This is a genomic window from Rhizobium sp. Rhizsp82 (genome assembly GCF_047325115.1).
Lineage (GTDB): Bacteria > Pseudomonadota > Alphaproteobacteria > Rhizobiales > Rhizobiaceae > Rhizobium.
In genome coordinates, this window is record NZ_CP168570.1 from 900,001 (window position 1) to 954,895 (window position 54,895).

General features: G+C 60.1%; 52 protein-coding genes, 2 tRNA genes, 2 rRNA genes and 1 pseudogene (2 of these 57 running past the window's edge). 31 read left to right on the forward strand and 26 right to left on the reverse strand.

What is annotated here, in order from left to right:
• From ACEN84_RS09010 to ACEN84_RS09020, 3 genes are all read left to right on the forward strand, one after another.
• Positions 1-1,607 (forward strand): 23S ribosomal RNA (locus tag ACEN84_RS09010) (it extends 1,193 nt beyond the left edge of the window).
• Between the two features lie 182 nt (positions 1,608-1,789).
• Positions 1,790-1,904, forward strand: a 5S ribosomal RNA gene (rrf, locus tag ACEN84_RS09015).
• Positions 1,905-2,146: 242 nt separating this feature from the next.
• Positions 2,147-2,223, forward strand: a tRNA-Met gene (locus ACEN84_RS09020).
• Positions 2,224-2,295: 72 nt separating this feature from the next.
• Here ACEN84_RS09020 and ACEN84_RS09025 read toward each other — a convergent pair.
• From ACEN84_RS09025 to ACEN84_RS09035, 3 genes are all read right to left on the reverse strand, one after another.
• Positions 2,296-2,451 (reverse strand): hypothetical protein, encoded by a 156-nt coding sequence (locus ACEN84_RS09025; protein WP_413711354.1) that lies wholly within the window; start codon positions 2,449-2,451, stop codon positions 2,296-2,298.
• Between the two features lie 97 nt (positions 2,452-2,548).
• Entirely contained in the window at positions 2,549-4,360 is a 1,812-nt protein-coding gene (locus tag ACEN84_RS09030; protein ID WP_413710617.1) for a class I SAM-dependent methyltransferase, read from the reverse strand.
• Between the two features lie 168 nt (positions 4,361-4,528).
• Positions 4,529-5,815, reverse strand: a complete 1,287-nt coding sequence (locus ACEN84_RS09035) for an ABC transporter substrate-binding protein (RefSeq protein WP_413710618.1) — start codon at positions 5,813-5,815, stop codon at positions 4,529-4,531.
• A gap of 137 nt (positions 5,816-5,952) precedes the next feature.
• Between ACEN84_RS09035 and ACEN84_RS09040 the strand changes: the two genes are divergently transcribed.
• From ACEN84_RS09040 to ACEN84_RS09050, 3 genes are read left to right on the forward strand one after another with little or no spacing between them, the layout of a single operon-like run.
• Complete coding sequence (locus ACEN84_RS09040) at positions 5,953-6,978, forward strand: LacI family DNA-binding transcriptional regulator (RefSeq protein ID WP_413710619.1); 1,026 nt, start codon at positions 5,953-5,955, stop codon at positions 6,976-6,978.
• Between the two features lie 9 nt (positions 6,979-6,987).
• Positions 6,988-8,841, forward strand: a complete 1,854-nt coding sequence (locus tag ACEN84_RS09045) for a DUF2264 domain-containing protein (RefSeq protein ID WP_413710620.1) — start codon at positions 6,988-6,990, stop codon at positions 8,839-8,841.
• Positions 8,838-9,851, forward strand: coding sequence for a hydroxyacid dehydrogenase (locus ACEN84_RS09050; RefSeq protein WP_413710621.1), 1,014 nt, complete (start codon positions 8,838-8,840; stop codon positions 9,849-9,851). Before ACEN84_RS09045 ends, ACEN84_RS09050 begins: the two co-directional genes overlap by 4 nt.
• A gap of 32 nt (positions 9,852-9,883) precedes the next feature.
• Here ACEN84_RS09050 and ACEN84_RS09055 read toward each other — a convergent pair whose 3' ends face one another.
• The 5 genes from ACEN84_RS09055 to ACEN84_RS09075 form a co-directional block, all read right to left on the reverse strand.
• Positions 9,884-11,158, reverse strand: coding sequence for a Gfo/Idh/MocA family protein (locus tag ACEN84_RS09055; protein ID WP_413710622.1), 1,275 nt, complete (start codon positions 11,156-11,158; stop codon positions 9,884-9,886).
• 42 nt (positions 11,159-11,200) lie between these two features.
• A complete protein-coding gene (locus tag ACEN84_RS09060) occupies positions 11,201-12,031 on the reverse strand; it encodes a sugar phosphate isomerase/epimerase family protein (protein ID WP_413710623.1) in 831 nt (276 codons plus the stop codon).
• 24 nt (positions 12,032-12,055) lie between these two features.
• Positions 12,056-13,222 carry a dihydrodipicolinate synthase family protein gene (locus ACEN84_RS09065; RefSeq protein WP_413710624.1) on the reverse strand — a complete coding sequence of 389 codons (1,167 nt, stop codon included), beginning with the start codon at positions 13,220-13,222 and terminating at the stop codon, positions 12,056-12,058.
• A 2-nt stretch (positions 13,223-13,224) separates the two neighbouring features.
• Complete coding sequence (locus ACEN84_RS09070; RefSeq protein WP_199629895.1) at positions 13,225-14,373, reverse strand: Gfo/Idh/MocA family protein; 1,149 nt, start codon at positions 14,371-14,373, stop codon at positions 13,225-13,227.
• 131 nt (positions 14,374-14,504) lie between these two features.
• Positions 14,505-15,182, reverse strand: coding sequence for a TetR family transcriptional regulator (locus tag ACEN84_RS09075; protein ID WP_130279421.1), 678 nt, complete (start codon positions 15,180-15,182; stop codon positions 14,505-14,507).
• A gap of 207 nt (positions 15,183-15,389) precedes the next feature.
• On the opposite strand from ACEN84_RS09075, the gene ACEN84_RS09080 reads away from it, so the two are divergent.
• The 7 genes from ACEN84_RS09080 to ACEN84_RS09110 all read left to right on the forward strand — a co-directional run bounded on the left by ACEN84_RS09080 (position 15,390) and on the right by ACEN84_RS09110 (position 24,118).
• Positions 15,390-16,676 (forward strand): ABC transporter substrate-binding protein, encoded by a 1,287-nt coding sequence (locus ACEN84_RS09080; protein ID WP_413710625.1) that lies wholly within the window; start codon positions 15,390-15,392, stop codon positions 16,674-16,676.
• A 5-nt stretch (positions 16,677-16,681) separates the two neighbouring features.
• Positions 16,682-17,644, forward strand: a complete 963-nt coding sequence (locus ACEN84_RS09085) for a carbohydrate ABC transporter permease (protein WP_413710626.1) — start codon at positions 16,682-16,684, stop codon at positions 17,642-17,644.
• On the forward strand, positions 17,637-18,524 hold the full coding sequence (locus ACEN84_RS09090) for a carbohydrate ABC transporter permease (RefSeq protein ID WP_112714290.1): 888 nt from the start codon (positions 17,637-17,639) through the stop codon (positions 18,522-18,524). Before ACEN84_RS09085 ends, ACEN84_RS09090 begins: the two co-directional genes overlap by 8 nt.
• Positions 18,525-18,544: 20 nt before the next feature.
• Positions 18,545-19,618 carry a Gfo/Idh/MocA family protein gene (locus ACEN84_RS09095; RefSeq protein ID WP_413710627.1) on the forward strand — a complete coding sequence of 358 codons (1,074 nt, stop codon included), beginning with the start codon at positions 18,545-18,547 and terminating at the stop codon, positions 19,616-19,618.
• Positions 19,619-19,641: 23 nt separating this feature from the next.
• On the forward strand, positions 19,642-20,718 hold the full coding sequence (locus tag ACEN84_RS09100) for an ABC transporter ATP-binding protein (RefSeq protein WP_413710628.1): 1,077 nt from the start codon (positions 19,642-19,644) through the stop codon (positions 20,716-20,718).
• A gap of 72 nt (positions 20,719-20,790) precedes the next feature.
• Positions 20,791-21,666, forward strand: coding sequence for a phosphotransferase (locus ACEN84_RS09105; RefSeq protein ID WP_413710629.1), 876 nt, complete (start codon positions 20,791-20,793; stop codon positions 21,664-21,666).
• A gap of 1 nt (position 21,667) precedes the next feature.
• Positions 21,668-24,118, forward strand: coding sequence for a GcvT family protein (locus tag ACEN84_RS09110; protein ID WP_413710630.1), 2,451 nt, complete (start codon positions 21,668-21,670; stop codon positions 24,116-24,118).
• 201 nt (positions 24,119-24,319) lie between these two features.
• Here ACEN84_RS09110 and ACEN84_RS09115 read toward each other — a convergent pair whose 3' ends face one another.
• Together ACEN84_RS09115 and uxaC are read right to left on the reverse strand one after the other, a co-directional pair.
• Positions 24,320-25,774, reverse strand: a complete 1,455-nt coding sequence (locus ACEN84_RS09115) for a mannitol dehydrogenase family protein (RefSeq protein ID WP_413710631.1) — start codon at positions 25,772-25,774, stop codon at positions 24,320-24,322.
• On the reverse strand, positions 25,771-27,186 hold the full coding sequence (gene uxaC / locus ACEN84_RS09120) for a glucuronate isomerase (protein ID WP_413710632.1): 1,416 nt from the start codon (positions 27,184-27,186) through the stop codon (positions 25,771-25,773). The genes ACEN84_RS09115 and uxaC overlap by 4 nt, the downstream gene beginning before the upstream one ends.
• Before the next feature lie 159 nt (positions 27,187-27,345).
• Here uxaC and ACEN84_RS09125 point away from each other — a divergent pair, with 159 nt between their 5' ends.
• Entirely contained in the window at positions 27,346-27,555 is a 210-nt protein-coding gene (locus tag ACEN84_RS09125) for a SlyX family protein (protein ID WP_112714278.1), read from the forward strand.
• A 38-nt stretch (positions 27,556-27,593) separates the two neighbouring features.
• Here the strand turns inward: ACEN84_RS09125 and ACEN84_RS09130 are convergent, their stop codons facing one another.
• Together ACEN84_RS09130 and ACEN84_RS09135 are read right to left on the reverse strand one after the other, a co-directional pair.
• Positions 27,594-29,075, reverse strand: coding sequence for an NAD-dependent succinate-semialdehyde dehydrogenase (locus ACEN84_RS09130; protein ID WP_413710633.1), 1,482 nt, complete (start codon positions 29,073-29,075; stop codon positions 27,594-27,596).
• A gap of 22 nt (positions 29,076-29,097) precedes the next feature.
• Positions 29,098-30,378 carry a 4-aminobutyrate--2-oxoglutarate transaminase gene (locus tag ACEN84_RS09135; RefSeq protein ID WP_413710634.1) on the reverse strand — a complete coding sequence of 427 codons (1,281 nt, stop codon included), beginning with the start codon at positions 30,376-30,378 and terminating at the stop codon, positions 29,098-29,100.
• A gap of 204 nt (positions 30,379-30,582) precedes the next feature.
• Between ACEN84_RS09135 and ACEN84_RS09140 the strand changes: the two genes are divergently transcribed.
• The 3 genes from ACEN84_RS09140 to ACEN84_RS09150 all read left to right on the forward strand — a co-directional run bounded on the left by ACEN84_RS09140 (position 30,583) and on the right by ACEN84_RS09150 (position 33,830).
• Positions 30,583-31,392 (forward strand): MerR family transcriptional regulator, encoded by an 810-nt coding sequence (locus ACEN84_RS09140; protein ID WP_413710635.1) that lies wholly within the window; start codon positions 30,583-30,585, stop codon positions 31,390-31,392.
• Positions 31,393-31,473: 81 nt separating this feature from the next.
• Positions 31,474-32,100, forward strand: a complete 627-nt coding sequence (locus ACEN84_RS09145) for a ribonuclease D (protein WP_112714270.1) — start codon at positions 31,474-31,476, stop codon at positions 32,098-32,100.
• 230 nt (positions 32,101-32,330) lie between these two features.
• Positions 32,331-33,830, forward strand: a complete 1,500-nt coding sequence (locus ACEN84_RS09150) for a hypothetical protein (RefSeq protein WP_413710636.1) — start codon at positions 32,331-32,333, stop codon at positions 33,828-33,830.
• Positions 33,831-33,908: 78 nt separating this feature from the next.
• On the opposite strand, the gene rpsA is transcribed toward ACEN84_RS09150, so the two are convergent.
• The 3 genes from rpsA to ACEN84_RS09165 all read right to left on the reverse strand — a co-directional run bounded on the left by rpsA (position 33,909) and on the right by ACEN84_RS09165 (position 37,071).
• On the reverse strand, positions 33,909-35,609 hold the full coding sequence (gene rpsA / locus ACEN84_RS09155; RefSeq protein ID WP_112714266.1) for a 30S ribosomal protein S1: 1,701 nt from the start codon (positions 35,607-35,609) through the stop codon (positions 33,909-33,911).
• Positions 35,610-35,785: 176 nt separating this feature from the next.
• On the reverse strand, positions 35,786-36,430 hold the full coding sequence (gene cmk / locus ACEN84_RS09160) for a (d)CMP kinase (RefSeq protein WP_413710637.1): 645 nt from the start codon (positions 36,428-36,430) through the stop codon (positions 35,786-35,788).
• Positions 36,427-37,071: an FMN-binding negative transcriptional regulator gene (locus ACEN84_RS09165; RefSeq protein ID WP_413710638.1), complete on the reverse strand. Its 645-nt coding sequence runs from the start codon at positions 37,069-37,071 to the stop codon at positions 36,427-36,429. The genes cmk and ACEN84_RS09165 overlap by 4 nt, the downstream gene beginning before the upstream one ends.
• 219 nt (positions 37,072-37,290) lie before the next feature.
• Between ACEN84_RS09165 and ACEN84_RS09170 the strand changes: the two genes are divergently transcribed.
• From ACEN84_RS09170 to ACEN84_RS09195, 6 genes are all read left to right on the forward strand, one after another.
• A complete protein-coding gene (locus ACEN84_RS09170; protein WP_112714260.1) occupies positions 37,291-37,680 on the forward strand; it encodes a TIGR02300 family protein in 390 nt (129 codons plus the stop codon).
• Between the two features lie 151 nt (positions 37,681-37,831).
• Positions 37,832-37,907: transfer RNA gene (locus tag ACEN84_RS09175), tRNA-Ala, on the forward strand.
• 237 nt (positions 37,908-38,144) lie between these two features.
• Positions 38,145-38,801: a type II toxin-antitoxin system antitoxin SocA domain-containing protein gene (locus ACEN84_RS09180; RefSeq protein WP_413710639.1), complete on the forward strand. Its 657-nt coding sequence runs from the start codon at positions 38,145-38,147 to the stop codon at positions 38,799-38,801.
• Between the two features lie 419 nt (positions 38,802-39,220).
• On the forward strand, positions 39,221-40,450 hold the full coding sequence (locus ACEN84_RS09185) for a hypothetical protein (RefSeq protein ID WP_413710640.1): 1,230 nt from the start codon (positions 39,221-39,223) through the stop codon (positions 40,448-40,450).
• 102 nt (positions 40,451-40,552) lie between these two features.
• Positions 40,553-40,981 carry a hypothetical protein gene (locus tag ACEN84_RS09190; protein WP_413710641.1) on the forward strand — a complete coding sequence of 143 codons (429 nt, stop codon included), beginning with the start codon at positions 40,553-40,555 and terminating at the stop codon, positions 40,979-40,981.
• Positions 40,982-40,992: 11 nt separating this feature from the next.
• A complete protein-coding gene (locus ACEN84_RS09195) occupies positions 40,993-41,253 on the forward strand; it encodes a hypothetical protein (RefSeq protein ID WP_413710642.1) in 261 nt (86 codons plus the stop codon).
• A 334-nt stretch (positions 41,254-41,587) separates the two neighbouring features.
• Here the strand turns inward: ACEN84_RS09195 and ACEN84_RS09200 are convergent, their stop codons facing one another.
• Positions 41,588-42,040: an Rrf2 family transcriptional regulator gene (locus ACEN84_RS09200; RefSeq protein WP_413710643.1), complete on the reverse strand. Its 453-nt coding sequence runs from the start codon at positions 42,038-42,040 to the stop codon at positions 41,588-41,590.
• Between the two features lie 156 nt (positions 42,041-42,196).
• Between ACEN84_RS09200 and ACEN84_RS09205 the strand changes: the two genes are divergently transcribed.
• Together ACEN84_RS09205 and ACEN84_RS09210 are read left to right on the forward strand one after the other, a co-directional pair.
• On the forward strand, positions 42,197-43,864 hold the full coding sequence (locus ACEN84_RS09205; RefSeq protein ID WP_413710644.1) for a hypothetical protein: 1,668 nt from the start codon (positions 42,197-42,199) through the stop codon (positions 43,862-43,864).
• Positions 43,865-44,178: 314 nt separating this feature from the next.
• Complete coding sequence (locus tag ACEN84_RS09210; protein WP_413709158.1) at positions 44,179-45,066, forward strand: alpha/beta fold hydrolase; 888 nt, start codon at positions 44,179-44,181, stop codon at positions 45,064-45,066.
• 104 nt (positions 45,067-45,170) lie between these two features.
• On the opposite strand, the gene ACEN84_RS09215 is transcribed toward ACEN84_RS09210, so the two are convergent.
• The 3 genes from ACEN84_RS09215 to ACEN84_RS09225 form a co-directional block, all read right to left on the reverse strand.
• Complete coding sequence (locus ACEN84_RS09215; protein WP_413709157.1) at positions 45,171-46,277, reverse strand: porin; 1,107 nt, start codon at positions 46,275-46,277, stop codon at positions 45,171-45,173.
• Positions 46,278-46,433: 156 nt separating this feature from the next.
• Positions 46,434-46,754 carry a hypothetical protein gene (locus ACEN84_RS09220; protein ID WP_413710645.1) on the reverse strand — a complete coding sequence of 107 codons (321 nt, stop codon included), beginning with the start codon at positions 46,752-46,754 and terminating at the stop codon, positions 46,434-46,436.
• A 476-nt stretch (positions 46,755-47,230) separates the two neighbouring features.
• Entirely contained in the window at positions 47,231-47,653 is a 423-nt protein-coding gene (locus ACEN84_RS09225) for a hypothetical protein (protein WP_413710646.1), read from the reverse strand.
• A gap of 73 nt (positions 47,654-47,726) precedes the next feature.
• Here ACEN84_RS09225 and ACEN84_RS09230 point away from each other — a divergent pair, with 73 nt between their 5' ends.
• From ACEN84_RS09230 to ACEN84_RS09245, 4 genes and pseudogenes are all read left to right on the forward strand, one after another.
• Positions 47,727-48,149, forward strand: coding sequence for a hypothetical protein (locus tag ACEN84_RS09230; RefSeq protein ID WP_413710647.1), 423 nt, complete (start codon positions 47,727-47,729; stop codon positions 48,147-48,149).
• Between the two features lie 133 nt (positions 48,150-48,282).
• Positions 48,283-48,867, forward strand: a complete 585-nt coding sequence (locus ACEN84_RS09235) for a hypothetical protein (protein WP_413710648.1) — start codon at positions 48,283-48,285, stop codon at positions 48,865-48,867.
• A gap of 38 nt (positions 48,868-48,905) precedes the next feature.
• Positions 48,906-49,544: a hypothetical protein gene (locus tag ACEN84_RS09240; RefSeq protein WP_413710649.1), complete on the forward strand. Its 639-nt coding sequence runs from the start codon at positions 48,906-48,908 to the stop codon at positions 49,542-49,544.
• Between the two features lie 587 nt (positions 49,545-50,131).
• Positions 50,132-50,248: pseudogene (locus ACEN84_RS09245) on the forward strand (dienelactone hydrolase); the annotation flags it as partial.
• 370 nt (positions 50,249-50,618) lie between these two features.
• On the opposite strand, the gene ACEN84_RS09250 reads toward ACEN84_RS09245, so the two are convergent.
• Positions 50,619-51,644, reverse strand: coding sequence for an IS110 family transposase (locus ACEN84_RS09250; protein WP_413710650.1), 1,026 nt, complete (start codon positions 51,642-51,644; stop codon positions 50,619-50,621).
• A gap of 220 nt (positions 51,645-51,864) precedes the next feature.
• Here ACEN84_RS09250 and ACEN84_RS09255 point away from each other — a divergent pair, with 220 nt between their 5' ends.
• Together ACEN84_RS09255 and ACEN84_RS09260 are read left to right on the forward strand one after the other, a co-directional pair.
• Positions 51,865-52,608, forward strand: coding sequence for a hypothetical protein (locus tag ACEN84_RS09255; protein ID WP_413710651.1), 744 nt, complete (start codon positions 51,865-51,867; stop codon positions 52,606-52,608).
• An 86-nt stretch (positions 52,609-52,694) separates the two neighbouring features.
• Entirely contained in the window at positions 52,695-53,375 is a 681-nt protein-coding gene (locus ACEN84_RS09260) for a hypothetical protein (protein WP_413710652.1), read from the forward strand.
• Here ACEN84_RS09260 and ACEN84_RS09265 read toward each other — a convergent pair.
• The 6 genes in view from ACEN84_RS09265 to ACEN84_RS09290 are tightly spaced (at most 25 nt apart) and all read right to left on the reverse strand, a layout consistent with a single transcriptional unit that may run on beyond the window.
• Positions 53,344-53,484, reverse strand: coding sequence for a hypothetical protein (locus ACEN84_RS09265; RefSeq protein ID WP_413710653.1), 141 nt, complete (start codon positions 53,482-53,484; stop codon positions 53,344-53,346). The two genes, ACEN84_RS09260 and ACEN84_RS09265, sit on opposite strands and share 32 nt — an antisense overlap.
• Positions 53,481-53,657 (reverse strand): hypothetical protein, encoded by a 177-nt coding sequence (locus ACEN84_RS09270; RefSeq protein WP_413710654.1) that lies wholly within the window; start codon positions 53,655-53,657, stop codon positions 53,481-53,483. Before ACEN84_RS09270 ends, ACEN84_RS09265 begins: the two co-directional genes overlap by 4 nt.
• Positions 53,654-53,857 carry a hypothetical protein gene (locus ACEN84_RS09275; RefSeq protein WP_413710655.1) on the reverse strand — a complete coding sequence of 68 codons (204 nt, stop codon included), beginning with the start codon at positions 53,855-53,857 and terminating at the stop codon, positions 53,654-53,656. The genes ACEN84_RS09270 and ACEN84_RS09275 overlap by 4 nt, the downstream gene beginning before the upstream one ends.
• The gene (locus tag ACEN84_RS09280; RefSeq protein WP_413710656.1) at positions 53,854-54,075 is read right to left on the reverse strand and encodes a hypothetical protein; all 222 of its coding nucleotides are present in this window, start codon (positions 54,073-54,075) and stop codon (positions 53,854-53,856) included. Before ACEN84_RS09280 ends, ACEN84_RS09275 begins: the two co-directional genes overlap by 4 nt.
• Complete coding sequence (locus ACEN84_RS09285; RefSeq protein ID WP_413710657.1) at positions 54,072-54,659, reverse strand: hypothetical protein; 588 nt, start codon at positions 54,657-54,659, stop codon at positions 54,072-54,074. The genes ACEN84_RS09280 and ACEN84_RS09285 overlap by 4 nt, the downstream gene beginning before the upstream one ends.
• A gap of 25 nt (positions 54,660-54,684) precedes the next feature.
• Positions 54,685-54,895, reverse strand: partial view of a hypothetical protein gene (locus ACEN84_RS09290; protein WP_413710658.1) — the 3' portion only. It continues 155 nt past the right edge of the window; the window shows 211 of its 366 coding nt (coding positions 156-366); its start codon lies beyond the right edge, outside the window; it ends in the stop codon at positions 54,685-54,687.

The following is a 54,895-nucleotide window of genomic DNA, read 5'->3' on the forward strand; positions in this document are numbered from 1 at the left end:
CACCGAAGCTGAGGATTTGCAGCAATGCAAGTGGTAGCGGAGCGTTCCGTAAGCCTGTGAAGGGACAGTCGTGAGACATCCTGGAGGTATCGGAAGTGCGAATGTTGACATGAGTAACGATAAAGAGGGTGAGAGACCCTCTCGCCGAAAGACCAAGGGTTCCTGCTTAAAGTTAATCTGAGCAGGGTTAGCCGGCCCCTAAGACGAGGCGGACACGCGTAGTCGATGGGAACCACGTTAATATTCGTGGGCCTGGTGGTAGTGACGGATTGCGTAACTTGTTCATTCTTATTGGATTGAGTGGGCAGGGAAGCGGTTCCAGGAAATAGCTCCACCGTATAGACCGTACCCGAAACCGACACAGGTGGTCAGGTAGAGTATACCAAGGCGCTTGAGAGAACTATGTTGAAGGAACTCGGCAAATTGCACGCGTAACTTCGGAAGAAGCGTGACCCCATTTTACGCAAGTGAGATGGGGTGGCACAGACCAGGGGGTAGCGACTGTTTATCAAAAACACAGGGCTCTGCGAAGTCGCAAGACGACGTATAGGGTCTGACGCCTGCCCGGTGCTGGAAGGTTAAGAGGAGAGGTGCAAGCTTTGAATCGAAGCCCCAGTAAACGGCGGCCGTAACTATAACGGTCCTAAGGTAGCGAAATTCCTTGTCGGGTAAGTTCCGACCTGCACGAATGGCGTAACGACTTCCCCGCTGTCTCCAACATAGACTCAGTGAAATTGAATTCCCCGTGAAGATGCGGGGTTCCTGCGGTCAGACGGAAAGACCCCGTGCACCTTTACTATAGCTTTACACTGGCATTCGTGTCGGCATGTGTAGGATAGGTGGTAGGCTTTGAAGCGGGGACGCCAGTTTCCGTGGAGCCATCCTTGAAATACCACCCTTATCGTCATGGATGTCTAACCGCGGTCCGTTATCCGGATCCGGGACAGTGTATGGTGGGTAGTTTGACTGGGGCGGTCGCCTCCGAAAGAGTAACGGAGGCGCGCGATGGTGGGCTCAGACCGGTCGGAAATCGGTCGTCGAGTGCAATGGCATAAGCCCGCCTGACTGCGAGACTGACAAGTCGAGCAGAGACGAAAGTCGGTCATAGTGATCCGGTGGTCCCGCGTGGAAGGGCCATCGCTCAACGGATAAAAGGTACGCCGGGGATAACAGGCTGATGACCCCCAAGAGTCCATATCGACGGGGTTGTTTGGCACCTCGATGTCGGCTCATCGCATCCTGGGGCTGGAGCAGGTCCCAAGGGTTTGGCTGTTCGCCAATTAAAGCGGTACGTGAGCTGGGTTCAGAACGTCGTGAGACAGTTCGGTCCCTATCTGCCGTGGGTGTAGGAATATTGACAGGATCTGTCCCTAGTACGAGAGGACCGGGATGGACATATCTCTGGTGGACCTGTTGTCCTGCCAAGGGCATAGCAGGGTAGCTATATATGGACGGGATAACCGCTGAAGGCATCTAAGCGGGAAACCCACCTGAAAACGAGTGTTCCCTATCAGAGCCGTGGAAGACGACCACGTTGATAGGCCGGGTGTGGAAGTGCGGCAACGCATGAAGCTTACCGGTACTAATAGCTCGATTGGCTTGATCGTTCTCATTGCTTGTGCTCATCTCAGGGCAACCGCAAAGCGGTTGTCCCGACAGAGCGAAGGCGAAAGCCTTTGCGACGGGCGCGGCGAACACGCAGTGTTCGTCCGGTTTGTTGCACCGAAGACGTGTTCAAAAAATGCAGCCTAGCGGCTGCGCCAGCTTCTCAATTGTTGCGCTTCGCTGACCTGGTGGTCATGGCGGGGTGGCTGCACCCGTTCCCATTCCGAACACGGCCGTGAAACGCCCCAGCGCCTATGGTACTTCGTCTTAAGACGCGGGAGAGTCGGTCGCTGCCAGGTCTGCTAAACGCAACATAAATCTTCTCTGAACGAAATTACGGCCCCTGGCCGATCAAAGGGCCGCTCGCAAAGCGGCCTTTTTGCTTTCGAGCCCTATATGCAGACTGAAATAGCGATGCACCGGATCTATAATGGTGCGTCCCTTACAGGAGACAACTCCTTTGGAGTTGCTCCGGCAGTAAGCGTAAAACGTCTTCGGCGCTTTACGCTATCGCGACAAAACCCAAAGGGTTTTGCGCTGGCGCGGGGTGGAGCAGCCCGGTAGCTCGTCAGGCTCATAACCTGAAGGCCGCAGGTTCAAATCCTGCCCCCGCAACCAACGATCCCCGACACATCACAGCCCGCCATCCGGCGCGTTCTTGCGTTTCTGGGCTAGAGATAAACCGCACCCTCACTCCTCCCGAAACGCACGGCTCAACTGATCTGTCAATGGCTTCGTCAGAAACGACATCGCCGTCCGCTCATGTGTCGAGATGAAGACTTCGACCGGCATGCCGGGCAGGACTAGCAAGGTGTATTGCTGCTCCTTGGAGGTCGTGCGCGCCATAGCTGCAGTCCGGCCCAGCTTCTTCCAATACGGAAACACAAACGGGCGCGGCATCTGCCGCGCCCTCGTGCACTTCATTAAGGCAATCGAAGCCGGATCAGCCTGCCCGCAGGCTGTAGCCGTTCACGGCATCGAGCATATCGCGGACCTTGCGGCGCTCGCCCTCGAGTTCCTGCGTCAGCGCCTGGTTCTGTGCGTTCAGCCGCTGGATCTGGACCTGCAGTTCGCGGATATCGGCGAAGTTGAGGCGGCGGCCGATGGTCAACAGGAGGTCGGCTGAATTGGTCTGGAGCGCGCGGCCGGTCACCGAGCTGTGGAAGCGGACTTCCTGAGCGTGATAATCGATCACCGTCTGCGCGGCGACGGGATAGCCGAGATATTCCATGATCTGGAACATCAGATCGCCGACCTTGTTCGGGGTTCCGGCGGCCGGCGTTGCAGCGGCACGCGTGTCGGAAATCAGATCCCACAGACCGCGGAACATCAGGTAGCCGAACTCGATCGGCTGATCGTAGACCCACTCGAGATCGATGAAGCTCAGCTTTTCGCCGACGATGAGATTGCGCGGGATCGCATCGAGCAGCGAGCCGGGGACGCGGTCCTGCAGCTGCATCGGCGCGGGGATGCCCATGCCGGCAAGATGCTGGTCGAGCGCCTGTTTCCAGACATTGGTCCAGTTCGCAAGATGCTCGACGGACCAGCCGTCCTGCAGCAGGCAACGCTTGCCGATATCGCGCCACACCAGACCGGTTTCAAAGACCTCGTCTTCAAGATTGATCTTCAGCGGCGATAGATTCATGCCGTTGTTGTCAGCCTGAATGGCTTCGCGCTCGACCACGAGCTGCTCGCCCTTGCGCACGAAGCGCACCAGCTTCTGATATTGCGCGTCACGGCCGCCGGTGAAGTGCGTGGCCATGACATCGTCCGCGGCCAGCGGCTGGTCGGAGGAGACAAGCAGGAAGGAGTTGGCGAGATCGCCCTGCAGGCCATTTCGCGCGATGACGTCCCAAGCGAGGTCCTGTTCGAAAGCAAGAATGCCGGGGCGCTGCGGGTCGGTCGCCGTCGCGCCGCGGATCAGTGGCGAGAAATCGGTCGGCAGGTCCGCGGTCAGGGCTTCCTCGTTCAGCACGAACCGGGGCAGCTTGTAATCCGGGAAGGGGAACCAGTATTTCTGATGTGGCAGGCCGGCGGCCGTGACGCGATGCGACAGCTCGCGCTTGCCGAAGGTAACGGGACCGTTCTGCGTATACTGATCCTCGACGCCGACCATCGGCCGCGCCAGGTGATCTTCGGGGAAGCCGGCAAGATATTTGAGGCCGATCTGGTTTTCGATGGCGATGATCAGCACGCCGCCCGGTGCAAGCAGCGAACGCGCCTTGGCAAGCATCCGCTCGATCGCATCCTGGCCATCTTCGGCACCGAAGAAGACGCGGGCATATTCCAGCACGCCGATCAGCGTCACCGTCGCGAATTTCTGATCGACTTCGAAATTCTGCAGCGGCTCGGCGAGAACAGTGACGTTCGGCAGGTCGCGGCAGCGCTCGGCGATCGTCGCGGCACGGCGCGGGCTGCCTTCGAGGGCAAGTACCTCGTGGCCTTCTTCGCCGAGGAAGCGCGTCATGGCGCCGGCGCCAGCGCCAATTTCCAGGACGGGGCCGTGGATCAGGTGCTTGATCGGCCGGAACAGATTGGTGCGCGTCGGATTGAGATGGTAGTTCGAAGGCCAGTCGGTGATCGCCCGCTCAAGTTCCTTGGAGAAAAGCGAGGTATCGGCAGACAAGCGCATGACATCGAGGATCCGCATTTCCGATGCGTCGCCGTCATTGTAGCGGAACGCGTCGCGCGTCGTCTCGTGGCTCCAGACCTTGCCGTTCTTGCGGTAACCCGATGCCTGTAAGAGGTCTTGCATGAATTCTCCAATACAGCCGCGGCTGATTCTGACGAAGGTTTGCGAGACCAATCGCAGAAGAGGCTGGACCGAAGCTGACGGACAAACCGGAGTGCGGCTTGCTCAAGGCATCGCTGAAAATGAAAGAAGCCCGCTTTCGCGGGCTTCCCTGTTTCTTTCGATTGCCACTCAGCTCCGGATCGTCGCCTTGCCCTCATCGACAAGCCGCTGCGCCGCTTCCGCGGGCGTCGTCCGCTCGAACGCAAGTTCGTCCGCGATCGGGCGGAACAGGCGCTGGTCGAACTCGGTCGAGCCGAGCGGGGCCGGCGCCGGGTAATCGCCGACCTGGTCCTTGAGCAGGTTGACATATTGAACCGTCGCCTGTTCCGTCGGGTTGAGAGCCGGAAGGATTGCTTCGCGCACGGCAGGCGACATCGGCACGCCGCGTTCGACGCCGAGGATCTTGCCGGCGTCGGGACTGTTGACGAAGAAGTCGATGAATTTCGCCGCTGCCTCGCCGTTCTTGGTCGTCGCGCCGACGCTCCAGATCAATGCTGGGCGGTAGTAATGGCCCGAGGGCCCACCTTTCTTTTCGCGCGGAAGCGTGGTGATTGCCAGCTTGTTCTTGGAGATCAGCTGGTAGCCGACGAGCTGGTTGGAATAGGCCATGCCCATCGCCGATTTGCCGAGCGCCAGCGCGTTGGTGTCGATCGTGTTCTGGTCAAGCGTCTGGACGTCGGCGCCGACTGTGCCGCCCTTCTTGCGAAGATCTTCCCAGAAGCTGTACCACTCCTTGGCATCGTCGACACCGAAGCCGAGCTTGCCATCGGCATAGAGGCTCTTGCCGCGTTGGCGCAGCCAGGCGTCGAAGACATAGGTATAGCGGGCGCCATAAGGGCCGCCCCAGTAATTGTCCTTGCCCGATGCCTTGGTGAGCTCGACGGCCAGCTTCGCATATTCGTCCCAGGTCAGATCCGTCGTCGGCAGCGGCAGGCCGGCTTTCTCGAAGGCAGCCTGGTCGAAGAACAGCGCGAAAGAATTGAGGCCGAGGCCGACGCCATAGAGCTTGCCATCGACGGTCGTCAGCTTCAGCATGTCCTTGCCGAAGGCATCGACCTTCAGCGTCGAGGGCACGAATTCGTCGAGCGCTAGGCAGGCGCCGCGCTTGGAATAGTCGGAAATCGTGCCGGGCTCGAGCTGGAAGACGTCGGCAATGGCGCGGCCGGCCATCTGTGTCGCAAGCTTGGTCCAATAGCCGTCGCCGCTCATGGATTCGCCGACGATCGTCACGCCGGGGGTCTTGTCCTGGTAGAGCTTGGCGACATCGAGCGTGCGCTTGGCGCGGTCGTTCGAGCCCCACCACATGGCGCGCAGCTGCGCATCCGCCGCAAAAGCCGGTACGCCGCCGGCACCGAAAGCCAGGCCCGCCGTCACGCCGGCCGTGCCCATCAGAAATGAACGCCTGTTGATCTGCATGATGTTCCTCCTTTGGCTGCCCTCGCCGTCCTCCAACTTTGTCCGGGCATCTGGCGGCACAGCCTACGCAAAAAATATCCGTTTGCAAGAAATTATATAAAACTTGCAAATTTGCATTATTTGCATAATGTCACCCTATGAGCGAAACGAAATCCAAACGGCCGCGCCAGGCCGATATTGCGGCGCTGGCGGGCGTCTCCATCTCCACGGTGTCGCGTGTACTTGCCAATGAGCCGGGCATTAGCGGCAGCGTGCGCGAACATATTCTGCGGGTGGCGGCCGAGCGCGGTTATCAGCCGAAGTCACTGATGGAAGCGCCGGCGGGCGGTCTGGCGTTGATCGCCAGCGACAGCGTTACCGGCGGTCTCAGCGTCTTCTATGAATCGATCGTAGAAGGCCTGCGCGCCGGGGCGATGGAAGCGGGCATGCCATTCGAAGTCCGGCTGCTGCGTGAAGACCGCGCGTCTCCAGATGTGATCCGGGGCCATATGGAAGCCACCAAGTCCGAGGGGCTTTTTCTCGTCGGTATCGACCCTTCGGACGTGCTGCGCCAATGGATCGAGGAGGAGAATGTGCCTGTCGTGCTGGTCAACGGCACGGATCCGCAGCTGAAGCTCGATGGCGTATCGCCCTCGAATTTCTTCGGTGCCTTCCAGGCGGCTGAGCGGCTGCTCGACGCAGGGCACAGGAAGATCCTGCATCTGACCGGCTCGCATCGCCACACGATCCGCGAGCGCGTTCGCGGCTTCGATACGGCAGTTGCGGCCCGCGGTGCGGAAAGCCTGCTGGTGCCGATGGATTTCTCCGGTAGCGCGACCCGGGAAGCCCATGAGCGCACCGCAGCACTGCTTGCCAAGGACAAGAGCTACACGGCCGCCTTCTGCATGAATGATTTCATCGCCGTCGGCGTTCTCGAGGCCGTCACCGAGGCGGGTCTTCGCGTGCCGGAAGATTTCGCCATCGTCGGCTTCGATGATCTTCCCTGCGCGATGATGACCAATCCGCCCCTGTCGACGATGCGTGTCGACCGGGCTGCGCTGGGGCGCGAAGCGATCGCGCTGATGATTGCCCGCTTCCGCGACAGGACTGCGCCTGCGCGCCACCTATGCCAAGCGGTCGTCCCGGTCTCCGGGGGGACTGTGCCAGATGCAAAAAATCGATGAGTGATGCAGATGACATATGATCCGGCCAGCGCCAATCCGCTTGCAGGCAATCCCCTGAAGACGCGCGACGATATGAGCCGCGCGCTTCATGCTCTCTTTGATCCGCTGCTGCCCTATTTTTCGGAAGGCAATGCGCGTGTCCGGCTTGATGGCGCCGGTGCGCATTTCGACCGGGCAGCAGCCGATCTCGAAGGTTTTGCCCGGCCGCTCTGGGGCCTTGCGCCGCTGGGCGCCGGCAAGGGGGAATTCGGGCACTGGCACCGCTTTGCGGAAGGCATCGCCAACGGTACCGATCCGGATCACCCGGAATATTGGGGCACCGTCAATGGCCGCGACCAGCGCATGGTCGAGTTCGCTGCGCTTGGCTTTGCAATCGCACTCACACCCGAAAAGGTCTGGGAGCCGCTGAACGCGAAGCAGCGCGCCAATGTGATTGCCTATCTCAAGCATGCCCGGCAGTTCGACTATGCCGACAATAATTGGAAGTTCTTCCGCATCTTCGTCGATATCGCGCTTGATCGCGTCGGCGCGGATTTCGATCGCAGCTTGACCAGGCAATATCTCGAAGAGCTCGAAGGCTTCTATGTCGGCGACGGCTGGTATCGCGATGGCAATGTGCGTCGCGTCGATCACTACATTCCCTTCGCCATGCACTTCTACGGCTTGATCTACTCGAAGCTGGTGGATGACGACTATGCCAGGCGCTATCGCGAGCGGGCGCTGCTGTTCGCCAGGGATTTTCGCCATTGGTTTGCCGATGATGGCGCGACGATACCGTTCGGCCGCAGCCTTACCTACCGCTTTGCCTGCGCTGGCTTCTGGTCGGCCCTTGCCTTTGCCGATCTCGAGGCGCTGCCCTGGGGCGAGGTGAAGCATCTCTGCCTGCAGCATCTGCGCTGGTGGCGCGACAAGCCGATGACCAATCGCGACGGCATCCTGTCGATCGGCTTTGCCTATCCGAACCTCTTGATGTCGGAGAGCTATAATTCCGCCGGTTCCCCCTATTGGGCCTTCAAGGCATTCCTGCCGCTGGCGATCCCCGAGAACCATCCGTTCTGGACCGCCGAAGAGAAAGTGCCTGCAGCCGCCGCCGTGACGCCGCAGCGTCATCCGGGCATGGTCATCATGCATACCGGGGAAGATGCGGTGGCCCTGTCATCAGGGCAGGAAAATCTCCAGATGCGATTTGGTACCGAAAAATACGCAAAATTCGCATATTCGGCCCGCTACGGCTTCAGTGTCGAGGCAGACGAGCGCAGCTTTTCCGGCGCCGCTTTCGATTCCGCGCTGGCCTTCAGCGATGACGGCCTGCATTACCGCGTCAGGGAAACCAACAGGGAGGCGAAGATCGCCGGCGACGTGCTCTATGCGAAGTGGTCGCCCTTCAGCGATGTCAGCGTGGAAACCTGGCTGGTGCCTGCCGCGCCGTGGCATCTGCGCGTTCATCGCATCAGATCGGATCGCGCTCTGCAGATCGCCGAAGGTGGGTTTGCGATTGCTAAGCGGGATTTCGATCGCGATAGACTGGAGGCGGAGACCGGCGCTGCGCATGCCATCGGTGAAGCGGATTTCTCCGGTATAGTAGATCTCGGCTCCAGCATCGAGCGACAGGGCCTCGTGCAGAAGGCGCTGCCCAACACCAATATGATCGTTGCCAAGACCCTCGTGCCGCAGCTCCGCGGTGCGATCAAGGCCGGTGAAACCGTGCTTGTGACGGCCGTGATTGCCACCCGAGACCAGCAGGCAGCAAAGACGGCCTGGCTGAAGCCTCCCGCAAAACCCGATCTTGCGGCGCTTGAGGCGCTGGTTGCCAAGGAAGGCGTTACCGTCAGCGCCATCGAAGCGCCGGGGCAGATGCCATGACAGGTCCCGGCGTTGCGCTTGCCATGCAGCCCGGCCAGCGGACCGAACACGTGTTGCCGGATCAGCTTCTCGACCGGCTGGCTGGTCTCGGCATGCTTCTCGACCGGCAGCCGCTTGAGAATTTCGATGACGAGCGCGCCAGGCGGGTTCTGGCGGACACCGAGATATTGATCACCGGCTGGGGCGCCCCCTTTGCCGGAGAAAACGTCCTTTCGCTCGCCAAGGACCTGAAGCTTGTGGCGCATGCGGCGGGCACGGTGAAAGGCATTGTCGGCGAGGAGATATTCAATGCCGGTGTGAAGGTCACGCATGCGGCGGAAGCCAACGCCGTGCCGGTGGCCGAGTTTACGCTTGCGGCCATTCTCTTCGCCGGTAAGCAGGTCTTCCGCTTCCGGGATTTCTATACCGCCGACCGCGACCGTGACCGCACCTATCCGATGCAGCGGCTGGCGATCGGCAACTATGGTCGCACCGTCGGCATCATCGGCGCCTCGCGGATCGGCCGCCGGTTGATCGAGCTGTTGAAGCCGTTCGAGTTCAAGATCGTCCTCTTCGATCCGACGCTGAGCGCCGCCGAATGCGCGGCCCTTGGCACCGAAAAATGCGATCTCGATACACTGATGCGCATCTCCGATATTGTTTCGCTGCACGCACCATCGCTGCCCTCGACACGTCACATGATCGATGCGGGGAAATTGGCGCTGATGAAGGACGGCGCGGCGCTGATCAATACGGCGCGTGGCGCGATTATCGATGAGGCCGCGCTGCTCGCGACCCTCGCCACCGGCCGCATCGATGCGATCATCGACGTGACCGATCCGGAAGTTCCGGAGAAGGCATCGCCCTTCTACGACCTGCAGAACGTTTTCCTGACGCCTCACATTGCAGGGGCGGTCGGATTGGAGCGGACGAGGTTGGGCGAAATGGCCGTGGACGAGGTGGAGCGCTTTCTGAAAGGCGAGCCGCTGCGCTATGCGCTAACGCTCGCCGATCTCGACCGGGTTGCCTGAGGCGGCAAAGCGACGCCCCAGGCCTGATTTTATTAGCCGGCTTTTATGCTGTTCGGCGAGCCGTCATTGGCAAGCTCCGGCATCAGGTCGGCGATCGAGACCACCTTGCCGGTGCGTGAACTCTGCAGTGCTGCAATCCCGCACAGAACCGACATGGCGCCGGCCCGCGTTCCGGCGCGCTGATGCAGGGCGTCGTTCATATCGGGCTTGAAGATCATGTTGCGCATCCGGTCGTCGCCACCATAGTGGCCGCCCGACGAATGCGGAACGGTGATACGCTCGACGGCTTCCTTGCCGTTGGGGAAGTTTCGGATCAGCAGGATTTCGTCTTCCCGCTTCATCTCCCAAGGCTGCGCCTCATACTGGCGGATTTCGATGCGACCCTTGGTGCCGTTGAATGCCAGGTGATGGCCCTCGATCGGCTGGAAGGTGTTCAGCGAATAGGAAACGTGGACGTTGTTGCGGTAACGGATGCTGACGACCATCGTATCGGGAATGTCGATATCCTCCCGGAAGACGCAGCCGTCACGGAAATAGCCATCGACCTTTGAGGGATCCTCGTAGAGCGTGTCGAGGAAGGGGTCGGCGCCGAGGTCGAGATAATAGTCGCACTCGGCGGTGTGGGGACAGAGCTTGCAGCGCGGTCCGCGGAACGGGCCTTTGCGGCCGTAGTTCTGCAGGTCGGCAAACGACGTCACGGCTTCCGGATCGCTGTCGAGATACCAGTTCAGCAGGTCGAAATGGTGGGTCGCCTTATGAACGAAAAGGCTGCCGGAATTCTCTGTATAGGCATGCCAGCGGCGGAAATAGTCGGCGCCATGCTTGGTGTTCAAATACCAATGGAAATCGACCGATGTGACGCGGCCGATCTCGCCGGAATTCAGCAGTTCCTTGATGCGCGCCGCCGTCGGCGCGTAGCGGTAGTTGAAGGACACGTCGACGCGCTGGCCGGTGCGCTTCTCGGCATCCATGATCCGGCGGATCTTGTCGACCGCCGTCGTCATCGGCTTTTCGGTGATGACGTCGATGCCCGCCTCGAGCGCCCGAACGACGATTGCGTCGTGGGTGTGGTCAGGGGTGCAGACGATGACGAGGTCGGGCTTGACCTCCTTCAGCATCGCTTCGATGTCGTCATAGATCGGGGCGTTGCTGCCGATCATCGTGCGGGCGCGTTCTCCGCGCAGCGCATTCTTCTCGACGATGGCGACGAGATCGACATGCTCCCGCCAGCCGGCAAGCAGGTCCTTCCCCCACATGGTGGTCCCGCGGTTACCGGTCCCGATCAGTGCAAAGCGGCGCTTCTCCATCGAATGATCCTCCTTAATACGTGCTGAAACGAATATATCCAATTAAACCAGGCAGCAGCTATGATACCGGTCGACGCAGGTCGCGATGACCTTTTCCGCCGGACGCTTCCACCAATTGTCTGCCGAAAAGATCTCGACCTCCTGGGCGCCGAAGAAGCCTGCCTTCTCGATCATGCGCCGGATGCTCTTGAGATCGATCACACCGTCACCCATCATCCCGCGATCGGTCAGCATGTCCTTGGTCGGAACCAGCCAGTCGCAGATGTGGTGGGCGAAGATGCGTTTCATGCGGCCGGCGCGGGCGATCTGCTCGGCAAGCTCCGGATCCCACCAGACGTGATAGACGTCGATAGCGACGCCGACATCGGTGCCGAGCTGCTCGCACATGTCGAGCGCCTGGCGCAGCGTATTCACGCAGGAACGATCGGCGGCATACATCGGATGTAGCGGCTCTATCGCCAGCGGCACGCCGGATGCCTTGGCATGGGGCAGGACAGCGGCAATGCCATCGGACACCATCTGCCGGGCAGCGCCGATATCGCGCGATCCACCTGCCAGGCCACCCACAACGAGTACTAGGCAATCAGCACCGAGTGCCGCCGCTTCGTCGATCGCCCGCCTGTTGTCGTCGAGGTTCTTCTGCCAATCGCCGTCATTGGCCGCCGGAAAAAAGCCGCCACGGCAGAGACCGGTCAGCTTCAGGCCGTTCGATTGGACGATGCGCACGGCTTCGTCCAGACCGGCCTTGGCCACCTGATCGCGCCATGGCGCAATCCTTGTGATGCCGTGCTTCAGGCAGATATCGACTGCTTCGGCAAAGCCGCATTGCTCGCGGATCGTTGCGAGATTGATCGAAAGACCTTCAACCTGCATGTCCTGTCCTCCCTGCCTGACCGGTCATTGCACGCCGTTAACGGCGAGCACCTGTTTCATGCGGCTGACGGCGAGATCCGGGTCGGCAAGCACGCGCGCCTTGTCGGCGAGCCGGAAGAGTTCGGCAAGATGTGTCAGCGACCGCGTGCTCTGCTGCCCGCCGACCATCGCGAAATGATCCTGCAGACCGTTGAGATAGGCGAGGAAGACGACGCCGGTCTTGTAGAAGCGGGTCGGCGCCTTGAAGATATGCCGCGAAAGCGGGACGGTCGGATCGAGCAGCTCGAAGAACTCGTTGTTGCTCTGCCGCCCGAGCGCCTCCATGGCGGCGGAGGCCGCCGGCGCGATCGCATCGAAGATGCCAAGAAGCGCGTCGGAATGGCCCTGTTCGTCGCCGGCGATGAGCTCCGCATAGTTGAAATCGTCGCCGGTATACATGCGCACGGATTTCGGCAGCTGCCGGCGCATCGCCACTTCCTTCTCCTTGGAAAGAAGCGAGATCTTGATACCGTCGACCTTGGCGGCATTGGCCTCGATGACCTCTAGGCAGGTCGACATCGCCTTGATGTGGTCGCCGTTGCCCCAGTAGCCCTCGAGCGCCGGATCGAACATCTCGCCGAGCCAGTGGATGATCACCGGTTCCTTTACCTGGCGAAGGATCCGGTCATAGACGCGGATATAGTCATCCGGCCCCTTGGCCGCCGCCGCCAGCGCCCGGCTCGCCATCAGGATGATCCGGCCGCCTTCGGCTTCGACGGTTTCGATCTGCTCTTCGTATGCCTTGATGATCGTATCGATCGTCACATCGGGTCCGGGCGTCAGGTGATCCGTACCGGCGCCGCAGGCAATCAGCGCATCGTCGCGCCCGCGCGCCTCGCGCAGCGCACGGCGGATCAGGTCACGCGCCTCGGGCCAGCCGAGACCCATGCCGCGCTGCGCGGTATCCATCGCCTCGGCAACGCCGAGCCCGAGATCCCAGAGGCGGTGGCGGAAGGCGAGCGTCCGCTCCCAGTCGATCGCCGGTGTCAGCCAGGGATCGTTGTCGGCCAGCGGATCGGCAACCACATGTGCCGCCGCATAGACCACGCGCGGAAAATCCTTGGCCTTGCGCTTCTTCACTTCGATCGGCGTGCCGGTCAGCTGGTAGGCGGCGATCTTGCCATCGAGCGGAAGGTTGATCGTACCTGCCATGATCAGAACTCCAGTGCGGGAACGTCGAGCCAGCGGCGTTCGGCCCAGGATTTCAGGCCGAGTTCGGCAAGCTGCACACCCTTGGCGCCGGCTTCCATGCCGTAGGGCCACGGTGCATCCTCGGCGACGTGGCGCAGAAACATTTCCCACTGCGCCTTGAAGCCGTTGTCGAAGAGCTGCGTATCCGGCACTTCGTCCCAGGTCTTGTAGAAATCGATCGTCTGCGGCTGGTCGGGGTTCCACACCGGCTTCGGCGTGTTGACGCGATGCTGCGTCCAGCATTTCGTCAGACCGGCAACGGCCGATCCATGGGTGCCGTCGACCTGGAAGGTCACGAGATCGTCGCGGCGCACGCGCACTGCCCAGGAAGAATTGATCTGCGCAATCACGCCGCCATCGAGCTCGAAGGTCGCATAGGCGGCATCGTCGGTATCGCAATTATAGGTCTTGCCCTGTTCGTCGACGCGGCTGCCGATATGGGTAGCGCCGAGGCAGGAGACGGCCTTGACCTCGCCGAACAGGTTGTCGAGCACATAGCGCCAATGGCAGAGCATATCGAGGATGATGCCGCCGCCGTCGCCCTTTCGGTAGTTCCAGGACGGACGCTGCGCCGGAACGCCCCAGTCGCCCTCGAAGACCCAGTAACCGAACTCGCCGCGGACCGACAGGATCTTGCCGAAGAAGCCGGAATCGCGCAGCAGCGCCAGCTTCCGAAGGCCGGGCAGGAAGAGCTTGTCCTGCACCACGCCGTGCTTCAGGCCAGACTTGCGGGCCTTGCGCGCCAGGTCGAGCGCCACCTGCAGATCATCGGAGATCGGCTTCTCGCAATAGACATGCTTGCCGGCATCGAGCGCTCGCGACAGCAGCTCGGCGCGCATCAGCGTCGTGCCGGCATCGAAGAAAATGTGATCGTCGGGATTGGCGAGCGCTGCGTCGAGATCTGTCGACCAGCGCTTGATGTTATGCTTGCGGGCAAGCTCTTCCATCTTGTCGCGGTTGCGGCCGACGATGATGGGATCGATCTCCAGTCTCTCGCCGGATTTCAGCAGAAGACCGCCCTGATCGCGGATCGCCAGGATCGATCGCACCAGGTGCTGATTGTATCCCATGCGGCCGGTAACGCCGTGCAAAATGATCCCGAGACGCGCCATTTTTTCCTCCCTGCAAATCGGTTTCCAGCGGGGAGCGGGCTTGGCCCGGCCCTCCCAAGCCAGTAACTAAACAGTTACTTGATGGCAGATGAAAACCGGACCTGTCAATAGGCAAATCCGGATTCGACTTTTCAGCGCTTGATTGAGGCGAGCGTCACATGGACGATATGGCGCTCCCAGGTATCGAGATTTTCAGGCTCGATCAGCGGGCGGCCGAAGATTGTCGAGAGCGTGTACTGGTTGGAAAGATAGAAATATCCGAGCGATGCGATGGTCAGATAGACATGCAGCGGATCGGCGCTTTCGATGAAGACGCCTTCCTTCTTGCCGCGCTCGAGCACCTGGGCGAGTTCGCCGATCAGATGCGAATGCAGTTCCTTCAGCCGCACCGATTGCCGCAGCCAGCGGGCGCGATGCAGATTCTCGGTTCCGAGCAGGCTCAGGAATTCCGGATGCTTGAGGAAATAGCGCCAGGTGAAGAGCGCGAGTTCGGTAATGCCCTCTTCCGGATTGCGGTCGCCGATATGCAGCTCGCGTTCGGCGGTGCGGATGCCGACATAGGCCTCTTCGAGGACACGCAGATAGAGCTGCTCCTTGTCGCCGAAATAGTGGTAGAGCATGCGCTTGTTGGTGCCGGCGCGCTCGGCGATGGCGTCCACACGGGCGCCGCCCATGCCGTTTTCGGCAAACTCCTGCGTTGCCGCCTCGAGGATCGCAGCTTTGGTTCTTTCCGGGTCGCGTTGCAGCACGCGTTCGCCGGCGGCGCGCTTCGACTTTTTCTTTTCACCAGTCTGGCCGGTATCGTTCATCGGCTTATCTCCCCAGACGCTAATGTTGCGCTCATAAGGCTTCGGTGCGAGGTTGTACAAGCGAAATTCGAGGAGGAAACCTCGCTGAATTATGACCGCTTGACAGGCTCGATGCTTGTCCATAGCTTGTAACCAATTAGTTATTTGTTGCAAGAGAAACCAGCAAGGAGCGTGTGGAGGCGCTCCCCAAGGGAGGAGGAAAAACAGATGACATTCAGCATTAATAGACGTGGTTTCATGGCGGGAGGGGCCTCGCTTCTCGCGCTTTCGGGTATGGGTATGCCAGCATTTGCGCAGGATGCCCGCCTGCGCCTTATCTGGTGGGGCTCACAGCCCCGCGCGGACCGCACCAACAAGGTGTCGGATCTCTACAAGGCCAAGAATTCCGGTGTTTCGATCACCGGTGAATTCCTGGGCTGGGGCGATTACTGGCAGAAGCTCGCGACCCAGGTCGCCGGCAAGAACGCCCCCGACGTGATCCAGATGGATTATCGTTACATCGTCGAATATGCCCGGCGCGGCGCTCTTGCGCCGCTGGAATCCTACATGCCCTCGAAGCTGCAGCTCGGTGATTTCGATCCGGCCCAGATCGAAGGTGGCAAGGTCGACGGCCATCTCTACGGTATCAGTCTCGGCGCCAATTCTGCAGCCACGGTCGTCAATACCGTTGCCCTGCAGGAAGCAGGCATCGAGCCGCCGAACAACAAGACGACCTGGGAAGAACTCGGCAAGATGGGCGCCGAGATCACCAAATCCGGCAAGCGCAAGGGCTTCTTCGGCTTTGCCGACGGCAGCGGCGCCGAGCCGCTCTTCGAAAACTACGTGCGCCAGCGCGGCAAGGCGCTGTACACGGCGGATTCGAAGATTGCCTTCGGTGTCGACGACGCTTCCGAATGGTTCGACATGTGGGCTAAGTTCCGCGAAGCCGGTGCCTGTGTGCCGCCTGACGTTCAGGCACTCTACAAGGACACGATCGACACGGCTCCGCTCACGATGGGCAAGGCCGCTATCGACTACGCGCACAGCAACCAGTTCGTCGGCTTCCAGGCCGTCGTCAAGGACAAGCTGACGCTCAGCAACTACCCGCGCATTAAGGCGGACTCGAAGGGCGGCCACTACCGCAAGCCGTCGATGTTCTTCTCGGTGTCAGCGCAGTCGAAGGTGCTCGATCAGGCCGTCGATTACGTCAACTTCTTCGTCATGAATCCCGATGCTGCCAAGGTGCTCGATGTCGAGCGCGGCATTCCGGAATCGAAGTCGATGCGTGATGTCGTCGCCGGCACGCTTGATGATGTCGGCAAGATCCCGTTGAACTACGTGGCCAATCTCGGTGATCTCGCCGGGCCACTGCCGCCGCCGCCGCCGACAGGCGCAGGCGAGGGACAGACGGTTCTGCGTCAGCTCGCCGAGCAGGTCGCCTTCGGTCAGGTAACCCCTGCCGATGCCGGCAAGCAGCTTGTGGATGAAATTACGCGCGTTCTCGCGCGGGGTTGAACCATATGAACAATGCGATGCGCACGACGGCTGACGGAGCCGTGATGGTGGAACGTTACCAGGGAGCAGTGGCAGACAGCCGTTTCAGGCGGCTGTGGAATGCCAATGCTCCAGGTTATCTCTTCCTTCTGCCCTGGCTTCTGGGCTTCTTCGGGCTGACGCTCGGACCTGCCCTGATCTCGCTCTACCTGTCCTTTACCGACTTCGACATGTTGAGGGCGCCAGGCTGGGTAGGCACTGCCAACTACGTGCGCATCGCCACTGCCGATCCGAAATTCGCAGCCGCGATGTCGGTGACGCTCACCTATGTGGTGCTCTCGGTACCGTTCAAGCTCACCTTCGCGCTCATGGTTGCGATGGCGCTGAACCGCGGTATCCGTGGCCTGCCGGTCTACCGCGCCATTTTCTACCTGCCGTCGCTTCTCGGTGGCAGCGTGGCGATCGCCGTTCTCTGGCGCCAGCTCTTTGCCGGTGACGGCCTTGTCAATGCGGCGCTGGCACAGATCGGTATTCAGGGCCCGAGCTGGATCTCGCATCCGAGCTATTCGATCTATACGCTGGTAGCGCTGTCCGTCTGGCAGTTCGGCTCGCCGATGATCATCTTCCTCGCCGGTCTGCGCCAGATCCCGCAGGATATGTATGAGGCCGCAAGCCTCGACGGCGCCTCGAAATTCCGCCAGTTCTACAAGATTACCCTGCCGCTTCTGACGCCGGTGATTTTCTTCAATGCGGTGGTGCAGACGATCGAAGCCTTCAAGGCCTTCACGCCGGCCTTCATCATTTCCGGCGGCACCGGCGGTCCGATCAATTCGACGCTGTTCTACACGCTCTATCTCTACCAGGAAGCCTTCGGCAATTTCCGCATGGGTTATGCCTCGGCGCTCGCCTGGATCCTGGTGGTCATCATCGCGATCTTCACCGCCTTCTCGTTCCTGTCCTCGCGCTATTGGGTTCACTACGATGACTGAGATGACCGCTACAGTGACCGCGGCCAGGCCGCCATCCGACGTCAACAAGCGCAGCCTGCCGGGTTCGATCGTCGTCCATATCCTGTTGATTGGCGCATCGCTGCTGATGCTCTACCCGCTGCTCTGGATGGTTTCGGCCTCCGTGCGCCCGGAAAACGAAATCTTCTCATCGACCTCGATCATTCCGTCGTCGATCGATTTCAGCTCCTACGTCCGCGGCTGGACCGGCCTCGATATCACCTTCGGCCGCTTCTTCTGGAACTCGCTCGTCATCTCGCTGCTGACAGTGACCGGCAATGTCATCGCCTGCTCGCTCGCGGCCTTCGCCTTTGCCCGCCTGCGTTTTGCCGGCCGTAACTTCTGGTTCGCGATCATGCTCGGCACGCTGATGATCCCGTACCACGTGACGCTGATCCCGCAATATGTGCTGTTCCTCAACCTCGGCTGGGTCAACACCATCCTGCCGCTGGTCGTGCCGAAATTCCTGGCAAGCGACGCCTTCTTCATCTTCCTCATGGTGCAGTTCTTCCGCGGCATCCCGCGAGAGCTGGACGAGGCGGCGATGATGGACGGCTGCAGCGCCTGGCGCATCTACTGGAAGATCATGCTGCCGCTGTCGCTGCCGGTTCTGGCGACAGCCGCGATCTTCTCCTTCATCTGGACCTGGGACGATTTCTTCGGTCCGCTGATCTATCTGAATGACATGAACACCTACACGATCCAGCTCGGTCTGCGCACTTTCGTCGACTCGACCAGCGCATCGGATTGGGGCGGACTGTTCGCCATGTCGACACTGACGCTCGTGCCCGTGTTCTTCTTCTTCCTGTTCTTCCAGCGCCTGCTGATCGAGGGCATTGCGACGACCGGCATGAAGCGCTGATGCCAATGGGAAAGAATGACATGACCATCAAGACTGTTGCCATCGTCGGCTGCGGTATCGGGCGTTCGCACATCGTCGAAGGCTATCTGCCGCACCCTGATCGTTTCAAGGTCGCAGCGATCTGCGACCTCAATGAAGAACGGCTGAAGACCGTCGGCGACGAGTTCGGCATCGAGCGCCGCAGCACCTCCTTCGACGAGCTTCTGGCCGATGACAGCATCGACATCATCGATATCTGCACGCCGCCGGGCATCCACAAGGAGCAGGTGATCGCAGCACTCGCCGCCGGCAAGCACGTCGTCTGCGAAAAGCCGCTGACAGGATCGCTGTCAGGCGTCGACGAGATCATGCGCGCCGAGAAGACCGCCAAGGGCACGCTGATGCCGATCTTCCAGTATCGTTACGGCGATGGCATCGAGCAGGCCAAGCGCATCATCGATGCTGGGATCGCGGGCAAGTTCTACATGGGCTCGGTCGAGACCTTCTGGCTGCGTAAGCCGGAATATTATGCCGTTCCCTGGCGCGGCAAATGGGCGACCGAGCTCGGCGGCGTGCTCGTCACCCACGCCCTGCATCTCCACGACATGCTCTTTCATCTCGCCGGCCCCGCCGCTCGCGTCTTCGGCCGCGTTGCGACGCGGGTCAACGATATCGAGGTGGAGGATTGCGCGTCGGTCAGCCTTGAGATGCAGAACGGCGCCTTCGTTTCGCTCTCCTGCACGCTGGGTTCGCAGCAGGAAATCAGCCGCCTGCGGCTGCATTTCGAAAACGTCACTTTCGAGAGCAACTACGAAGCCTATTCGCCCGGCAAGGGGCCATGGCAGATCCTCGCTGCAAACGACGAGGTGCAGGCAAGGATCGATGCCGCCCTCGCGGACTGGCAGCCAGTCGCTCCGCGCTTCAACACGCAGATGGTCCGCTTCCATGATTATCTCAGTGGTAACGGGCCGCTACCGGTCACTTCGGCAGACGCGCGACGGGCGCTGGAGCTGGTGACGGCGATCTATCAATCCTCGGACAGCGGGGCTGACGTCGCGCTGCCGATCGGGCCGGAGAGCCCCAAATACGCCGACTGGCGTGCAAAAACGCGATAACGGGATCAGAGAGGATTTGGGAGATGGCAACGAGTGTCGTTCTTCAGAAGGTCGAGAAGCGTTACGGGTCGCTTGATGTCATTCACGGCATCGACCTGACGATCGATCCCGGCGAATTCGTCGTGTTCGTCGGCCCGTCAGGCTGCGGCAAGTCCACGCTGCTGCGGATGATCGCTGGTCTCGAGGAGATCTCGGGCGGCACGCTGCTGCTCGACAACGAGCGGATGAACGAGGTGGCGCCCGCCAAGCGCGGTATCGCCATGGTCTTCCAGTCCTACGCGCTCTATCCGCATATGTCGGTCTACAAGAATCTGGCTTTCGGCCTGGAGACAGCCGGCTACAAGAAGGCTGAGATCGAGCCGAAAGTGCGCCGTGCCGCCGAGATCCTGCAGATCGAGAAGCTGCTCGAGCGCAAGCCGAAGGCACTCTCCGGTGGTCAGCGCCAGCGCGTCGCGATCGGCCGTGCCATCGTCCGCGAGCCGCGCATCTTCCTCTTCGACGAGCCGCTGTCGAACCTCGATGCCGAACTGCGCGTGCAGATGCGCGTCGAGATTTCGCGCCTTCACGGCAATCTCGGCAACACGATGATCTATGTTACCCACGATCAGGTGGAGGCCATGACCATGGCCGACAAGATCGTTGTGCTGAACTCCGGCCGCATCGAGCAGGTCGGCGCTCCGCTCGATCTCTACAATAACCCGGCCAACCGCTTCGTTGCCGGCTTCATCGGCAGCCCGAAGATGAATTTCCTGAAGGCGAAGATCGAGCAAGTGAATGATGGCGATACGGTCATCAACGTCTGCGGCACCTCGATCCGCCTGCCACGCCGCCTGAAGGGCGCCGCGGGATCGGACGTCACCTTCGGCATCCGTCCGGAGCACCTGACCGTTGCCGCAGGCGGTGCCGAGCTCGCGACCGTCAATGTCGATCTCGTCGAGAATCTCGGCGGCGCGACCATGCTCTACAGCACGACGCCGGATGGCCAGCAGCTGACGATCGCGCTCGATGGCCAGCAGAAGGTCGAACGCGGCACCAACGTCAAGACGTCCTTCGATCCCGCCCGCTGTCACGTCTTCGATGCCTCGGGCGCGACCATCTGAGCGGCTGCTCAGCTTGACAGCTAATCCTCCTCTGGCCCATCATTTTGAAAATGGGCCGCGAGGGGGACGAGCGTGACGCCTGAAGATAGGATTCATGCACTCGGCATCTGGCACGGGCCGGTCGAGATCGAACCTATCACCGGCGGCATCACCAACCGCAATTATCTCGTCCGTGATCGCAGCACGCGCCGGGTCGTCCGGCTCGGCGACGATATTCCGATCCATCACATCAGCCGGCCGAACGAACTCGCAGCCAGTATTGCCGCCCATGCCGCAGGCCTGTCGCCAGCCGTCATCCATCATGCGCCCGGTATTCTCGTCCTCGACTTCATCGAAGCGCGGTCGCTGACCGCTGCAGATCTGCAGGATGAGCAAACCCTGCAGCGGACGCTGCCGCTGATCCGCGCCTGCCATCGCGACATCGCCCGCCACTTCCGCGGCCAGGCAATGATCTTCTGGGTATTTCACGTTATCCGCGACTATGCGGCCAACCTTGCGGCTGCGGGCAGCAACTATTCACCGTTGCTGCCGGGCTTTCTCGAAAAGGCGGAGCGACTGGAGACCGCTGCCGGTCCGTTCGAGATCGGCTTCGGACACAACGATCTCTTGGCCGCCAATTTCCTCGATGACGGCAAGCGGCTCTGGTTGATCGACTGGGATTATGCCGGCTTCAATACCCCGCTTTTCGATCTCGGCGGTCTCGCCTCCAACAACGAGCTATCGGAAGCAGCCGAGCGCGTGATGCTGGAGAGCTATTTCGAGACACCGCTGACGCCGGATCTGTGGCGCCGCTATCGGGCCATGAAATGCGCCTCGCTGCTGCGCGAAACGCTTTGGAGCATGGTCTCCGAGACCCATTCGACCATCGATTTCGACTACGCCGCCTATACCGCCGTAAATCTCGCGCGTTTCGAGCGCGCCTATAAGGCATTTGAACAGGATCAGTAGAATGACGAAGGAATTACCGAAGACGGCAAAGGCCGTGGTCATCGGCGGCGGCATTATCGGCTGCTCGACGGCCTATCATCTCGGCAAGCTCGGCTGGACGGATACCGTGCTGCTGGAGCGCAAGAAGCTGACATCAGGCACGACCTTCCACGCCGCCGGCCTCGTCGGTCAGTTGCGCACCAGCGCCAATATCACCCAGCTGCTCGGCTACTCCGTCGATCTCTACAAGAGGCTGGAGGCCGAAACAGGGCTCGGCACCGGCTGGAAGATGAATGGCGGCCTGCGGCTCGCCTGCAATGAGGAACGCTGGACGGAGGTAAAGCGTCAGGCGACCACGGCCCAGTCCTTCGGCCTCGAAATGCATCTGCTGACGCCGCAAGAGGCCTTCGATCTCTGGCCGCTGATGAACATCGATGACCTCGTCGGCGCGGCCTATCTGCCGACCGACGGTCAGGCGAACCCTTCTGACATTACCCAGGCGCTCGCGCGCGGTGCCCGCATGGCTGGGGTCTCTATTTTCGAAGACACCGAAGTCATCGATCTCGAAATCGACAAGGGCCGCATCCGCGCCGTCATCACCGCCAATGGACGGATCGAATGCGAGCGCGTCGTCGTCTGCGCCGGTCAGTGGACACGGCCTTTCGCCGCACGCTTCGGCGTCAATGTTCCGCTCGTCTCCGTCGAGCATCAATATCTGATCACCGAATCCTTCGGCGTTCCCTCGAACCTGCCGACGCTGCGCGATCCCGATCGCCTGACCTATTACAAGGAAGAGGTGGGCGGCCTCGTCATGGGTGGCTATGAGCCGAACCCGATCCCCTGGGCCACGGGCGGCATTCCCGAGGGTTTCCATTACACGCTGCTCGACAGCAATTACGATCACTTCGAGCAGATCATGGAGCAGGCGCTGGCTCGCGTTCCAGGCTTGGAGACGGCGGGCGTCAAGCAGCTGTTGAACGGGCCGGAAAGCTTCACGCCGGATGGCAATTTCATCCTCGGCGAAGCGCCGGAGCTGAAGAACTTCTTCGTCGGCGCCGGCTTCAACGCCTTCGGTATTGCCTCCGGCGGCGGTGCCGGGATGGCGCTTGCCGAATGGGTGGCGAAGGGCGAGCCGCCTTACGATCTCTGGCCGGTCGATATCCGTCGCTTCGGCCGCCCGCATTTCGACACCGACTGGGTCCGCACCCGCACACTGGAAGCTTACGGCAAGCACTATACGCTGGCCTTCCCCTTCGAGGAGCATTCGAGCGGCCGCCCCTGCCGCAAGTCGCCGCTCTACGACCGCCTCAAGGCGCAGGGCGCCTGCTTCGGCGAAAAGCTCGGCTGGGAGCGGCCGAACTGGTTCGCCGATCTCTTCGCCAACGAAGAGCCGAAGGATATCTACAGCTACAACCGGCAGAACTGGTTCGATGCCGTCGGCCGTGAGCACAAGGCGGTGCGTGAAGCCGCCGTCATCTTCGACCAGACGTCCTTCGCCAAATTCGTGCTGAAGGGCCGCGATGCCGAGACAGCGCTCGGCTGGATCGCGTCGAACGACGTGGCAAAGCCGGTGGGATCGCTTGTCTATACCCAGATGCTGAACGACAAGGGCGGCATCGAATGCGACCTCACCGTCGCCCGCATCGCCGAGAACGAATATTACATCGTCACCGGCACCGGCTTCGCGACCCACGACTTCGACTGGATAGCCCGCAATATTCCGGAGGGCATGCAGGCCGAGCTGGTCGATGTCACCTCCGCCTATTCGGTTCTGTCGCTGATGGGGCCGAATGCCCGCACCGTGCTGGAGAAAGTCACGTCCTCGGATGTCTCGAGCGCCGCCTTCCCCTTCGGCCGCATCAAGACCGTGGGGATCGCGGGCTGCCCCGTCAGGGCGCTGCGCATCACCTATGTCGGCGAGCTTGGCTACGAACTGCATGTGCCTGTAGAATACGCCACCACCGTGTACGATACGCTGATGGCGGCCGGTGCCGGCCTCGGCCTCATCAACGCCGGCTACCGCGCCATCGAGAGCTGCCGTTTAGAAAAGGGCTACCGCGCCTGGGGATCGGATATCGGCCCGGATCATACGCCCGTTGAGGCAGGCCTCGCTTGGGCGGTGAAGACGAGAAAAGCCACCCCCTTCCGCGGACGCGAAGCCATCGAGCGGCAACTCTCCGGCGGCGTCAAAAAAATGCTCGCCTGCTTCGTGCCTGATGACCCTGATGTCGTCCTGCTCGGCCGCGAAACCATCTATCGCGACGGCCAGCGCGTCGGCTGGCTCTCCAGCGGCGGCTTCGGCTACACGATCGGCAAGGCGATCGGCTTTGGCTATGTCCGCAACCCAGCGGGTGTAACGGAGGATTTTGTGCTGTCGGGTAGGTATGAACTCGATGTCGCGCGGGAGCGGGTGCCGTGCTCGGTGTCGCTGAAGCCGTTGTATGATTCCGAGATGAAGAGGGTGAAGGGGTAGCCGAGCGCCCCGGATTCTCCCTCATTCCTGTGCTTGTCACAGGAATCCAGCCACCGCGCGTCTGCGCGGTGAATGAATCTGTCAGCTAGAGGAAGGGTCTTCCCGGCCCAAAGACTTGGGCCTGCTGGATCCCTGTGACGAGCACAGGGATGAGGGCGGCGGGTGGGCAGTTTTGCGACTGCCGACCCCCGCTAGCGGGGCTCAGAATAACGGCAACTTGTTATCCTGGATCAGAATATCCAGCTTGTTCGCCACATCCTCGGTCCAGACCACATTGTCCGTCAGCGCCTTCGGGAACAGTCCCGGCAGCGTGAACAGCGCCGCCGAAACCGCGCCGCCGTTGCGCGGCACATCGACGAGCAGCGTGGCGATCTCTTCAGCGCGGGGGTCGCGCAGTTCGTAGGCCTTGCCGTTGCGGTCGGTGCCGAGTGCGTAGCGCATCCAGGCGGCGACGGCGATGGCGTAGGTCTCGGCCTGGCTGCCGCGGGCGAGTGCTTCCGTTGCCGGTTCGAGCAGACGCTGCGGCAGTTTCTGCGTGCCGTCCATGGCAATCTGGTAGGTGCGGTGGGCGATCGCCTTGTTTGCAAAGCGGGCTATCAGCTCGTCCGCATAGTGCTCCAGATTGATGCCGGGAACCGGATCGAGCGTCTTGGCCGCCGCGTTCATCTGCCGCCGCGCCAGAGCCGCCAACCCTTCGTCGTCCATGACGTCGCGAATATATTCATAGCCGCCTATGTAGCCGAGGTAAGCGAGCAGCGAATGCGCGCCGTTCAGCATGCGCAGCTTCATCTTTTCGTAAGCCGAGACTTCATCGACCATCAGTACGCCGGCCTTGTCCCAGTCCGGGCGGCCATTGGCGAAATGATCTTCGATCACCCATTGCGTAAAGGGCTCGGTCTCGATCGCGGCAAGGTCCTGCCGTCCGGTCAGGCGCTCGGCATCGGCATAGGTCGCGTCGGTGCTGGCCGGTGTGATGCGGTCGACCATGGTCGAGGGGAAGGGCACGTTGGTCTCGATCCAGGCGCGAAGCTCCGGATCGACGCGGCCTGCGAAATCGATGACGAGGCGCTTCAGCACGGCACCGTTGCTCGGAAGGTTGTCGCAGCTGAGCGGCGTGAAGGGCGCAACACCCTTTGCCCGGCGGCGCGCGAGACCTTCGACGAGATAACCGACGACGCCGCGCGGTGCGTGGCGGTTGGCAAGATCGGCGGCAACATCCGGATGCGTCAGGTCGAGGCCGCCGGTGCGAACGTCGAGACCGTAGGCCTTCTCGGTTACCGTCAGGCTGACGATGCGGATCGCCGGATCTTCGAGCCGCGACAGCAGCAGCGCCGGATCGCGCGGCGCCACATGCGCCTTCAGGATCGGGCCGATGACCTCGGCCGTCGTGCCCGACGTGTCGCGGATCAGCACCGTGTAGAGGCCGTTCTGCGCCGTCAGGTTGTCGGCAACGTCAGGCGTGCGCAAGCTCGCGACCTCGATACCCCAGTCGCCGCCGGTGGCGGCGAGTGCTGCATCGGTGAAGGGCGCGAAATGGGCGCGGAAGAAGGCGCCTGGGCCGAGATGCAGAATGCCGGCCTTCAGCTTGCTGCGGTCATAGGCGGGAAGCTTTGCCGTCGGCGCCAGGCCGTTCAGGTCCTTCAGTCGATCGCTCACAGCTTGTAGGCCTTCTTCGCGTTGTCATAGGAGAGTTCGCGCACGACGATCTCGGCGTCCTTCTTGCCGATCCGGTGCTCGGCCGTCAGCTGCGCCAGGAAGCCGCAGGCCTCGCGGCGCCAGACGTCGTGGCGGGCGGGGATCGAGAGCAGGGCACGCGTATCGTCGTTGAAGCCGGCGAGATTGGCAAAGCCGGCAGTCTCGACGACCTGGTCGAGATAGCGGCGGATGCCGTTCGGGCTGTCGTGGAACCACCAGGGCGGGCCGATCATCAGGCATTCCCAATGGCCGGCCATCGGCGCCAGCTCGCGAGCGTAGGTCGTCTCGTCGAGCGTGAAGAGCAGGACGTGAAGGCCAGGCGCATGGCCGTATTTCGAAAGCAGCGCGCTGAGCCCGCCGACCCAGTCGGTGCGGGTCGGGATATCGGCGCCCATGTTCGGACCGCGCGTGGCGAAAAGACCGGAATCGGTGTTGCGGCGCGATCCGGCGTGGATCTGCATCACCATGCCGTCTTCGGCCGAAAGCCCCGCCATCTCGGTCATCATCTGGCCGCGGAACAGCTCGGCATCGGCGGCAGAGAGCGGTCCCTTGAGCGCCTTGTCGAGCAGCGCCTGGCGCTCGCTGGCGGAGAGATCGGCGGTGAAGGCGGTCGGTACGCCGTGGTCGGTCGCTGTGGCGCCGAACTGGCGGAAATAGGCGCGGCGCTTGCGATGCGCGTCGATCATCCCGTCCCATTTGGTGACGTCGCAACCGGTGATCTCGCCGAGCTTGACGAGATTGTCGCGGAAGCCGACAGCATCCGGATCGGTCACGCTGTCAGGGCGGTATGTCGTGCGGACCTTACCGATCCAGCCGTCCTGCTGCATTTTCTGGTGATGCACGAGCGGGTCGAGCGCGCCTTCCGTCGTGGCGATCGTCTCGATGCCGAAGTGCTGGTGCAGGGCGCGCGGGCGGAACTCGGGCTTGGCGAGCTGCTCGTTAATATGGTCGTACAGCGTGTCCGCATTCTCAGGCGTCAGCGGCTCGGTACAGCCGAGCACGGCCGACATTGCGTGGTCGACCCAGAGGCTGGAAGGTGTGCCGCGGAAGAGGTGATATTTCGCGGCGAAGGCGCGCCAGATGTCGCGGCCCTTGGCGACCGGCTTGCCGTCGAGCCGGGGAACGCCAAGCTCGTCGAGCTTCGTGCCGGTGCTGTGCAGCATGCGGAAGAGATAGTGGTCGGGAATGACGAGCAGCGAGGCGGCATCCTCGAAGGGCTTGTCCTCGGCGAACCAGGATGGCTCGGTATGCCCGTGCGGGCTGACGATCGGCAGCGCGCGGACCGTCTCATAGAGATCGCGCGCGATCGTCCGCGTTGCGGGATCGGCTGGAAAAAGCCGGTCCGGATGAAGAAAGCCGTTTCCTACGTCCATCAGATTTCCTCCCTGTTGGCGTAGGGCCTACTCCACCTCAAGGGACACGGCAAGGCCTATCGGTAACCAAACGGTTCACTTTAGAATACGCTATAAGAGGCCCATTGACGCAGCCGTCGCTTTGCGTTTTGGAAGGGCAGCAAACGGCAGGAGAAAGCTATGGCCGAGGATATCAGCCGCATCACAGCGCTCGAAGAAATGGTGGCGCATCAGGCAAAGACGATCGACGAGCTTTCCGACCAGCTTGCCGAGCAGTGGAAGGTCGTGGAGCAGACGCGGGCAAAGCTCGATCGGCTGACGGAACGCTTCCTGTCGCTGGAAGAGCAATCGCTGGAAGCGCCGGCGGTCACCAGGCCACCGCATTACTGAGCGGAAATGAAAAGGGCGCCCGGAGGCGCCCTTTGATCTTAGAGATTGCCGATGCAGAGATATTTCATCTCGAGATAATCGTCGGCGCCGTGGCGCGAACCTTCGCGGCCTAGGCCAGACTGCTTGATGCCGCCGAAGGGTGCAGTCTCCGTCGACATCAGGCCGGTATTGATGCCGACCATGCCGTATTCGAGCGCTTCGGCCACCTTCCAGACCTTCTTCAGATCGCCGGCGAAGAAATAGGCGGCGAGGCCGAATTCGGTGTCATTGGCCTGCTGGATCACTTCCTCGACGGTGTCGAAGCGGAAGAGCGGGGCAACCGGGCCGAAGGTTTCTTCCTTGGCCACCTTCATGCCTTTGGCAATGCCCGTCAGAACCGTCGGCGTAAAGAAGGTGCCGGCACCTTCGATACGCTTGCCACCGGTCAGAACCTTGGCGCCCTTCGAGAGCGCGTCGCTGACATGGTCTTCGACCTTGGCGAGACCCTGTTCGTCGATCAGCGGACCGATCGTCACGCCCGCCGTGAAGCCGTCGCCGACCGACATTGCTTCCACCTTGGCAGCCAGCTTGGCGGCAAAGGCGTCATAAACGCCGGACTGGACGTAGAGACGGTTGGCGCAGACGCAGGTCTGGCCGGCATTGCGGTACTTGGACGCGATCGCCCCTTCGACCGCCGCATCGAGATCGGCATCGTCGAAAACGATGAACGGCGCGTTGCCGCCGAGCTCGAGGCTCACCTTCTTGATCTGGTCGGAGCACTGGCGCATCAGGATGCGGCCGACTTCCGTCGAGCCGGTGAAACTGATCTTGCGCACCTTGTCGTTGCCGCAAAGTTCCTTGCCGATCGCCGGGCCGTCTTCACCGACGATGACGTTGAAGACACCGGCGGGAACACCGGCCTGTTCGGCGAGAACCGCAAGCGCGATCGCCGAAAGCGGCGTCTGCTCGGCGGGCTTCGAAACGACTGTGCAGCCGACGGCAAGCGCCGGAGCGATCTTGCGGGTGATCATAGCCGCCGGGAAATTCCAGGGCGTGATCGTGCCGACGACGCCGACCGGCTGCCTGATCACCAGCATGCGCTTGTCATCAGACGGTGCTGGAATCGTCTCGCCGTAGATGCGCTTGGCTTCTTCAGCATACCATTCGATATAGGCGGCGGCGTAGAGGATTTCTCCGCGTGCTTCCGCGAACGGCTTGCCCATTTCGGCGGTCAGGATGGCGGCCAGCTCGTCGGCATTGGCGACCATCAGGTCGAACCACTTGCGCAGGATGGCGCTGCGGTCCTTGGCAGGCTTTGCCGCCCAGGCGGGCTGGGCTGCATAGGCCGCGTCAATCGCCTTGCGGGTGTCGGCAGCGCCCATGTCAGGCAGCGAGGCCAGCACTTCGCCGGTCGCCGGGTTCAGCACGTCGAAGGTCTTGGTCGCATCGCCCTTCGTCCATTCACCGTTGATATAGCCGGTGTCGCGCAGGAACTGCGAGGAGAAGGGGACGTGTTTCGTCAGTGCAGTCGTGAATGCCATGTCATTTACTCCGAAGGGACGGTTACTTGCCCGCGCTTGCTTCAAGAATGGAGGCTTCGAGGATATCGAGCGCTTCGCCGAAGATATTGTCCTGAATGGTGATCGGGGCAAGGAAGCGAATGACGTTTCCGTGCACGCCGCAGGTCAAAAGGATCAGACCTTTCTCCAGCGCAATCAGGCGCACCTTGTTGGCGAACTCGGCACTCGGCAGCTTGGTTGTCTTGTCGTTGAACTCGACGGCGTTCATGAAGCCCGGGCCGCGGATATCGACGATCTCGGGCGCCCTGTCGCGCAGCGATTCCAGGCGCTGCTTCAAGCGGCCGCCCAGCTGGTTGGCGCGGTTGCAGAGGTCCTCGTCCTTGATGACATCGAGAACGGCGTGTGCTGCAGCGATGCCGAGCGGATTGCCGCCATAGGTGCCGCCAAGGCCGCCGGGGCCGGGCGCATCCATGATCTCGGCGCGGCCGGTGACGGCGGCAAGCGGGAAGCCGCCGGCAAGGCTCTTGGCCATGGTCATCAGGTCGGGAGCGACCTCATGGTGATCCATCGCGAACATCTTGCCGGTGCGGGCAAAGCCGGTCTGCACTTCGTCGGCAATCAGCAGGATACCGTGCTGGTCGCAGAGCTCGCGCAGCGCCTTCGTGAAGGCGGCGGGTGCCGGATAGAAGCCACCTTCGCCCTGAACCGGCTCGATGATGATCGCCGCAACCCGCTGCGGATCGACATCGGCGGCAAACAGCTTCTTCAGCGCTGCGAGCGACTGCTCGGCGGTGACGCCATGCAGCTCGACCGGGAAGGGAACGTGGAAGACGTCGCCCGGCATGGCGCCAAAGCCGACCTTGTACGGCACGACCTTGCCGGTCAGCGCCATGCCCATGAAGGTGCGGCCATGGAAGCCACCGCCGAAGGCGATGACGGCCGAGCGGCCGGTCGCGGCACGGGCGATCTTCACGGCATTTTCGACAGCTTCCGCACCCGTCGTCACGAAGATCGTTTTCTTGGCGAAGTTGCCCGGCGCGATCTCGTTCAGGCGTTCGGCGAGATGCACGTAGGTTTCGTAGGGAACGACCTGGTGGCAGGTATGGGTGAAGTGATCGAGCTGATCCTTGACGGCGGCGATGACGCGCGGATGGCGGTGGCCAGTGTTGAGAACGGCGATGCCGGCGGCAAAATCGATGTAGCGGCGGCCCTCCTTGTCCCAGATCTCGGCATTCTCTGCGCGATCGGCGTAGATTTGCGTGGTCATGCCGACGCCGCGGGAAATTGCGGCATTCTTCCGGTCCGTAAGAGTGGTTGCGGTCATCGATGCGCTCCTGCGCTCAAAAGGGTTTGTGAATTATCTTGCATAACTTCTGCAAGATATGTAGAAAAGTCCTACATTTTTCCTGCAAGAAATCAAGCGGCATTTTTTGCTTCAAACATCACGCCTTTTGATGGATGCTCGGGACAAGAGATTCTGTCGCGGCAGGATGCATAAAGCACCACGGAATCAGGGATTTATTGGCGAATGAACAATAACGGGCCGGTGCGCTACAAGGTCGCCGAGGCAGCGCGGCTGGCAGGCATCTCTGCGTCCACGGTCCGCCTCTGGGAGAGCCAGGGCTTGCTGGTGCCAGATCGTTCGGAGACCGGCCACCGGCAATATAGCGCCGATGACGTCGCGCGGCTGAAGAAGATTTCCTGGTACCGCGTCGAGCGTGGTCTTAACCCTGCAGCCATTCGCGAAGCGCTGGAAAGCGAAGAGCCGTCCGCCGATACCGGCGAAAGCGGCGGTGCATCGGATATCGGCCGCAGGCTGCGCAGCCTGCGGCACGCCGCCGGCAAGACGCTCGATCAGGTCGCCGGCGATATGGGCATCACCTCGTCGACGCTTTCGACGCTGGAGCGCACCTCGCAGGGCGTCAGTTTCAAGACACTGCATGACCTCGCCGAATATTACGGAACCACGGTCTCGCGCCTGTCTGGCGAGGAAGCCGATGATGCGACCGCCGTCGTCCGCTCCGGCGAATGGCGGACCTGGCCGGAAACAACGCCCGGCGTCACCGTGCAGCTTCTCGCCGAGGGGCGACGGATGATGGATTGCCACCGCTTCGTGCTGGCACCCGGCGCCACCAGCGAAGGCGCCTACCGGCATGAGGGCGAGGAGTTCATGCATGTGCTCTCCGGCCGCCTGGAGCTGGTGCTCGATTCCGATCAGTTCTTCGATCTCGGCCCGGGTGACTCGCTTTATTTCGAGAGCCGCCGCTATCATTCCTGGCGCAACCAGCACGACGGCGAGACGGTGCTGCTCTGGATCAATACGCCGCCGACCTTCTAGGGTCCGAAGGCGAATGCCGGTATCGCCGCCGCTGCCTTTGCGCTATAGCGCCGGAAGAAACACGCGAGGTAAGAGACAGCCATGGCCGCCACCATCCGTTATCACGAAGGCGACATCTCCGCGGCGGATGCCGCTCGCTACAAGGGCGCAATCGCGATCGATACCGAGACGCTGGGCCTCGTGCCGCGGCGCGACCGCCTCTGCGTCGTGCAGCTTTCGCCGGGCGACGGTACGGCCGATGTCATCCGCATCGCTTCCGGCCAGAAGGAAGCGCCGAACCTGACGATGATGCTCGCCGATCCGGCGCGCCAGAAGATCTTCCACTATGGCCGCTTCGATATCGCCGTGCTGTTCCACACTTTCGGCGTCACCACGACCCCTGTCTTCTGCACCAAGATCGCCTCGCGCCTCTGCCGCACCTATACGGATCGTCATGGCCTGAAGGATAATCTCAAGGAGATGCTCGAGGTCGATATCTCCAAGGCGCAGCAGTCTTCGGACTGGGCGGCGGCCACGCTGTCGCAGGCGCAGCTCGAATATGCGGCCTCCGACGTGCTCTATCTCCATGCCCTGCGCGACAAGCTGACCGAGCGCCTGCTGCGCGATGGCCGATTCGATCATGCCACCGCCTGCTTCGAGTTCCTGCCGACCCGCGCCAAGCTCGATCTTCTCGGCTGGGAAGAGGCCGATATTTTCGCGCATAGTTGAGCAAAATCGCATATTTACGCCGGAACGGCCGGGCAGGATTTCGCATCCCGCCCGGCCGTTAGTTTTTCATTAACGGCCAATCGGTAGAATCATCATCAATTTTTAAGCATTCGGCGGCGCGATGACGCGCCAAGCGGGCGGGAGGAGCCGCGCGGGAATGCGAAGGGCCGGATGAGCACGGTCTTCCTGTCCTCTGCTTCGATTGTCACTTGCGAAAGTAGGAGCATGCCATGTTGACTCCGGTTCGTGCAGCGTCAAATACGAGTCTCTCTTCCAACGGCCAGTCTGTCGCGATCGTCGCGAGCGGTCTTGCCCGTTCCATCGTTGCCCCGGCCCCGGTTCAGGCCGTCGAAGGCTCCGATCTGAATTCGGCAATCGCCGGCAAACTCAACCTGCTTCTGGCCGCCGCGCGCGAACGGATGTTCGATGCGCTTCTGGATGCGATCAATGCCGCATCCGAAGCCCTGCCGCTGCCGCGTCAGGACGGCGAGACCAATCTCGCCTTCGCCGCCCGCCTCGCGGATACGATCCAGAAGCTTCCGGCCGCCCGCATCAACGAGATCGAAACGCAGCTTGCTGCCGACGGCCACACGCTGCCGCTGCGGCTGATCGCCGAGGCGTTAAGGAACCCGGCCGGTCCGGAAGCCGCGCGCGTCGTCGCTTATCTCGAAACCATCCGCTACAAGGATCGCGATCTTGCCGCTCGCGCGGTCGTGCGCTCCTATCGCCAGAACGATGCCTCGCCACTGCGCCCCGAGCAGCGGCCGGATATCGTTCTGCAGGAAGACAGCATCCTGCCGCAGCCGAAGGGCGATACCGTCCCGGCTCGCGAGACGCAGGCCCAGGCACCTGCCCGGCAGACGGCTGAACCGGCCGCCCAACTGCCGCTCGCAGCCCTCTCCTCTTTGCCCGTCGAGACGATCGAGGAGATCGCCGCCGAGCCGGAAATGGCGGGCGAGATGCTGCAGGTCGAAACCGCGGATGAGGTAATAGAAGCTAAGGAGCCTGCTGCCGAAGAACCGCAGCAGCTTGCCGAAGCCGAAACACATCAAACTGCGCCGATGGTCGTGAAGGATCGCGCTGAGCCTGTGATCCCGAAGATCTGGCCCGCCGTCCTGGCATCGATCACCGAGGAAGCCTCAGAGCTCCTGGTCGCCATCATCGGCGAGCAGGAAGTGGCGACGCTGCTCGATGCGCTGGCCGCTGAAACCGACGATCCCGAAGCCATGCCCGAGCAGGCAATGAGCGACGAGATGAAAGAGGCGGTGGATGGTCCGGAACATGCCGCCACGCAGAAGCAGACACAGCCAGCAGATGCCGCTGCGGCACGCGCTGTCGCCGCCGACGCTGCCCAGATCGCCCGCCAGCAGAAGGAAATTGCCGCGCAGCCGCAGGTACTTCCCTCCGATCTCACCGAGATGGCGCAAAAATCTGGTCTCCTGCGTCCAGCCGATGGCGTCGGCTACGTGGCGACGCCTTATCACTTCGCCAAGGACGGCGCCGAGCGCCGCGATCCGCAGATGCATCGCAGCGATTATGAGGGCGGTGCCGGCGACGATGAGCAGGAAGCCCAGTCGGGCGAAGAACAGCAGTCCGCCGGCCAGCAGGAACAACAGCGTCCGCAGGGCAGGGTGCCCGCCGATCTGCCGGAGATCGAGGCGCGCCCGGAAGAGCCGCGTGTCGCCGATCCGGTTTTCGCGCTCTACCAGCGCATGGTCGGCTGGGAATAACGGCGCTTTAAGAAATCAGGACAAAGAAAAACCCGCCGGAGCGATCCGGCGGGTTCTTTATTTCAAAGCTTGTAGCGATTACTCGCCGCGGTTCTTCAGAGCCGCGCCAAGGATGTCGCCGAGCGAAGCGCCGGAGTCGGACGAACCGAACTGAGCGACGGCTTCCTTCTCTTCTGCGATTTCCAGAGCCTTGATGGACAGCATGATCTTGCGGTCCTTCTTGGAGAAGTTGGTGACGCGGGCGTCAACAACCTGGCCAACCGAGAAGCGTTCCGGACGCTGGTCGTCGCGGTCGCGTGCGAGATCTGCACGGCGGATGAACGAGGTGATGTCTTCGTGCTCGACGAGCTTCACTTCGATGCCGCCATCGTTGACTGCGGTGATTTCGCAGGAAACGACTGCATTCTTGCGCAGGTCGCCAGAGGCAGCGGCGTCGCCAACTGCATCCTTGCCGAGCTGCTTGATGCCGAGCGAGATGCGCTCCTTTTCGACGTCAACATCGAGAACGACAGCCTTGACGACATCGCCCTTGTTGAACTCTTCGATGACCTGTTCGCCCGGACGGTTCCAGTCGAGATCAGAGAGGTGCACCATGCCGTCAACGTCGCCGTCGAGGCCGATGAACAGGCCGAATTCGGTCTTGTTCTTGACTTCGCCTTCGACCTCAGTGCCAGCCGGATGGTTGCGGGCGAATGCTGCCCACGGGTTTTCCAGCGTCTGCTTGAGACCGAGCGAGATACGGCGCTTGGACGGATCGACTTCGAGAACGACGACTTCGACTTCCTGGCTCGTGGACAGGATCTTGCCGGGGTGTACGTTCTTCTTGGTCCAGGACATTTCCGAGATGTGGATCAGGCCTTCGATGCCCGGCTCCAGCTCGACGAACGCACCGTAGTCGGTGATGTTCGTGACGGTACCGGAAATCTTCTTGCCTTCCGGGTATTTGGCCTGGATGCCATCCCACGGATCCGACTCGAGCTGCTTCATGCCGAGCGAGATGCGGTGGGTTTCCTGGTTGATGCGGATGATCTGAACCTTGACCTGCTGGCCGATGTTCAGGATCTCCGACGGATGGTTGACGCGGCGCCATGCCATGTCGGTGACGTGCAGCAGGCCGTCGATGCCGCCGAGGTCAACGAACGCACCGTAATCGGTGATGTTCTTGACGACGCCGTCAACAACCTGGCCTTCTTCGAGGTTCTGAACGATTTCAGAACGCTGCTCGGCACGGGATTCTTCCAGAACCGTACGGCGCGAAACCACGATGTTGCCGCGGCGCTTGTCCATCTTGAGGATTTCGAAGGGCTGCGGGTTGTGCATCAGCGGGGAAACGTCGCGGATCGGACGGATGTCGACCTGCGAACGCGGCAGGAAGGCGATCGCGCCGTCGAGGTCGACCGTGAAGCCGCCCTTGACCTGGTTGAAGATCACGCCTTCAACGCGCTCACCAGCTTCGAACTTGGCTTCGAGCTTGATCCAGCTTTCTTCGCGGCGAGCCTTCTCGCGCGACAGAACAGCTTCGCCAAGTGCATTTTCGATGCGCTCGACGTAAACTTCGACTTCGTCGCCAACCTTCAGCGAACCGTCCTTGGCACGTGCGCCGAATTCCTTGAGCGCGATGCGGCCTTCGACCTTCAGGCCGACGTCAACAACGGCAACATCCTTTTCGATGGCCGTGACGATGCCCTTGGTGACATAGCCTTCAGCCAGATCGTTCTTGGCAAAGGATTCTTCGAGAAGGGCCGCGAAATCCTCGCGAGAGGGAGTAGCTACTGACATAAAATCTCCTGCGTGGCCTTCGATAGCTTCAAGGCTCACGTATGCGCCGGTTGGTTCGTGTTGAACAGGCCTGAACCCAGTCCGCTTCCTCGAAGGAAGCAATCCGGCGCTTGGACGGAATTTCAGGCTTTCTCAAAAGCATCTCGCGGCGCAAAGCGCAGAAAGCGTGCTCGAATTCAGTTATTTCGGTTCAAGGCCGCGTCGATCAACGATTTCGCAGCTTGAAACGCGGCCTCTATACTCATTTCCGACGTATCAAGCAAGTGCGCGTCTTCGGCTGGTTTCAAAGGGCTGTCGGCCCTTCCCATGTCCCTTTCGTCGCGCCGCTTCACATCCTCGAAAATCGCCTCGAAATCGGCCGTCGTTCCCTTGGCGGTGATTTCGTCGTAACGGCGCCTTGCGCGCACCTGCGCAGAAGCGGTCACATAGAGCTTCACCGGAGCGTCCGGGCAGACGACGGTGCCGATGTCACGGCCGTCGAGCACGGTTCCCGGCGCCTTCTGCGCAAACCGCTGCTGCGCTTCGACCAGCGCGCGGCGAACTGCGGGCATTACGGCAATCTTCGAGGCAGCTTCGCCGATCTCGTGTTTCGACAGGATATCGCGATCGAGGCCGCCGAGTTCAACCTCGCGGGCGATCTTTTCTGCCACCGCCTCGTCGTCGAGCGGCAGGCCGGCATCGAGAAGCGCCTTGGCGGTCGCCCGGTAGGTCAGTCCGGTATCGAGATGGTGAAAGCCGTATTCATCGGCAATCCGGCGCGAAAGCGTGCCCTTGCCGGCCGCAGCCGGGCCGTCGATGGCAATCGTGAATGTCGTCTTCAATGGTTTCCTTCCAGCCCGCCATAGCGTTTGACGAGCTCGATCATGTCTTGTTGGCCGCCAGCCGCGTCCAGTCCGGCAGCAACGCCTTCGCGGTCGGCAACGGGACGGTTCTGGCTTACCTTCCACTTGCCTTCAAGCGCAGTGATCTCGATTTCGATGCCGATGATGCCCTTCATCTGCGCACGGATGAAATCGTCGGGCGCATCGGCAACCGCCCATGGCTTCTCGCGGCTGGCCTCATGCTGGCCGGTGAGTGCGTTGATCTGCGACAGCAGCCAGCCGGCATCGTCGATGACGCGGGCCGCACCGCGCGCCTGGACGATCGCGTAGTTCCAGGTCGGCACGACCTTGCCGGTCTCCTGCTTGGTCTTGTACCAGGACGGCGTCACATAGGAGTTGGCGCCCTGGAAAACGGCGAGAATGTCAGCGCCGTCAGCGATGTCGCGCCACTGCGCATTCGCTTTCGCCAGGTGCAGCCGCAGCGTTCCCTTCTCCGATGCTTCGGCATCGATATGAAACGGGACAGGATTGGCGATCAGCCCGCTTGCCCCGGCTGTGATCAGCAGACCCAGCGGATGGGCGCGGATCAGCGCCTGCTGCGTTGCCAGGTCCTCTTCGCGGAAATGGGGCGGCTGATACATGGTTTTCTCGCCGTTTTTGTCGTTTCGGCGTTTCCTAACACACTGCCGCCAGCCGGTCATCCCGTCATCACGGCCACGCCGTGCGCCAGCCGCGAAGTTTCGCTTTGACATAATTGGCCGCAACGATTAAGGGGACCGGCTTATATAAATTCCGAATAGAACGCCGGTTTACACGGCATTTGCCGAATCTAGCATTCGGCCATTCTCACGAGGCTTATAGTGGCGAAAGCGGAACTTGGAACCAAGCGTACCGATCCGGAAACCGGCAAGAAGTTCTACGATCTGAACCGGGACCCGATCGTTTCTCCTTACACCGGCAAATCCTATCCCCTGTCCTTCTTCCAGGAAACCTCGGCCGCCGCTGCTGCCGAGCTGAACGACGAGGACGAAGTTCAGGAAGTCGATACCGAGAACACCGAAGTCGAACTCGTTTCGCTTGAGGACGCCGATGAAGGCGCAAGCGGCGACGACATTCCTGATATGGGCGACGATGACGTCGAGATCGAAGGCGATGACGACGACGATACCTTCCTCGAAGCCGACGAAGACGATGAAGATGACGACATGAGCGACATCATCGGCGTCACCGGCGACGAAGACGAAGTCTGATCCCGCATAATCCACGGCCCGGACAACAAAAATTCTCCGGGCCGTTTTTTTGGCTTGCCATCTGCGAAAACCGCAAGTAATAAGCCGCCACTCCACCGGGTTAACCCGCTTCGGAGTATCCCAGGACCGGAAAATACCGGACCACCCTGATGGGGCTATAGCTCAGCTGGGAGAGCGCTTGCATGGCATGCAAGAGGTCAGCGGTTCGATCCCGCTTAGCTCCACCAAATTCATTGTTGATTTTCAAATAGTTATTAGAGTTTTAGAGTGCGTGTTTGCGTGCTGATGGCGCCGGGGAAGCACCGGGGAAGCGCGAGAAGTTTTGGCCTCGGTGTGCTAACTCCCCCGAATCCTACGGACTAAAATTTGTGTCCGGGAGCCAACCAATCGACTATCGCGTTGTTATGACTCGAATTTTCTCGAAAAAAGATTAGCAAAAACAGATACTTGAAAGTTGCCCAACCATGTATTACGATCTGGGAATGAGTTCCAGAGAGATTCGACTTGATTGGGAAAAGCTCCGGACGGCTGTGCGCTACATCATCCAGCGCGCCGGTCACGACGAGTTGGGCGCCGTTAAGCTCCACAAGGTCCTCTACTACACTGACATGCTGTCCTATCTCGAAACGGGTCTGCCGGTCACGGGTTCGCCTTATCGAAAGCGGCCCTTCGGCCCGACGTGCGAGCCGCTCTTGGCCGTCGTAGACGAGCTTGAGCGGGAACACCTCATCTCAGTTTCCGAAACAGACTATCATGGCTATGCAAAAAAGAGCTTCGCCTCCACCAGCGATAGCCCAACCAACGTTCTAAGCGCGGACGAAAAGAAACTTCTGGATGACATGATCGATTTCGTTTGCCGCAACCACACGGCAAAGACGATTAGCGACTTCTCGCACGACATGGTTTGGCAGATGGTGGATTTCGGCGAGGTAATTCCGTACCATAACGCATTGCATCTGATTCCAAACGAGGTCAGCGCGGATGCGATGGCCTGGGCAAAGACGGAAATAGAGGCTCTTGATAGTTATCGATCGGAACCCTCGAAGCTACAGATGGCGAATCGTGATGTCCGAGCTTTGCGAGCAAGCTTGGCTAAAATGCATGGACATCGGTCGGTTTGACGTCGACGATCTGCAGGACCTTCTGGCCAGCATAGAGAGCGGCCTCCAGTTCAATCCTTATGCCTTTGGTTCACGTCATCCGGCCTACGAGGAGACTGGACTCTACGTTTATAGTTCTCCACCTATCAGACGTATTCCGGCAGTCTACATCCTCTACGACATCAACGAGAAGACTCACGAAGTCAGGTTGTGGGCGTCGCATTTCCCAGCACGGCGTTAAGCCGCCGCGTAGCGGATTTTGCCCTCGTCTATGTGGAGTCCCGTCTCGTGCTCTCTTCCATCTATGACCCAACCGCGCGCGGCACCGGGGGTAATGATGGAGAACGTAATCTCCCCGGATACTAAAGCATGCTGAAGAGCGGCCGACTTGACTCTCGCCCTAGCGTTTGCAGTCTTCGTTCCCCTCGATGGAGGGACAAATGGACGAACCGAAGCGAACGATGAGCCGTGAGGAATTGCATGACTTGGTCTGGTCCACCCCAATGCAAAAGCTCGCCGAGATTTACGGGCTTTCCGATCGGGGCTTGGCGAAGACGTGCGAGCGCTATCTCGTTCCGGTACCCCCGCGTGGCTACTGGGCCAAGATCGACGCTGGACAATCGGCTAAGCGGACCGCCTTGAGAGCCGTCGAGAACACTGCGCTTCACACCGTGCATATTGGTGGCAATCCTGGACGCTCACCGAGCCCATACCTCGAACAGGTCCTCGCAATCGCGCAGCGTGAGATCGAGGATGAAAATCGGGAGCTGGCGAAAAACCTGCTCCAACCTGACGCCACGCCCCATAAGCCCCCGGAGCCGGCAACAGTCCGTACGCCGCCGTCATCTTCATCCCAGCCGCCAGGTAAAATCCATAGGGACATACGCCCATTCCTGTCGGACCTGCGTGCGTGCAAGACAGATCGAGACGGGTTTGTGTATCTGAAATATGTGAAGGTCGCGCCTCGCGACGTTACGAGGGTGGGAAGCTTTTTGAGTGCGCTGGCATTCGAGCTGGAGGCTTATGGCTTTGTCTTCGATCATAAATCCAACCGGATCGGTTTTTCAAAGGACGGTACAACCGTCGACATGGGGATAGAGGCGCCTCGAAAGCGGGTGACCGAAATCACGAAAAACGGCTGGAAACAGTTCAGCTATATCCATGTTGGTCGGCTCAGCTTGCGCATCTACGGATGGGCTGACGGTATCAAGAAGCAATGGGCCGACACAGATACCAAACAGATCGAAGACTCTATCGACAAGGTGGTCGAAAGCTTTCCGATTAATCACGTCGCCGAACGAGAGCGGGACGAGCGAAACCGCCGGGAAGCCGCAGCGGCTGCTCATATGGCCAATCGTCGGGAGATGGCCGAACTCCGTCATAAGCGTGAAGAGAAAAGGCTAGCCTATCTCAGGTGGATAGCGGACGCCCGACGAGAGGTTGCTGACCTTCGAGCTACAATTGCACTGGTCCCGCAGGAGGACGAAATACCAAGAGACTACGCGCGTATGATTGCTTGGGCTCAAGTGCGCTTAGCATCGCTTGAGGCCTTGACCACTGTCGCCCAAATCCAATCGACTTTGATGGAGAAGGAACTTTTCGCGGATCCAGATCCTTTGCATGACCCGGAAGGAGACCCGCCGGCAAAGGCAAATTACTGGGACCGTTGATCGCTCGCTGCACTCCTTGGACGTGTTAACGATATATTAACTTGCAATTTGACGTCGCAATGATTTCTGCGATTTTGGCCGCGGGCAACTGAGGGGTTATCCGTGAAAATCACCTATCTAACGCGATGCTTCGGCGCCGCGGCGATTTCGCTCGCGCTGGCGAGCTGCACTACGACGCAAGCCGACTTCAATAAGAAGCCTTCTGCCGTAAGCAAGGCCGCGCTTTGCAAAACCGCGCTTGAGACCAAAGACCCAGCTTTCCAATTCCAGCTCGTGTCTGAGGTGAACCGGCGTGGCTTAAGCATGCTGGAGTGCGAGCAGATGGTCGCCCAGCAGAGGCAAGCTGCCGCGGCTCTTGTCGCTGTGGCGCTCGTCGGCACTGCGGTGGCGGTCTGCGCCAACAACAACTGCGGTGGCGGCTACTACCCGTCAAGCTACTATCAGGGCAACTGTAGGTACGACTGGCAATACGACGCGGCAGGACACCGTTGCGGCCGGCGCAGCGCCTGGTCCAGACCGGGCGGATACTGAGGAATACGAAGATGAAAACTCGGACAGCATTGGTTCTCTCACTATGCTTGGCGGCTTCACCGGCACTTGCACAGACGTTCGGTGGCAACGACTGCACCGATGACTGCTCGGGTCACAAGGCAGGCTATGAGTGGGCAGAAGAAAACAACGTCACCAGCGAGAGCGACTGCTCGGGGAACTCCTCGTCATTTGAGGAGGGCTGCAAGACATACTTGGAAGATCCGTCCAGGAGCGCCGACTATGACGATGATGGGAATGAGATCGAGGAGTGAACCTCCAGCTTGACCGACTAGAGGCTTTCCCGTAACTGGCCGCGGCCGTGCTCGTTTAGCCATGGGGCGGCATAGGGAGGGCCCGATCTGACGAGAATGGATCGGGCCTTTGCCATATGTATGGGCGAAGAGATAGTAAGCTCTGGCCATCCTCAAGCGTAGAGCGTACGGTGAACCGGGTTCAGCAGCATTCTGCGTCAGCGCGGCGCGGAAGCTGTCATACGCTAATCCAAGGTGACCAGAATGTATTGGTGAACTGCGTCACGCGGTGTATCGCGCTTCCGTGATCTGAAGCTCTTCTAACTGTGGTTTTAGTCAGCACCGCTGATTTTCTTCAGTCTTCCGTTTTCACAGCGCGTTTGCCTTCAAGGTTTGCAATTTCGTCAATGCAGTCCTGAACGGTCGTTTTTATGAGCTCGGCCGCTATCGCCTTGTCGGCACGAGCCGCCAGGTCGTCGGCGATGGTTTCTATGTTTCGTGAGACCCTATCCATCCCCGGCAGACAATGCCGGGCCGTCCATGCCGTTGAATCCGGCAGTACAGCGCCATGGATATCGAGAAGACATATTGACTGGGCAGACCGCGCTAAGCGGATACCGCCGCTCACCCCGCCAGAAGTCGATAGCAGGGCCGCTTTGCACAGGGTAGCTACGATTTTTCGCACAAAACTGGCGTTGGTGTTTAGGCCGTCGGCCAGAGAAGGGCTGGTCGTGCGGATGCCGGCCGCCTCATTCGTGGCAACCGTGACGACTATCTGCAGTGCAGTCGGAAATCGTGTATTCCCCATCGAGGGTGACATAGCATTCAGACATGCGTTAGCAACCGCTTATCACCGGTATGCCTCCAAATAAACTTAGATACGTATCCTCTGGCGACCGCCTGAACGAACGGCCTGTTAGGATTCCATTGGCATAGTTTCACCAGTGAAACGTTGTGCTCGACGATGTTCCGTTCTTTCCAGACGCGCATTCTGGGTGATCAGCCAGTTCTTGAGCGCTACGCGGCAGTCATGTCGCGTGCTGAACGCAAGCTATTTGCACTCATGCAGGCTGGCCGGCAGTGGAAGGGTGACCTTCACCGGACGCTTTATCCTGACTTAGGAATTTCGGCGACGCATCTCGATATGGTCTATCGACAGCTGCTTGCTCGCCTCCGATCGGCACGCGACCTCGGCCGCCTCCATGTCCGGGAACTTGAGATCCGGCTTGCCACTGAGCGCCTTACACTAGACCGACGGAGGCAGGCTCTACGAAAAACAGTTCAGTCACTTGCCAAACTTGGAGCTGAGGAGGCGGCTTTGAGCCGCAAGATACGCGGTCTCCGCCAAACGCTAGGGCCAATGAAGCACCAGGCGCTGCGCATTCGTCCCCTCAAGACGCTTCTCGACGACTGGTATCGCAAACGGCGGCTACTAAATCGTGTGCGCTCGAAACGGCGGAAATTGCTGCGAGGTCTTCATTTCGGGCAGCGCAAAGTGCAGCGGCTGTCACACCGTCTCGACAAGGAGCGTGCGCAGCTTGAAAAGCCGTCGCTGTGCTTCGGCACGCGAAAGGCGTTCAGGGCATGCTTTCTCGGCCCTACTCGTCCCGTCGACGGCGCTGTCCGTTGGAGGTATCTCCGCGAGCGAAGCTTCACAATCGAAGGGGACAGCAGTCGGGAGGGCGGAAACCCGTTCGCCCGGTTGAAGGAACGGCCGGATGGCGCCTTCGACCTGGAACTGCGTCTACCCGTGGCACTTCGCGCGCTTTCGGAGACCACCTACACCGTTAACCGCTACCGTCTTCATACAGTTCTCTTCCGCGGGCTCAGGTTTCCTCACGGCGAAGCTGCTCTCAAGGGCGCCCTGGCTTCCCATCGGCCGATCACGATCAAGTTCATAAGCGATGCAAAGTCCTGGCGCATCATCGCAACGTTGCGCCAGGGGATGCCGGAAGTCCTATCGCTTTCGAACGCCGGCGCAATCGGTGTTGACTTCAATTCTAGCCATGTAGCTGCCGTCGTAGTCGATGAAGCCGGCAACCCGGGCCGGTCGTTGTCGGTGCCAGCCTCAACGCGCGGCAGGTCAGCAACTCAATCGACCGACTTGATACGCAAGAGTGCGGCGCGGCTAGTTTCCGAAGCCAAAGCGGCACGGTTGCCGATCGTTATAGAATATCTGGACTTTTCCTATCGACGTATCGTTGCCGAGAGATGGCGCGGCCCCCCTTACATGCGGTCGCTTTACCGGCTACCCTACGCCAAGTTTCGGGAGGCCATGCTTTCTGCGGCGGCGCGGAACGGCGTGCGTCTCTTCCAGGTGGATTCCCACAATTCTTCTCGTTCCGGCCATCAGCGGTTCGCCCGAAGGTATGGTCTCAGCATTCATCATGCGGCGGCCGTGGTCATCGCCCGTCGTGCGATGATAAAATCCGAACTACGCTCCCTCTCGTCTGGATACAATCCGGGCAAGGCATCCCAGTGGCACCCGACCGCTACCCGTGAGGAAAGGAAGGCATGTATTGGGAAGCCTGGAGGGAGCGTCCATCGGATTGATAGCGGCGGCGCAGCAGGCGCGCAGTCCGTCGGCGGATCTTCGCCGACCCGTCGGGTCCACTGGCTCGATAGCGGGTGAGCCGGAGCACCGGTTCATGGAGTTGATTGGCATCGAAGGATGGTTTCCGGAGATGTCACGCCAGTCGGGAGGTCACGGCAATCCTCCTGCCGCGGGAATGCGAACTGACGCTGGGTTTCCGGCGCCGAATTACGAGGTTTACACCCCGAGACGCGCAACTATGTGCAGCGGGTTTTGGAGAACTATGAAGTGTATAAGGCTCGGCTGGGGCAGACGCCGGACATCGTGCGCGACCTGGTCGGCGGCCGCTCCTCCTGAGACCGCTTGCAGATTGACGCGCCGGCGCTAACCTCCCTGGCAACAGGGAGATGGCGATGACGACGAATTTCAAGACCGGCTTCGTAGCGCAGACGATCACCACGGCCGACGGCCTCACGCTGCATGCCCGGGACTATGGCAGCGCGCATGGAGACGCGCTCCCCGTCATCTGCCTGCCCGGCCTGACGCGCAATTCCCGCGACTTCCACCAGTTGGCGATGATCCTCTCGAACGATCCCCGACCCCCCCGCCGCGTCATCGCCTTGGACTATCGCGGCCGCGGACAATCGGATTGGGATCACAACAAGACCAACTACAACATCGCCGTCGAGGCGCAGGATGTGCTTGCCCTCTGCGAGACCCTCGGCATCCACCGCGCCATCTTCATCGGCACCTCCCGCGGCGGACTGATTCTGCATCTGATCGCAGTGATGAAGCCGGAGCTATTGGCGGGCGTGGTGCTGAACGACGTCGGGCCGGTGCTTGAAGTCGAAGGGTTGCGGCATATCCAAAACTATCTCGGCCATGCCAGAGCGCCCCATGATTGGGACGATGCAGCGGCCATCCTGCAGGAGTTACACGGCAAGGCGTTTCCGGCGCTCGGCACCGATGACTGGCGGGAGATGGCGGAGGCGCTCTACCGCCGCGATGGCGACCGGATCGTCAGCGATTTCGATCCGGCGATTGCGGAAGCGATGATTGCGGCGGATCTCACAAAACCGTTGCCGGATATGTGGGCGCAATTCGAGGCGATGAGACTGGTGCCGTTGCTGGTCGTGAGGGGTGAGAACTCGACGCTGCTGTCGGAAGAGACGGTCGGGGAGATGGTGAAGCGGCATCCGAACAGCGGGGGGCTAATCGCCGCCGGGCAAGGGCATGCGCCGTTGCTGCATGTCGATGGGGTTGGCGAGCACGTCGTGCAGTTCGTCAATGCCTGCGGATAGACGAACAACGCCCTTTTCTAACGAACTACCCCAGCAACACCCGCAATACAAAAAGCCCGGCTCAGAGAGCCGGGCTTTCCTGATGAGACCGAAGTCAGATCAGATTAGAATGCACGCTGCAGGCGGAAGAAGCCTTCAACGCCATCGACGTCGTTGCCGACGATGTCAGAGTCGCGGTTGACGTAAGTCGCTGCTACCTTAGCCGAGAAGTTGTCGACGATCTGGTAGTCGAGCGTTACGCCAGCGCGCCACTCGTGACCGCCGTCCCAGCCGCCGCCGACGTAGTCGCCAGCAACGCCCGTGCCGGATACGTCCGGATCGATGTTAGCCGTGTACTGAACGCCAGGGGTGATGGTGAACTTGTCGGTTGCCTTAACAGCGTACTGAGCAGCAATCGCCCATTCGCCATTCAGGTAGTAAGCAGACGGGCCAGAAGACCATACGCCTGCCAGGCCGAAGGTGCCCGGACCGACATCAGCGGTGATGCGAGCGCGGATTGCGCCTTCTTCAGCGTCGAAGTCGTAACCACCGATCAACTGGTAGGTGAAGCCACCAACCGTGCCGCCAACAGCAGCGTCAACGCCAACGTTGTTGCCATGTTCCTGGTACGTCGTGCCGCCGAGGGCGTCGATCGTGCCGAATTCAGCGTTGAGACCGGAGTCACCGAGTTCTTCAACAGCGATACCAGCGTAGAAGTCGCCAGACTCATACTGATAACGGATCGAGTTGAACGAGGTGTAGCCAGAGTTGGTTACGTCGAATTCGCCCGAGAAGTCGTCGTCCCACCAGTTGAAGAGCTTACCAACGCGGAGGCCCGCGATGTCGATGTAAGCGGTATCGAGCGAGAAGTCGGTGCCCGTCGTGTCCGAACCACCGCGGTGGTTGGCCTGGTAAACGATTACGCCGGTGAGCGGGCCGTATTCGGTGTCGCTCTTAGCCGTGAACTGAACCTGACCGCGGGTCAGGGCAGACCAGTCTTCCGTGCCGTCTTCGTCGCCGAAGTCAAAATCAACCTGGAAACGAACGTAGCCTTCGATCTTGAGGCAGGTTTCGGTGCCCGGGATGTAGAAGTAGCCAGTGCCGTATGCGTCGCAAACGCGAACGTATTCTACTGCTTCCGGCTCAGCTGCAACGATTGCGTCGGCAGCCTGTGCGCCAGATACTACTGCCAGAGCAGCAGCGGAGCCGAGAAGAAGGCTCTTGATTGTCATTGGTGACCTCCAATTCAAAGTTTCGATCGGGTCTGGGATTTTTCGCCGTTAGAGCAGCGTTCCCTGCCCCATCCCCATGTTTCAAGAAGTCGGACACCGCAGAATGCATAAAGCCCCACGTTTCGCGGGGCTTTATGTGGCAATTATCTCTTTCAGTCAGAAGCGCAGGATGAAAGCCTCACGTGGATACCAATATCCTTTGTACTCACGAAAGCCCCGCCGGCGCTCCGGATATCCGCGGTAACCGTTGTAATAGCCGCGGCGAATTTTCTTTCGCGGTTCAAACCGTTCGTTGTAGTCGCGCCAAGCCGGGCCGCGCAACTTGCCGAGGCCACGGTCTCGCGAGTCCTGAACTTTCAATATCCAAGGGGAACTAACCTGAGAGCGATCAGGAACCGACGTAGCGCTCGCTTGCATCAAACTTCCGCTGACAATCCCCACTGAAAGCAGCACGACAGTCACTAATTTCTTCATCATCTTCAGTCCTTGATTAGCCTTCGTGACGATAACGCTGACAAGCCTCGCGGCGTTCCGGACGTAAACGCATCATTTTGTCGCCAACCGTGCCGCCGGCATGCTGCCGCAGCCTCGCCGAAGTGTGCATTGACGAAGAACGACTAGTGCCAACGAGCGTTCATGCAGAGAAAATCCGTGAGCGCCTCTATGCAAGCGTGCGAGCTGAGGCTAACCCGCGCTTGCTTCCTGCAAAGAAGCGGTTCACTCTGTGATCAAGCTTGGAGGGGTGACTGATGGTAACGCTTGCAGCAATATTCGTAGTGCTCACGCTGGCCGTTGCGGGGTGCTACCTGGCGATAGTCCCGATCGGGAGCGAGCAGCGCTGAGTCGGTCGTCTTTCATGCATGGCTCGTTCCACACACTAGTTGCCTGCGGCAACTTTGAAGCTTTCGAGATAAATATGCGACCTGAATGTCATGGACCGAGCGGAAGCAGGCCTAATTTTTAACGACGACCATGTTGACGATATTGTCATCAACTTGGCCATTCAAGAATAGGACCCGAATGACAATTCGGTCCTTGCCGACATACCCCGGTTTTGAGGTGTAGTAGACAACGGCACTTTTGATCTTCGTCTTGCTGCACTTCGCGTAAGGACCTGTCCCCTTTGCAAAGTCCGGCTCGATCTGGGTGTTAACACTGCCGTGTTTTGGCGCTTCGCGGATTATTACCTTAGGAACCTGGTCGCTCCCACAGTTTGCCGTGACGAGGTTGTTTGATCCCAACCGATATTTTTGTCCGCTGACAGCAGTGCGGGTTACGGTCCGATGGCGGATTCCGTCCGAACTCGCGTAGGCCGAGGTGCCCATCAGTGGCGTCGCGATCAGGACGGCGGCTGCTATTGCAAAAGAGGTTCTCAATCCCGTCTCCACTGGAAAAGCAACTCAACATATGCGCGTATGTTACATCAATATTGGCTAACGGAGAGACTGCGTGAGAAAAACGCTCGTTGCAATAGTGGGTTTTACGATTGTTACCCTATCAAGCTGCAATTCCGTACCGGGAGCTTCTCCTCCTGGCAATCGCAAGACAACAGCGAGCCAGAGTGTGGTGAGCGGCGAACAGATTCGACTTGGGGCTGCATACAGCATTTCACAAAGCTGCACGTCGAATGGCGTGCCCACCACGAAAGTAATTAAAGCTCCCGCTCACGGTCGTGTTGAATTCAAACGAGAGCGAGTTAATCCGCCCGCGACAGGAAATTTCGAAAAGTGCAGCGCGAGGAAAATCGAGAGTTTGGTGGCCTACTATACGGCAGCTTCGGGCTATAGCGGCAAGGACACGATTCTTGTGCGGGTATTGTACGACGACGGTCACTACGTAGAAAACACCATAAACATCACGGTAATAGAATGACATGCTGGGCCAGCGACTGCTGCTTCTACCCCCGCCGAGCCGTAGCGAGCGGCGCTCAGCGCAATCCCAAGAATTAGCTATATCTTATAGGCTGGTATTCGCTATTCGTTTCTTCAATTAGTGGGAGAATTATATGCGGATTTTCAACGTCGCAGCAATCTTGACGGTTATGTTTCCCTTAGGTGCAGAGGCCTGCGATATAGCCTACGCGTCCTGCCGGCATAACGACTCTCGAACCGACACCCATCGCTCCGAGACGCAAAAGCCGAAAGCAGATAAGCCAGCGTTCGGATGGCCTGGCCTGCACATTGAAAATATCGGAGGCATGAACGTCGTAGTCGCCAGTTGGATCAATGGCGGCGTGGGCGTGATTGTAGCCTACGACAAAAACGGGCATCTGAAGGTCCGGGACCGCACTGGACGAATTTTCGTGTTGACCGATCCGACTAAAAGACCCGCTTCTAAGCCCCATGCCAAAATGGCCGTTGTGCGAGCGCTGCAGAGTGCGCCGCCCGTTGGCAGCCCGGCCGTGGCCCAAGGAGCCGAGCAGCCGACTGCATCAGACGCGGCCGGCGGCAATCCCCCGTCGAATGAAACCGATGCCATGGGAACGACGCCTAGCGAGGCGGCCCCCGGGGCGAGCAACACGGCGGGCACTGCGACATCTGGGCAAGGCACAGATACTGGCTCGCCGGAAGCAACAGCCAGCGACCCTTGAATTAACCGAGCATCTACGACGATCAGGGGGACGTCCCGATGAACTCTCAATCAAAGGGGTTCAGCCTCAGAAATACCTTTACTGCAATAGCTGCGGTCGTTGCCCTGGTTTCCAGCAGCAGTGCACGAGAGGACGTCCCTGCTGGGCGTTCGCCGCTGAGGGAGGACAGGCGGTCGCATGAACTCGCGCAGCCCCAGGGGGAGGACCCCTCGTGCAGCCGCTTAGATCGCGCGCTGCAGCGTGGATACAACAGCGGCCGCTACTCAGTTCAAGAATGGGAAGTATGGCCGGATGGACGCACCACCTTGGCATTCGAGCAACGGTCGAATGGCCGTTTCATGTATCTCCTCAATACGGTAATGGGTTGGTCAATCCGCCAACGATGGGAAATGTATACGGTAGAGGATGGGCAACCGGTGTTCACGAATTGCACGGAGGTGGCGGCTGCGACGACGTACCGAGGCGATACAGCTATCTATACCGATGCGGAATGGCAGCGGGGAAGCCTTCGTGCCGTTGCGACAGTGGTCCTTTCCGAACAAGAAGGCCGAATCCTCAGGGTTGATCGCCGCTTCGTCGGACATTCACCTTTTCGGACGGAACGGACGTTTGAGATATGGGAGACCCGCCGCGATTTGATCGCCAAGCCCGACGCGAAGCCAGATCTTCCTTGGTGATTTCATGAAGACACATTCAGCAACTCTTCGGCAGCTTTGTCTTCTCCTATGCGCCTTTGTAGCAGCACAGTTTGCGATCGATTGTGCACGGGCCGCCGACGGCGGGTTGGATGTGACCTGCGCCGCCTTGAATCAGGCCTACGTTAATTCGCGGACGACGCCATACTATTCCAGCGATGCCTATCGTGTTGAGCAAAACGGAACTCGACGGCGCGCATTTGAGGTCCGGGTCGCCTCGGCATCCTCGTACCAGCAAGAGCCGCCAAAGATAGAGTGGTTTGGCATCAGTCGGCCGCCCTCATCTCTGTTGTCTCCCTCTGGCGGTCCAAAATTCACATCGTGCAAGCTCTTGGGTAATCAACTGCTGTCCGTTGGCAATACCGTTCGTTACTCGTTTGAATGGCATGGACAAGGAAGCTCTGCGTCCGGAGAAGCCTGGGTTGAAGCAAAGACCGACCGCATAGTCTATCTACTCCGGCGCTTTCGACCGCAGTCGGACGTCCGTCCGGCAAACATGCTGGAGATTTTTGACTACGATCCGACCCGCGCCATCACGGTCGCGCCAGTAGAGGGGTCAGCCGCCCCGACTCTTCCTGTACCCCGGTGACCAGCATTACTTCGCTGACAGCTCGCTCCCGTCGTTCGACGCGGATGCAACCGCACTACTCACCAGCCGAGTGATTGAGTTCCTCAATCGCGCTTGATCAGAGCCCGCACCTACTGCTCCCGAAATAGCTGTCATGTGCAGCGGCCTCCGCACGTCCGAAGGGATACGAAAATGTTCAGCCGTTTCACGGGAATAGAATCGGCATCTTACCAGCAGGGTGGTTGTCCTTGTTTGGAAACGGAACGCTCATTCGCGAGCGTTCCGCCTGACTTGACCGGCTTAAGAGTCATTCTCAAACGCTTTGCAAGTAAGAGAGCGGCCTGGAAGCTGCGAAGCAGTCGGCCATTTTGAGTGTCGCGAGGCAAGCGCCACAAAATCTTCCGTGGGCTGGACCACAGCCGCCATCCCGGCGTTCTTGCCTTTCGATGAGCCCTTGAAAACGCTCTATCCGCCTGCCAGGTCAATGCTTACGCCGCGGGAGTTATCCCGGACGAGTGATAGGTACCTCCCTTGACCATGAGTGCCCACAGGATTCGAGAGATTTTATTTGCTAGGGCGACCGCAGCGACCTTGAAAGGTCGACGCTTTCTCAGACGGAATATCCAAGTTTGGCTGTCTTTTGCTCGACGAAGCACCGACATGGCTCCGATTATTAGCAATGCCCGCAGTTGCCGATTACCACGTTTTGACATGTGGCCGAGGAACTCCTTGCCTCCGCTGGAGTGGGATCGGGGTGTCAGGCCGACCCATGAGGCAAAGTGTCTGGCAGATTTGAAACTGCTGGCATCCGTTACGAAGGCGCGAACGGCAACCGAGATGATTGGCCCGACTCCAGGCACAGTGGTCAGCCTCTTCAATTCCTCATCTTCCTTCACCTGTGCTTGGATCTCACCCTCAATTTTCTCGATTTGCAGGTTGATATAGTCGAGCTGCTCTCTGATGAGGTTGAGCGCAAATTTGGCCCCATGGGGAAGCTTTCTTCCGGACTCGCTCTCCATCAAGGCCTTGAGGGCCTTCAGGTTGGCGCGACCCCTGGCGGCAACGAAACCAAGTTCAGCAAAGTGCGAGCGCAACGCGTTTACTGCCTTTACGCGTTGCCGAATGAACATCGCGCGCGTTCGGAACAACATAATCGTAGCTTGTTGCTCTACCGTCTTTACCGGAACAAACCACATTCTCTTCGATAGCAGGGCTTCGTTTATCGCCTCTGCGTCGTTGGCGTCAGTTTTATCCCTCTTAACGAAGGGCCTGACGTATGCAGGGTGAAGCAGGCGAACATCATGTCCGAGCCTGCTAAGGTGGCGCGCCCAGTGATGTGAGCTACTACAAGCTTCCATTCCGACCTTGCACTGGGGCATCCTTTCAAAAAAAGGCAACACCTCTGAACGCGTCAGTTTTCTGTTGAAGATCTGGTTTCCCTCGACATCTGCTCCGAAGGCCTGAAAGACGTCCTTTGCGATGTCTAGTCCTATGGTTGCAACAGCCTGTTTCATTGCCGCTCCTCCTTATGTGAGCGCGCAAACTCTACTACCCCTACAAAGCCCGGAAAATGGGAAGCCCTCGTATCGAGCAAGCTCATTGGCCGCAGCGGCCTCCTCAAGTTGCTGTGGATCTCGGGGACGGAAAGCGGGGATTCCTTGGATTGCCGCCGTGTCGCCACCTTCTGACCATGCCTGCGAGTTGGTGTGACGCGGTCGAAGGGAGGGCAGTCCTATGCCTAGCAAGACAGAGAAGCCACCACCTATCCCGCCAGAATTGGCCGGCGAAGAAGTGAACAAGTATGGCGTTCCGCTCAGCATGTGGGAAACGTTCAACTCGGCTCAGAAGAACTACTGCTACAACAAGCTATCCCGGAAGAAGTGCTCGAAGGCCGCTTGGAAAAGGGTCTCCCCAGAGCGAAAGGCCCGGATACTCGCTAAAGCTCGCCAATGGCGCCAAGACAATCTTGAGAAGAGGCGGATCAAGGAACGCGAGTACAAACTCGCCAGTGGCCGCAACTCTTGGGCCAATATGTCGCCCGAGCAAAAGGCTCGAGCCTATGAGCTTGCCAAGGCGCGCCGTCGTGCGAACATTGAGGAAGAGCGCCGGAAGGAGAGAGAGTATTACGCCGCCAACGTCGAGAGGGTGCGCGTTGTGTGGCAAAGATCATACTGGCGGAACCACGATAAGCAGCTCGAAAGACTGCGTCGGCGCTCGGCGCGGCGGCGCTCGCAAAAAGAGATTACGCTCTCCCCGGGCGCCGTGTTCCGCACAATAGACAAGGCCGTCTCGAAAGCGCTGCCTCGTTTTGTCCGCGACGACGTTATCGCAGCTATGTGTTTAGCGTGCTGGAAGGAAACCTGTTCGTCGAGAACATCAATAAGGAGGCCAGGAAATTCGTCACGTCCTATAACCGCGAGTACGACCACTTCAAGACAATGTCGTTGGATGCGCCAATCAATGGCTGCGACGGGATGACGTTCATGGACAGGCTCGCCGACCCCGCGCAATCGGAGTTAACCGACTGTTAACCGCATGTTGCCATCCTGCGCCTGCATTCCCCCATGAGTGCAGCTCTTTGCTCGGCGCGTGTCTCCCCAAGTGGCACGCGCCTTTTTCTTTTCCCGCTTCATTTCGGAACAACTGCGCCCGCCATCGGTTCATTGATTGCAGCGTTCCATCATGCGCGCTGCTCCCATGGGCCTCGGCGCTTCCCCCAGTTAGCTGCCGGGGCCTGTTCGCGAACACAACACCTCTGGACCGCTTCAGGAAATCTGGTCATGCTCTCGCGAACAATTGGGGGCATTATGACCTGTCTTTCAAAACTGAAATCGAAGATCAAAGATCCGAAGCCAAATTACGACTATGAGACTGACGCCACTAACCTTCCGGCGATGCAACCGTACGCTCACAAGTTTTGGGAGTCAGCCAATCAGGTCGTTGCCCTGATTTATGCCGCCGCCTTCGGCGTCTATCTGGCTCTCAGTCAGGGGGAGAAGGCACTTGCCGCAGCAAGAGAGCACGTCACCGGTCTTTGCTTTTTAGCAATTGCCGGGAACGCTGGCCTTGTCGTCCTACTCGTGCGGATGGCCGTGCATGAGTACAGGTTCACCCGAAAGTACTCGAACGATCCCGTCCTGATTGACGGTGTTTGGTCGGCCATGCACATGCGAATAGCTTTGGTTCTAATAAACCTTGGGATCTATTTATACGTCATATTGTGGGTGATTGCGTCCGCTGGTTGATCGCCTTCGCCATCTCCCCGTCGACGATGGCCTCGCCGGTCTGCAGCAGCCATCGGGACAGGTAGAGCATCCGGCGCGCGGCGCGCAGGCGGATAATACTCCAGATCATGCGCCAATCCCTCCACCAACCTTTGGCAGCCGAGGCTCGCGCTCGTCGATGTCCTCAATCTCGTCGTCTTCGAAATCCGCGTCGCCGTCCAGCAGGTCGAGTAGTTCGATCATCTCTTCGATCCGGCGCTCAAGCTCGCAGCGGCGGAAGCGGTAAATGGCGGGGCTCTTCATGAGCGCGCCCTCGACGGCTTCATCGCAACCACGATGAAGTGAAGTTCATGCTCAGCCTGAATGCGCCAGTCGCCGCCGTGCACCTCCCTCATGAGGTCGGCAAGATGCGCGGCCACTGCATCAATCTGCACTCGCCGCAGGTCCGCGTTTGTTGCCGCTTGGACAATCATCGGGTGGAGCTTGGTAGCTGGCTTTGTCATTCGCTGTCGCCCTCCATCTTCTCCTCCAGGTCGGCATGGATGCTCGCGAGCTTCTCATGGAGCTCCATGGCGACAGCGCCGAGAGCTTCACCGCCCGATTTGGTAACGAAGCCGATGTTGCCGGACGCCATGATGAGAGCGCGGTTCAGAGCAATGGCTGTATCGAGCGTGTCGACGACATCGAGAAGCCAGCGATATTCGGGAGAGGCGCCGGTCATGCTGCGGCTCCTTCCAGGTAGCCGAGTGCAGCTTTCATCATCGCGTCGCCGGCATCGCTGTTATAGACGCCGCCATCATCCGTCAGTGCGATCTGCAGAGCGGCAATTGCCGCCTCGCGAGTTTCCGCGGGCTTCGACCAGTTCTTCAGAACGTCAAGCTTCGGACCATAGGAAACGCTGCTGTAGGCATTCGCGCCAGCGTCGTCGCGGGGGGCGTTCTTGTTGAAATCCTCTAGGCTGGCCTGATAGTCGCGGATCGCCTGAAGAAGGCTGCTCGTCTCACGCTCGGCGGCGCGGCGATCAAAGTAATCCGAGTTGATCGGCTCCCACATCTCGCGGATCTTCCCAACCATCTCTTCGCAATGGAACGCAGCGAAGACGAGGTTTTCGCGTTGATCAGGCGTGAAGTGATAGAGGTCATGTCTATCCGGCCACTTGCAGCGGTTTCCACCTACCATCACTTCCACCATGTCCGAGAGGATCGACGCCATGCGCCGAGCGTTTTCGATGGGGTCTTCCAAGTCGGCAATATCAAGCTTTCGCGCGGGCATAGCTCCGCCGACCGAATGAATCCGGTTTGTCATTTCCAGTCTCCTCAAAGGGTGTGGGTTATTGGCGGCTCGATGAGGCGGCAAACCTCTCAAGCGATGAGATTTCGGCAAGCACTGCGAGGCGATCGGCGCGACCAGCAACCCGCCAGCCGCGGGCGTCATCCCGCATCAGTTCGGTAGTCAGCTTCTGCACCCGATCGGCGGCGCGCTGCTGGACGGTCTTGCGGGCTTCGGCAATCTCAAATTTCGCCGTCATCCATGCGGACTTC

What these genes read in the sequence shown, in the direction of transcription:
- ACEN84_RS09025 (WP_413711354.1), bottom strand. Translation starts at nt 2,451, where the DNA reads ATGGCGCGCACGACCTCCAAGGAGCAGCAATACACCTTGCTAGTCCTG.
- ACEN84_RS09030 (WP_413710617.1), bottom strand. Translation starts at nt 4,360, where the DNA reads ATGCAAGACCTCTTACAGGCATCGGGTTACCGCAAGAACGGCAAGGTC.
- ACEN84_RS09035 (WP_413710618.1), bottom strand. Translation starts at nt 5,815, where the DNA reads ATGCAGATCAACAGGCGTTCATTTCTGATGGGCACGGCCGGCGTGACG.
- ACEN84_RS09040 (WP_413710619.1), top strand. Translation starts at nt 5,953, where the DNA reads ATGAGCGAAACGAAATCCAAACGGCCGCGCCAGGCCGATATTGCGGCG.
- ACEN84_RS09045 (WP_413710620.1), top strand. Translation starts at nt 6,988, where the DNA reads ATGACATATGATCCGGCCAGCGCCAATCCGCTTGCAGGCAATCCCCTG.
- ACEN84_RS09050 (WP_413710621.1), top strand. Translation starts at nt 8,838, where the DNA reads ATGACAGGTCCCGGCGTTGCGCTTGCCATGCAGCCCGGCCAGCGGACC.
- ACEN84_RS09055 (WP_413710622.1), bottom strand. Translation starts at nt 11,158, where the DNA reads ATGGAGAAGCGCCGCTTTGCACTGATCGGGACCGGTAACCGCGGGACC.
- ACEN84_RS09060 (WP_413710623.1), bottom strand. Translation starts at nt 12,031, where the DNA reads ATGCAGGTTGAAGGTCTTTCGATCAATCTCGCAACGATCCGCGAGCAA.
- ACEN84_RS09065 (WP_413710624.1), bottom strand. Translation starts at nt 13,222, where the DNA reads ATGGCAGGTACGATCAACCTTCCGCTCGATGGCAAGATCGCCGCCTAC.
- ACEN84_RS09070 (WP_199629895.1), bottom strand. Translation starts at nt 14,373, where the DNA reads ATGGCGCGTCTCGGGATCATTTTGCACGGCGTTACCGGCCGCATGGGA.
- ACEN84_RS09075 (WP_130279421.1), bottom strand. Translation starts at nt 15,182, where the DNA reads ATGAACGATACCGGCCAGACTGGTGAAAAGAAAAAGTCGAAGCGCGCC.
- ACEN84_RS09080 (WP_413710625.1), top strand. Translation starts at nt 15,390, where the DNA reads ATGACATTCAGCATTAATAGACGTGGTTTCATGGCGGGAGGGGCCTCG.
- ACEN84_RS09085 (WP_413710626.1), top strand. Translation starts at nt 16,682, where the DNA reads ATGAACAATGCGATGCGCACGACGGCTGACGGAGCCGTGATGGTGGAA.
- ACEN84_RS09090 (WP_112714290.1), top strand. Translation starts at nt 17,637, where the DNA reads ATGACTGAGATGACCGCTACAGTGACCGCGGCCAGGCCGCCATCCGAC.
- ACEN84_RS09095 (WP_413710627.1), top strand. Translation starts at nt 18,545, where the DNA reads ATGACCATCAAGACTGTTGCCATCGTCGGCTGCGGTATCGGGCGTTCG.
- ACEN84_RS09100 (WP_413710628.1), top strand. Translation starts at nt 19,642, where the DNA reads ATGGCAACGAGTGTCGTTCTTCAGAAGGTCGAGAAGCGTTACGGGTCG.
- ACEN84_RS09110 (WP_413710630.1), top strand. Translation starts at nt 21,668, where the DNA reads ATGACGAAGGAATTACCGAAGACGGCAAAGGCCGTGGTCATCGGCGGC.
- uxaC (WP_413710632.1), bottom strand. Translation starts at nt 27,186, where the DNA reads ATGGACGTAGGAAACGGCTTTCTTCATCCGGACCGGCTTTTTCCAGCC.
- ACEN84_RS09125 (WP_112714278.1), top strand. Translation starts at nt 27,346, where the DNA reads ATGGCCGAGGATATCAGCCGCATCACAGCGCTCGAAGAAATGGTGGCG.
- ACEN84_RS09130 (WP_413710633.1), bottom strand. Translation starts at nt 29,075, where the DNA reads ATGGCATTCACGACTGCACTGACGAAACACGTCCCCTTCTCCTCGCAG.
- ACEN84_RS09135 (WP_413710634.1), bottom strand. Translation starts at nt 30,378, where the DNA reads ATGACCGCAACCACTCTTACGGACCGGAAGAATGCCGCAATTTCCCGC.
- ACEN84_RS09140 (WP_413710635.1), top strand. Translation starts at nt 30,583, where the DNA reads ATGAACAATAACGGGCCGGTGCGCTACAAGGTCGCCGAGGCAGCGCGG.
- ACEN84_RS09145 (WP_112714270.1), top strand. Translation starts at nt 31,474, where the DNA reads ATGGCCGCCACCATCCGTTATCACGAAGGCGACATCTCCGCGGCGGAT.
- ACEN84_RS09150 (WP_413710636.1), top strand. Translation starts at nt 32,331, where the DNA reads ATGTTGACTCCGGTTCGTGCAGCGTCAAATACGAGTCTCTCTTCCAAC.
- rpsA (WP_112714266.1), bottom strand. Translation starts at nt 35,609, where the DNA reads ATGTCAGTAGCTACTCCCTCTCGCGAGGATTTCGCGGCCCTTCTCGAA.
- ACEN84_RS09165 (WP_413710638.1), bottom strand. Translation starts at nt 37,071, where the DNA reads ATGTATCAGCCGCCCCATTTCCGCGAAGAGGACCTGGCAACGCAGCAG.
- ACEN84_RS09180 (WP_413710639.1), top strand. Translation starts at nt 38,145, where the DNA reads ATGTATTACGATCTGGGAATGAGTTCCAGAGAGATTCGACTTGATTGG.
- ACEN84_RS09185 (WP_413710640.1), top strand. Translation starts at nt 39,221, where the DNA reads ATGGACGAACCGAAGCGAACGATGAGCCGTGAGGAATTGCATGACTTG.
- ACEN84_RS09195 (WP_413710642.1), top strand. Translation starts at nt 40,993, where the DNA reads ATGAAAACTCGGACAGCATTGGTTCTCTCACTATGCTTGGCGGCTTCA.
- ACEN84_RS09200 (WP_413710643.1), bottom strand. Translation starts at nt 42,040, where the DNA reads ATGGGGAATACACGATTTCCGACTGCACTGCAGATAGTCGTCACGGTT.
- ACEN84_RS09205 (WP_413710644.1), top strand. Translation starts at nt 42,197, where the DNA reads ATGTTCCGTTCTTTCCAGACGCGCATTCTGGGTGATCAGCCAGTTCTT.
- ACEN84_RS09210 (WP_413709158.1), top strand. Translation starts at nt 44,179, where the DNA reads ATGACGACGAATTTCAAGACCGGCTTCGTAGCGCAGACGATCACCACG.
- ACEN84_RS09215 (WP_413709157.1), bottom strand. Translation starts at nt 46,277, where the DNA reads ATGACAATCAAGAGCCTTCTTCTCGGCTCCGCTGCTGCTCTGGCAGTA.
- ACEN84_RS09220 (WP_413710645.1), bottom strand. Translation starts at nt 46,754, where the DNA reads ATGATGAAGAAATTAGTGACTGTCGTGCTGCTTTCAGTGGGGATTGTC.
- ACEN84_RS09235 (WP_413710648.1), top strand. Translation starts at nt 48,283, where the DNA reads ATGCGGATTTTCAACGTCGCAGCAATCTTGACGGTTATGTTTCCCTTA.
- ACEN84_RS09240 (WP_413710649.1), top strand. Translation starts at nt 48,906, where the DNA reads ATGAACTCTCAATCAAAGGGGTTCAGCCTCAGAAATACCTTTACTGCA.
- ACEN84_RS09250 (WP_413710650.1), bottom strand. Translation starts at nt 51,644, where the DNA reads ATGAAACAGGCTGTTGCAACCATAGGACTAGACATCGCAAAGGACGTC.
- ACEN84_RS09255 (WP_413710651.1), top strand. Translation starts at nt 51,865, where the DNA reads ATGCCTAGCAAGACAGAGAAGCCACCACCTATCCCGCCAGAATTGGCC.
- ACEN84_RS09260 (WP_413710652.1), top strand. Translation starts at nt 52,695, where the DNA reads ATGAGTGCAGCTCTTTGCTCGGCGCGTGTCTCCCCAAGTGGCACGCGC.
- ACEN84_RS09265 (WP_413710653.1), bottom strand. Translation starts at nt 53,484, where the DNA reads ATGATCTGGAGTATTATCCGCCTGCGCGCCGCGCGCCGGATGCTCTAC.
- ACEN84_RS09270 (WP_413710654.1), bottom strand. Translation starts at nt 53,657, where the DNA reads ATGAAGAGCCCCGCCATTTACCGCTTCCGCCGCTGCGAGCTTGAGCGC.
- ACEN84_RS09275 (WP_413710655.1), bottom strand. Translation starts at nt 53,857, where the DNA reads ATGACAAAGCCAGCTACCAAGCTCCACCCGATGATTGTCCAAGCGGCA.
- ACEN84_RS09280 (WP_413710656.1), bottom strand. Translation starts at nt 54,075, where the DNA reads ATGACCGGCGCCTCTCCCGAATATCGCTGGCTTCTCGATGTCGTCGAC.
- ACEN84_RS09285 (WP_413710657.1), bottom strand. Translation starts at nt 54,659, where the DNA reads ATGACAAACCGGATTCATTCGGTCGGCGGAGCTATGCCCGCGCGAAAG.